Here is a 57,671-nt window from a genome sequence, read left to right as displayed (position 1 = left end):
GCCGCCTCGCCCCCGACGTCCTCAACGTGCACTCGCCGATGCCCGCGGTCGTGCTGCGGCCGTTCGTCCGGCTCAGCCGCCGGCGGCCGACCCTGGTGTCCACGGTGCACTACAGCCGCCGGACCGGGACGGTGCTCGCCGAACGGCTCACCTCCTCGCTCAGCACGGCACTGGACCTGCTGACCCGGTGGCTGGACGACCGGACGGTCGCGGTGTCGTCGCAGGTGGCCCGGTCGCCCTCCACCCGGGGGGCAAGGCGGGTGCTCACCCGGCTGCACGGGGTGGACGTGGACGAGCAGCGGCACTGGGCCGCCAGGCGGGAGGACACCCGCCGGGAGTTCGCCGTGCCCCCGGAGGCGTTCGTCATCGCCTGCGTCGCCAACTTCCGGCCGGAGAAGAACCACGCGCTGCTGGTCCGCGCCGCGGCCGAGGTGCTGCGGGCGCGGCCGGACGCGGTGTTCCTGCTGGCCGGCGAGGGGCCCCTGCGCGACCAGGTCGCCCGCGACGTCGAACGGCACGGGGTGGCGGGCGGCGTGCGCATCCTCGGCCGGGTGCCCGGGGCCAGGAGGCTCGCCGCCGCGGCCGACCTGGTGGTGCTCAGCTCGGCGCACGAGGCGCTGCCGGTCGTGGTCATGGAGGCGCTCGCGGCCGGCGTGCCGGTGGTGTCCACCGAGGTCGGCGGCATCGCCGAGCTGGTCCGCTCCGGGCACAACGGCATCCTGACCCCGCCCGGATCCGCCCGCGACCTGGCGCGCGGCCTGCTGCGGGCGATGGATCCTGCGGTCCACCGCGTGCTGCGCGAGGGCGCGGCCGCGAGCGCGGGCACCGTCGACATGGCCGGCACGGCCGAATGGTTCGAGGAGCTGTACCGCGAACTCGCCGCCACCGGCCGCCGCGCCCGGTAGCCGCGCTCACCGGCCGCTCACCTCTCAGATCGGGGGCGGCGAGGTGAGCGTCCCGGTGCGGAGGGGGCCGGAATCCGGTCCCCTGAAGGCCGATCGGCCGCGGCCGTACGGCCGCGGCCGTCCGGCGGCGGGGACGCTCAGCGGGAGGCCAGTGCCGCGGCGCGTTCCGCCGTGGTCTCGACCGCGGCCGCGGAGATCCGCCGGAGCAGGGCCGCCCAGACGGCCGCCCCGGCCACCGCCGCGGCCAGCGTCCCCCAGGCGAAGCACAGCGCGGTGCCGAGCGGGGCGGGGGAGAGCCACCGGGCGAGCAGCAGCACGCCGAGCAGCGCCGCCCCCTCGCCCGCCAGGTAGGCCAGCCGCCAGCCCGGCCGCCCGAGAGCGAGCGGCAGCACGTTGGACCAGCACACCAGGCCCTTGACGCACGCCGCGGCGACGAGGACCCCGGCGACCGGGCCGACGAGCGCGTACTCCCGCCCGTACACCATGCGCAGCACCTCGCCGATCAGCGGCAGCGCCACGGCGGCGGTCAGCAGCCCGGCGGCGGCGAGCGGGACGCTCGCGCGGGCGATGTCCCGGCGGGCGAGCGTCCTCTCCTGCCCCGCCGCCGCGGCCCGGGCGAGCCGGGGATACAGCATGGAGGCGACCGGCATGACCATCGTCGCGTACAGCCGGCCGGGCGCCGAGGCGACCTTGAGGACGGTCACCAGCGTCGAGCCGCCGAGCAGGCCGGCGACGGTGAGGATGCCCGACTCCGACACCTCCGCCAGCGCGGTCCCGCCGGAGGCCTTGACGGTGAAGGACACCAGGCCGGTCGGCAGGGGCCCGCCCGCCGCCGGAGCCGCCGGCGCCAGCCGGGCGCGCAGCGCCCGCGTCCCGAGCGCGCCGACCAGCAGGCCGGCCAGCGCCGCGCCGAGCGCCTGGCCGGCCAGGTACGCCAGGGGCCCGCCCGCCAGCAGCCCGCCCGCCGACAGGGCGAAGGCCGACACCGCGCAGCCGAGGCGCAGCAGTCCCAGCTCGTGCAGCCGGTCGGCCAGGGAGAACGACGCGCGCACCGCGCCGTTCGCGGCCAGCGCCGCCCGTCCGGCGACCGCCAGAACGAGCATGCGGGCCAGTTCGTCCCCGGCCAGGCCGAGCAGCCACATCGTCGCGACGCCCGCGCAGCACAGCACGGCCGCCGCCGCCCGGATGCCCACGTCCCAGCGGACCAGCCGCCGGTACAGCGCGAAGCCCTGCCCGCCGCGCCGTTCCTCCAAGGGGACGTACCGCTGGACGGTGTTGTCCAGCCGGGGGTCGAGCGCCAGGAAGCAGACGCTCGCCACCGACTGGGCGAAGATGACCCGGCCGGAGGTCTCGGCGCCGGTCGCGCGCACCAGCACCACCAGGCTGAGCGAGGACAGGACGGCCTCGGCCAGCCCGGCGGCGGCCAGCGACGAGAAGGTCCGCAGGATCACGGGGTGGCCGCGCGCCGCCGCGGCCCGCCCGGCAGCAGCGCCGCGTACCGCTCCTCGACCCGCGCGGCCATCGCCGGCCAGTCGAGCGCCGACGTCGCCCGCAGGCCGCGCTCGACCGTCTCGGGCAGCGAGGGATCCCCGTCCAGCACCGCCCGCAGCCGCGCCGCCAGCTCGGGGACCGACCCGCTGCGGAAGGTGCGGTACGCGCCCGGCTCGACGATCGGCTCCAGGGAGGTCTCCGAGGACAGCAGGACGGGGGTGCCGAGCGCGAGGGCCTCCAGCGCGGAGGTGGGGATGCCCTCGCCGATGGTGGGGAGCCTGCGCGAGGACAGCACGAACGCCTGCGCCCGGCCCACCAGCGCGTACACCTCGCTCTCCGGCAGGTGCCCGGCCAGGTGGACCCCGCGCCCGGTTCCGGCGAGCCGCTCAAGCTCGGCGCGCTCGCCGCCCTCCCCGGCGATGACCAGGCGCGCGCCGGGATGGGTCGCGCGCAGCGCGTGGAACGCCTCGATGGTCAGCGCGTGGTTCTTCACCTTCTCCAGCGAGCCGACGCTCACGACCAGCCCCGGCTCGACCGGCCGCCCGCGGTGCCGGGCGATGTGGCCGAGGTCCAGCCCGCTGCACATCGTGGCGATCCTGCCCGCCGGTATGCCGGCCCTGCGCAGATCCTGGGCGGGCCGCGCCCCGATGGCGATGAAGTCGTCGACGTGGCGGAAGGCGAACGGCATGATCGGCAGGTGGCGCGTCGTGATCGCCCCGTGGACGGTCAGCACGAGCGGCGCGCCGAGCCGCCGCGCGGCCGTGCCGAGGGCGAGTGCCTCGCGGTGGTCGCCGTGCAGGTGCACGACGTCCAGCTCCGCGAGCTCCGCGAGCTCCGCGGGTTCGGCGGGTTCGGCGGGTTCGGCCGCACGGCGCAGCGCGTGGGCGCACTCCAGCCCGAAGGCCAGCACGTCGGACCTCCTGGCGACGGCCCGGCCGGCGCGCGTCGGCACGAGCGGCAGGGACCGCGCCCCGCTCGGCGCCTCGCCCCGCCTGTGGGCGACGACCACCTCGTGCCCCCGCAGGAGCTGCTCGCGCACCAGTCGCTGGATGTGCCGTTCCAGGCCGCCGGGCTCGGGCGGCAGCCGGTAGCCGATGTGGAGGATTCGCATGACGATCTCTTTCTCGCGGGGGCGTCCGGATGCTTCGGAGCCGGTCAGGTCGGGTGCCGGTCAGGTCGGGTCGGGTCCGGGTCGGTCGGGTGCCGGTCGGGTCGGGTCGGGTCGGTCGGGTGCCGGACGGGTCGGGTGCCGGACGGGTCAGGGGCGGGGCCCGGGAGGCACGGGCGCGGCCAGGTCGTAGACGGCGTAGTCCCCTGAGCGGAACGCCAGGTGGGCGAACCTCCCGATGTCGGCGGGCCGCGCGATCGGCCGTTCGTCGGCGAACAGCCACCGCACGTGCCGCAGGTCGCGCAGCCGCCGCATGGCGGCGGCGGAGGGGGCGTCGAAGGCCGCGTCGTTCTGGGCGATGAGCCTCCCGTCCCAGAACGGGATGTGCTCCAGGAGCTCGCCCTGGTGCCAGCGGCGCAGGTTCGACGCGGTGTAGCCCCACCCTTCGACCAGCACGCGCCGCTCGCTGAACGCCGCCACCCAGAAGTGGCGGTTGTCGCACGGGTTCTCGAGCCCGAGGGCGCAGTGGGCGTTGGTCGCCACCAGGTCGTCCGGGGCGGAGTGGTCGCGCAGCCACCGCCCCGCGGTGAGGGTCGCCGGGGGGACGGCGGAGACGGAGATCGCCTCGATCGTGGTCGGCGGGACCGCGCCGGCGAACTGCCCGGCGTACTTGAGCACGCGCGCGTGCAGGTCCGCCGGCAGTCCGACGGCCGCGAGCATGACGGCCACCAGGGCACAGGCGCGCAGCGCCCCCGCCCTGACGGCCAGCGTCGCGAACGCCGCCACCGTGAGGACCGCCAGCGCCAGGTAGGGCAGGTACAACAAGGCGCCGGGCTCGCCCGGCCGCAGGGGGATCACCACATGGCACAGGGCGGGGACCGCGTAGGCGACCAGGACGCCCGCGCCGGCCGCGAACAGCGTCGCCTTGCGCGGGATGCCGGCCCGCCGGAGCAGCAGCATGAGTCCGTGCACCGTCACGGCCACCAGGTAGGGGTAGGCGCCCCAGAGGAAGAAGTAGTGGCTGCGGGTCGGGTGCCCGAGAAGGAACACCGTGCCGAGGCCCGCGGCGCCGATGCCGAGCATGAGGACCACCCCGGGCCGCAGCAGTTCTCGCGTACGGCCGAGCAGGCCGAGGGCTCCGCAGCACACCACGGCCCAGCCCAGTGCGTAGACCAGGGTGATGCCGAGAACCGAGCCCGGCCCGGGCCTGGCGTGCTCGCCGAGCCCGGTCAGCTCACCCCAGGCGGTGCGCATGCTGAACAGAGGGGAGAAGACGACGGCCTGGCTGGCGCCGCCGAACAGCACCAGCTGCGCGAACAGGCACAGCAGCGCGGTGGCCCCGAGCGTGGCGAGCGCCGGCCAGGGGACGCGGCGGCGCCTGACCGCCTCCACGGCGGCCACCGCGGCCAGTCCCGCACCGAGCAAGGGCAGGTACGTCGCCTTGGCGCCCATCACGGCGAGCAGGAAGACGCCCAGCAGGACCCACCGGCCGGCGTCGCGCCGGTGGCCGAGCAGGTCGAGCAGAAGGACGGCGACCGGCGCGAAAAGCATGGAACCGAAGATCTGGGTGGGGCTGGTCCAGGCCAGATCGGGAACGCCTCCCCAGGTGAAGGACCCGTTCGAGCCGAGGTAGAGGCTCGGCACCGCCAGGAAGACCGTGCCCGCGACGGTGAGCGCCCCTCCCGCCCATGAGCGGGTCACCAGCCGCCCGGTCATCCCGACCAGCACGACCAGCACGGCGAGCATGGGCAGCATGCCGAGGCGGAACAGCAGCAGCACCGGCTCCAGCCCGGTCAGCCGGCTCGCCGCCGCGTAATGGGCGTAGATGAACCAGTGGTACAGCAGCGGCTCCCCGGCGACCATCGGCACGGAGGGCGGCATGTGGTGCCGGAACTCGCCGATCAGCGCCAGGTGGAACGACATGTCGACGGGGACCGTGCCCATCTTCGGCCAGGTGAGGGCGTGGGTGCGGAAGAAGGTCAGCGCGCTCCAGGCCAGAAGGTAGGTGAGCACCAGCACCGACGACCATGACACCCACAGCGGCGTACGCTCCAGCCCCGCCGGGCGCCTCCAGTGCCGGCGCAGGCCGGGCACGGCGGCGAAGGCCGCGACGACGACGACGGGCCACGCCGCCGCGAGCAGCGGCATCCCGGCGGCGCGGGCGCCCACGTAGACCGGCACCTCGACGGCGTAGCCGAGGGCCAGGCCGAGCGCGACCTCCTCGGCGAACGTGCGCCTCCCCCGGTACAGGGCGCGCACCAGCAGCGTTCCCGGCAGCGCGAGCCCCGACGCGACGTAGACGCCGAACACCAGCATGTCGCGGACGGAGACGCCGTAGCGGTACAGCACCGCGGCGACCAGGGCGGCCAGGGTCACCGGGGGCAGCCACGACGCCGGCCGCGGCCGCCTCCGCCGCGGCACGCCGGCGCGGACGGCCGGCGTGGCCTGGAGCACCGTGAAGCCCTCAACGGGCGGAGTGTGAACCATGGGTGCAAGCTTGGCGACGAGGGATCCGCCGCCGGGCGGGGACGCTCATGCCCGGCGATGTCCTTGTCACTCCTTTATGTACGCCAAGGAGGACGCCGGGCAGCGGGTGCCGGCGAAGGCGGCGCCGCCCGGGACGCCGTGCGCCCGGTGCCACAGCTCGAACTGCAGCAGCGTCCACAGGCGGGGCCCGTGGTCGACGCCGTCCATGTGCCGCTGCAGCAGGTCGCGCACCGCCGCCGGCCGGAACAGGCCCCTGACCCGCGCGGTGTGGTCGGTGAGCACGTCGTAGGCCAGCTCGCGCAGCTCGCCGCGCAGCCAGGCGGCGAGCGGCACGCCGAACCCCTGCTTCGGGAGGTGGGCCAGCCCGGGCGGCAGCCAGGGGGCGACGGCCCGCTTGAGCAGCACCTTGGTGTGGTTGCCCCGCACCTTGCATGAGTCGGGCAGCCGCGCCGCCCACTCCATCAGGTGGTGGTCCAGGAACGGCGAGCGGGCCTCCAGCGAGTTGGCCATCGTCGTGATGTCGGCCTTGACCAGCAGGTCGTCCGGCAGGTAGGTGAGCGTGTCCACCTCCAGCACCCGCCCGAGGTCGGAGCCCGCCCGCGAGGAGTCGAACAGGTCCCGCAGGAGCGCGTGGCTGTCCACCCCCGCCAGCCGCTCGCGCAGGGCGTCACCGTAGACGCGCCACTTCTGCTCGGGGGAGAAGCACGACATCAGCTGCGGGTAGCGCCGGGACGGAGGCGTCGCGGCGAACTGCATCAGCCGGCCCAGCCGCCGGGGGAGCCCGCCGAACTCGCTGCGCTCCGCGACCAGGGCCCCGGCCCGCCCGCAGGGGCCCGCGACGGCGCGCGGGAGACGCGGGATGCGCCCGGCCCTGGCCATGAGCGCGTGGCGCCGGTACCCGCCGAAGCACTCGTCCCCGCCGTCCCCGTTGAGCGCGACGGTGACGTGCCGCCGGCTCAGGCGCGCCACGTAGAAGCAGGGGATCGCCGAGGAGTCGGCGAAGGGCTCGTCGAAGTGCCAGGCGAGCCGCGGCAGCACGTCCAGCAGGTCGGGTGTCACCACCAGCTCGTGGTGGTCGGTGCCGTACCGCTCGGCGACCAGGCGGGCCTTGTGGCGCTCGTCGTAGCGGCCGTCCTGGAAGCCGATGCAGAAGGTCTTGACCGGCTCGGCGCTCTGCATGGCCATCGCGGCCACCACCGCGGAGGAGTCGACGCCGCCCGATAGGAACGCCCCGATGGGGCGCTCGCTCACCATGCGCAGGCGGGTGGCCTCCAGCAGCAGCTCGCGCAGCCGTTCCTCGGCCTCCCGCTCGGGCACCGGCGGAGCGGGCGTGCGGTCAGGGCGCCAATAGCGGCGTACCCGCGCCCGTCCGTCCTCCCACACCAGCAGATGCGCCGGCGGCAGCTTGTGCACGCCCTGGTAGATCGACCACGGCGCCGGGACGTACTGGTAACTCAAGTAGTGGTGCAGGGCGACCGGGTCGATCTCGCGGCGCAGGGCCGGGTCCTGGGCGAGGGACTTCAGCTCAGAGGCGAACCTGATCGCGCCGGCGTCCGCCCACCAGAACAGCGGCTTCTTGCCGGCGCGGTCGCGGGCCAGCAGCAGCCGCCGCCGGTCGCGGTCCCACACGGCGAAGGCGAACATGCCGCGCAGCTTGTGCACCATCTCGTCGCCGTACTGCTCGTAAAGATGGACCAGGCACTCGGAGTCGCCGGCGCCGCGAAGGCGGTGCCCGAGCCGCGTCAGCTCCTCGCGCAGCTCGGCGAAGTTGTAGATCTCGCCGTTGAACACCGCGACGACGCGGCGGTCCTCGCTGTAGACCGGCTGGTCGCCGTGCTCCACGTCGATGATGGCGAGCCTGCGCATGCCGAGCGCGGCGTGCTCGTCGTCGTGGAACCCCTCACCGTCGGGTCCCCGGTGGGCGATCACGTCGCACATGCGGCGCACCAGCGCCGGGTCGGGGCGGGAAAGGGACGCCGTGCCCGCGATGCCGCACATCTACTTGACGCCGCCGATCACGTACAGCCCGCGGTCGCGCCTGATCGAGAACTCCCGCAGGCCGAGCTCCCGCGCCCACCGCGCGAGGCGGCGGCGCGGCTGGGGCCGCTCGTAGCGCGGCGCGAGCCAGTCGAAGGTGTCCAGCACCGACCAGTTGCGGATCATCTCGGGGTCGGTCAGGCCCAGGTGGCGGTGGCCGGCCACCGGGACCGCGCGCGCCAGGTACGGGCCGGCCTTCGGCACCGCGCCGAGCGCCATGGAGAGCGGCAGCAGCCGCGGCACGGCCCTTTCCACCAGGGAGTACAGCCGGGCGGGCGGGATGCGCCTGGTGACAGGGCGCAGCAACCGGCGAGGGTGGGGGTAGGCGACCATCGCCGCGTACACGTCGACGCAGAACCGGCCGCCGGGGCGCAGGTAGCGGAACAGCGTCTTGAACGTCCGCTCGACGTCGGGGGTGTGCTGGATGACCCCGAAGCACAGCAGGTAGTCGAAGGACTCCTCGGGGAACGGCGCCTCGTAGACGCTCGCCTGGACCAGCCGCAGGTTGGGGAAGCGGCCGTTGGAGGCGGCGTTGGCCCGCACGGCGCTGGAGATGTCGAAGGAGGTCACCTGGGCGCCGGTCTCGCACAGCACCTCGGTGAAGCGGCCGGCGCCGCTGCCGCACTCGAGCAGCGTCCTGCCGTGCAGGTCCTCGGGGGACCAGCCGCTCGCGCGCAGCAGCCGGTCACGGGTGATCGGCAGGCCGGAATGGGAGTCGAGCTGGGTCAGCCGGTGCCGGTTCCACTGGAACCCGAACCCCTCCGCGTAGGTGTCCTGCGGGACGAAGCGCGGGATGCCGTTCTCGACCGGGTAGGTGACCGCGCAGGCGTCACAGCGCAGCCCGTCCCCGTCCCCGTCGCTGTCGCGGAGCCGGCCCCGGCAGCGGGGGCAGCGCAGCGCGTGACCCCAGGAGACCCCGGCGCCCGCGTTGTCGGATACGTACTTGGGAAGCGTCATCTGACTGCCAATCCAGCGAGTGGAAGATGGCCGGACGTGGCCGGACCTGTGTTCACCAGGTCATATTACGGAGCGTGACCATCTGTGCGCGTTCATGACCCGGCGTGTTCCTGTCGTCCCCCGGGGATGGGCGCGAGGTGAGGCCTCCGGCCGGGCGAAGGGACGGCGGCGGACGTGGTGCGGACGTGGTGCGGACGTGGTGCGGACGCGGCCCCGCTCGCGCGTCGCGAGCGGGGCCGCACGTTCCTTCGCGGGGCCCGCGCCGTCAGCCGGACGAGGGCCGATGCGTCCTCGCGATCAGGGACACGCCGGGCAGCGACCTGACCGGCAGGTACCGCTCGGCGGCGATCACGGCGGCCAGCGCCATGTTGACCAGGGGAGGCGCCTCGGTGACGTCGGAGCCGGAGGTGTGCTTCCTGCGGCGCGCCACCACCGGCCGGAGCAGCACGTTCCAGCTCCACATCCGCTCGATCGCCAGCCCTTCCCGCATGAGCACCGAGCGCAGCCCGTCCCGGGTGTAGCGGCGCACGTGTCCCGAGGCCACGTCGTGCGCCGACCACAGCGCCATGTCGCACGGCACCGTGATCAGCGCGGTCCCGCCCGGGCGCAGCACGCGGAAGATCTCGCGGACGGCCAGGTCGTCCTCCTGGATGTGCTCCAGCACGTCGAACGCCAGGACCAGGTCGAAATGCCCGTCCGGCAGCGGCAGGTTGCGCGCGTCGGCGTGGATGGCCTGCAGGCCGCGCTCGCGCGCCAGGTCCACGGCCGTCTGCGAGAAGTCGGCGACCAGCGCGTCCCAGCCGTGCCCGACCAGTACGCGCGTGTTGCCGCCGCCCGCCGCCCCGATGTCGAGCGCTCGGCCGGGCGGGCCGAGCCGGCGCAGTTCGCGCAGCTCACGGGCGAGGATGGTGCGTCGTTCCCGGAACCACCAGTGGCGGTCCTCGATCTCGACCGTGCGGCGAATCTCCGTGGCCTCCATGGCTCCTCCTAGTGACCCTCGTGCTGGTGACCCTCATGACCCGATGTCTTCAGCGGCCGCCACCACTCCTGGTGATCGCGGTACCACCGGACGACCTCGGCCAGCCCTCGCTCGAAGCCGACGCCCGGCTCGAACCCGAGCGCCTCGATCTTGGAGCTGTCCACCGAGTACCTCCGGTCGTGGCCGGGCCGGTCCGCCACGGGGACGACCTGCTCCCAGCCGGCTCCGAACGCGGCCAGCAGCCGCTCGGTCAGCGCCAGGTTGGTGAGCTCCACCCCGCCGCCGATGTTGTACACCTCGCCGCCGCAGCCCTTGTCGAGCACGAGCTGGACGGCCCGGCAGTGGTCGTCGACGTGCAGCCACTCGCGCACGTTGCCGCCGTCGCCGTAAAGGGGGACGGGCAGCCCGTCGATCAGGTTGGTGACGAACAGGGGGATGACCTTCTCGGGGTACTGGTACGGCCCGTAGTTGTTGGCGCAGCGGGTGACCCGCACGTCCAGCCCGTACGTCCGGTGGTAGGCCCGGCAGAGCAGGTCGCCCCCCGCCTTCGCGGCGGAGTAGGGGGAGTTGGGCAGCAGCGGCGCCGACTCGTCCCACGAGCCGGCGGCGATCGACCCGTACACCTCGTCGGTCGACACCTGCACGACGGTGTGCACGCCGGCCGAGAGCGCCGCGTCCAGCAACCGCTGGGTGCCCTGCACGTTGGTCGTCACGAAGCCGGCCGCGCCGGCGATCGACCGGTCGACGTGCGTCTCGGCTGCGAAGTTCACGATGGCGTGGTGGCCGGGCACCACCTCGGCCAGCAGCGCGGCGTCGGTGATGTCCCCCCGGACGAAGGTGTACCCCGGGTGGGAGGCGACCGGCGCCAGGTTGGCCGGGTTGCCGGCGTAGGTCAGCTTGTCCAGCACCGTGACGCGGGCGCCCGCGCAGGAGGGGTAGGCGCCGGCCAGCAGCGCGCGCACGTAGGCGGACCCGATGAAACCGGCCCCGCCGGTCACCAGCAGCCTCATGCCCGCACCTGCACCCTGCTGTGGTCGCCGACCATGAGCTGCAGCGCGTTCGGCATGCCCTGCGCGCGCACCACCTCGACGTTGCGGCCGATGAGGGAGTAGGCCAGCCGGGACACGCCCCGCACCGTCGACTCCTCGCAGACGATGGCGTACTCCACCTCGGCGTCCTCCACCACGCAGCCGTCGCCGATGGAGGTGTACGGGCCGATGTAGGAGCCGCTGATGCGCGCCCCGGCGCCGATCACCGCGGGGCCGCGGATCACCGACCCGCGCACCGAGGCCCCGGCCTCGACGACCACCCGCCCGGACACCTCTGACGCCCCGTCGACGGTGCCGCGGATGCGCGGTTCGATGTCCTCCAGCACGATGCGGTTGCATTCCAGCATGTCCTGCAGCCGCCCGGTGTCGCGCCAGTAGCCGCTGACCATGTGCGAGTGGACGCTGTACCCGTTGTCGATCAGCCAGGTCACCGCGTCGGTGATCTCCAGCTCGCCGCGCGCCGAGGGCCTGATCGCCCGGACGGCGTCGTGGATCGCGGGGGAGAAGATGTAGACGCCGACGATGGCCAGATCGCTGCGCGGGTGGGCGGGCTTCTCCTCAAGGCTCACGATCTCACCGGAGGGCCCGAGCTCCGCGACGCCGTAGAACTGCGGCTCGGCGACCTTGGTCAGCAGAAGCTGGGCGTCGTGTCCGGAGCCGCGGAAGGCGTCCACCAGGTCCGTTATGCCGCCCACGAGGAAGTTGTCGCCCAGGTACATCACGAAGGGATCCTCTGCGAGGAACTCCTGGGCGATCAGCACACAGTGGGCCAGCCCGAGGGGCGCCGCCTGCGGGATGTAGGTGATCTCCAGGCCGAACGCCGACCCGTCGCCGACGGCCTCGCGCACCTCGCGGCCGGTGTCACCGATGATGACGCCCACCTGCGTGACGCCGGCGTCGCGGATCGCCTCCAGGCCGTAGTACAGCACCGGCCTGTTCGCCACGGGGACCAGCTGCTTGGCCGAGGTATGGGTCAGCGGGCGCAGCCTCGTGCCCTTGCCACCTGCCAGAACGAGCGCTTTCATCGCTCACTTCGCCTTCCCGCGAGAACACATGGCCGATCGTCGGGCCCGAATCTATGGGCGGTCCGACCACGCGGCCCCCCGACGTCCGTGGCTTTGCCGAACAATGAGCGCCGGCTTGCCGCCGCCGGGGGTTGACGCCGGCGGCTCCGGAGCCGCCGGCGCCCGGCCCCGGCCGCCGCGGTCGCAAACGGCCGCTCATGATCGTCAAAAGCCGGGCGGGGTCTTTCCCGGCGCGCGGCAACCGCAGGGCCAAGGACACCGCAACCGGCCGGAGCCGCCCTGGCGTGCGCGCCCGCCGATGTGATCGGCTGCGGGCGAGATGATCGGGGGATCAATGTCGGTGTCGGTGGTCATTCCCTGTTACCGCTCCGCCCGGGCGCTTCCCGCGCTGGTGGCCAGGCTGCTGCCCGTCCTGCGCGAGGTGTCGGTCCGGCACGAGGTGATCCTCGTCGTCGACGGCTGCCCGGACGACACCTGGCGGGCCGCCTCCGACCTGGCCGCGCGCTTCGACGTCGTCCGCGCGATCCACCTGTCGCGCAACTACGGGCAGCACAACGCCCTGGTCGCCGGGATCAGGGAGGCCGCCTTCGACGTCGTGGTCACGATGGACGACGACCTGCAGCACCCGCCCGAGCAGATCCCGCTGCTGCTGGCCGCGCTGGAAGGCGACCGCCTGGACCTGGTCTACGGCGTCCCGTACAAGGAGGAGCACGGACTGGTCCGCAACCTCGCCTCCCGGTGGGTGAAGGCCGCCATGGCGGTCGCGCTCGGAGTGCGCACCGCCCGCGCCATCAGCGCCTTCCGCGCCTTCCGCACCCGGCTGCGCGACGGTTTCCAGGACCTGTCAGGCCCGCACGCCTCCCTCGACGTCGCCCTCTCGTGGGCCACGACCCGCGTCGGCTCGGTCAAGGTGCGCATGAGCGAACGCGGCCAGGGCCGTTCGGCCTACACGCCGCGCCTGCTGGTCAGGCACGCCATGAACATGCTGCTCGGCTACAGCACCACGCCGCTGCGGGTGGCCAGCTACCTGGGCTTCCTCGTCGGCGTCATCGGGCTCCTGCTCGGCGGCGCGGTCCTGTGGAGCTTCCTCGCGGGAGAGACCACGGTGGCCGGGTTCACCACCATCGCCTCCATGGTCGCCCTGTTCTCCTCCGCCCAGCTCATGTCCATCGGCGTCCTCGGCGAGTACGTCGGCCGCGTCCACGGCAGCGGCATGGGGCGCCCCGCCTACGTCATCCGCGAACGGGCAGGCGCCCACGTGCCCGCCGACCTTCCCTACCGCCCCGCCGCCACCAAGCCCTACCGCCCCGACGGAGTCAACTGACCTCGACGTCCACCCCTGCCACGACGGCATCGGCCGCCGCGAAATGGTGCCTCCGGCGCCGGCCTTTCCGAGTCGGTGTCGATTGCGCGGGAGTTCGTGAAGGCGAAGCTCGGCCCGACTCGGTCCACTGATGGCGATCGCCGCCACAGGCGGACGGACGGTGCTCCCGCCCGCCGGCAGGGGTCAGTCGCAGTACGGGTGGTTCGGGGACAAGGCCGCGAACCTGATGGGCAGGGTGTATCCGAGTTCGGCCTTGACCGCGAAGCACCCGCCCCGGGCGTCGGCCTGCGTGAGGCGCTTCCTGGCGTTGTTGTAGGGGAGGATCAGCGCGACCGTGCATCCCAGCGCGACCAGGCGGTTGGGAATGCGGGCGCAGATGATGTCGGCGGCCGGCCCGCTGAGCCATCCGGCACGGTCGGCCGCCCTCCTCATCTTGGACGTCGTCGCGGGGGAGAAGGTGAAGGTGCAGCTCAGCTCCGAGCATCTGGCGCGTACGGCCGACGGGGTGGCGGACTGGGCGGGCGCGGCGCCGGCGAGGGCGGCGAACAGCGCGGCGGAGGCGACGGTGGTGATGAACAGGGAAGCGCGCATGGGGGGCTCCTCAGGAGAAACTCGTGGTCGCAGACCACGGTGAGGGCACGTGCGCGTGTCCGGCGAGCGGAGCGGACGCCTTTCCGCGGCTGCCGCGTCCGGCCTGCTCAGGGACGAGTCGGCGGCGCCGTCCGGGTGTCCGGCGGCGCCGGACACCTCACGGGCAGGTCGCCGTGTACGGCTCGCCGGGGAGGAACTGGCCCCATTCCTGTGCGGTCAGCGACCGCCCGGCCACCGCGCACATCGCCCGGTACGGGTCGGACGGCAGCCGCAGCGGCCACCGCTTGACGCCTCCGTCGCGCGCGACGGCCAGCAGGGCGGTGCCGTCCGGGGTGAACGCCAGGCTTTCCGGCCTTTCGGTGTGGCCGACGGGTGGCGCGACCGCGATCTGGCGCCGCGACCGGATGTCCCACAGACGCAATGTGCCGTCGGAGTGGCCGGTCGCCAGGTAGGCGCCGTCCCCGCTGACGGTCATGGCCGAGATGGATGTGGGGACCGGGAAGGGGTTGCCGATCTGCGTCAGGTCGCTGGTGCGCAGCACGCGGACGAGGCCGTCGGTGTCGGCGCCGTTGGTCTCGGTCCTCACGATGGCCTTGCCGTCGGGCATGAAGGCCATGGCGTGGTCGCCGAAGCTCGTGGAGGGCGAGGCGGCGATCTGCCGCAGGGTGGTCGTGCCGCGCAGCGTGAGCCTGTCGCCCGACATGGCGATCATGCCGCCGTCGCGGCTGACGGCCATGGACAGGAACGGGTAGGAGTCGGGGAGGCGGTCGATCGCGCTCACCCGGCGCCGGGTCACGAGGTCCATGACGACGAGCCGGGTGCCGTCGGGCGGCTCCTCCTCCTTGCCGGGGCGCAGGTGGGGAATGCCGGCCACCAGGAGGCGGCCGTCGTGGCTCAGGGCGATGCCATTGAAGTACGAGGAGTGCGGTCCGTCCGGCCCGAGGTCGACCGGGACGCCGATCGGGTGGCCGGTGGCCGCGTCCAGCAGGCGGACGGAGTCCTTGAGGCCGGGGCGGGAGGTCCACCCGTGGACGGCCAGCACGCGGCCGTCGCCGCTGATCGCGGCCCCGCCGGCGGACTCGACCTCGGGCGTGGGGCCGGGGACCTGCGCCCAGACGGTGGTGTCCCAGACGCGGGCGTTCCGCTCTTCCGCCGTGGTCACCAGGCGGGTGCCGTCGGCGGAGTAGGCGAGGTCGGCGATGTAGGTGTCGTGGCCGTGCAGCACGGCGCCGGCCGGTCGCCGGGTGCGGGCGTCGAGGAAGCGGACGGCGCCGTCGCCGCCGCCGACCGCGACGGTCCGGCCGTCGGGAGTGTAGGTCATCGAGTAGACCGAGGTGCCGACGCGCACGGCCTTGCCGATCTTGCGGTGGGTGGTGAGATCCCACTGCTGGAGCAGGCCGCCGTCCTCGCCGAGGTTGTCATTCGAGGTGGTGATCGTCCGGCCGTCCGGGCTGAAGGCCATCTCCCCGGCCACGATCGGCGGCCCGTACGGCCGGCGGGTGGCCAGGTCCCAGACCTGCCAGCTTGAGGTGTCGCGATAGTGGTCGGTCTGGACGGCCAGCGCGGAGCCGTCGGGGCTCAGCACGGTCCAGACCTCCCGGCCCTCGCGCAGCGGACCGAGGGCGGGTCCGAGGCGGCGCCAGGTCCTCGTGTCCCAGCGCTGGACGATCTGGGCCTCGTCGGCCGTGGTCAGCGTCGACCCGTCGCGGCTGAAGACGATGGCGCTCAGCGCGCCCTTGTGGCCGGTCAGCGGCGCCGTCAGCGGCCGTCCGGTGGCGGCGTCCCTGATCAGGACGACACCGTCGTGCTCCTCGTCGCCGTCGCCCGAGGCGATGACCGATCCGTCCGGGCTGAACGCGATGGGGTAGACGCCGGAACCGTGGCCGATGAGCGGCGCCCCCTTGGGCCGGCCGGCGGCGTCCCACAGCCGCACCGTCCCCTCCAGGTCCCCGGTGGCGACCGTCCGGCCGTCCGGGGCTGCGGCGACCGCGCTGACCTTGGCGGACGGGCTGTTCAGCACGGCGTCCAGCGGTGTGGCCAGCGTCGCCAGCATGCCGTACCTGGCCTCGTCGTTCGGAGCGTAGCGCCACGCCGCCGCGGCGAGCAGGCCGGCCAGGATCGGGTCGGCCGTGCGCATCACCTCGCTGCGCACCATCAGCAGCCGCGACATGGCCTCACGGCGCTGCGCCTCGGCCCGGCCGGCGGTGCGCGTCGCGAGCACGCCCGCGACCGTGGCGGCCAGGGCCAGGACCGTCAGCAGGACCACCGCCCCGCGGCCCGCCCGGCGCAGGCGCACGGCCGCGCGCCGCGCCTCGGCGGCGGCCCGCTCCGAGGCGGCCAGGAACGAGCGGGTCCCGGCGTCGGCCGCCGGGTGCGCCCACGACGCCGCGTCGTAGGCGTCGCGTGCCGTCTGCAGCCGGTTGCCGGTGTACAGGTACGCGGCATCGCGCCCGCCCTCGTCCCACTCGGCCGCGTCGGCGTCGAGGCGCTGCAGCACCACCAGGTCCGCGCGGTCCTCCTCGACCCAGGTGCGCAGCCGGGGCCAGCCGCGGATCAGCGCCTCGTGGGTGATCTGCACGGTGGCGGCGTCGACGGTCACCAGCCGGGCCTGCGCGAGACGGTCCAGCACCTCCTGGACGCGCGGATCGCCGCGCAGCTCGGCCAGCGGCATCCGCCGCGCGGTGTCGGCGGCCTCGACGCCCAGGTGGACCAGTCGTGTCAGCAGCCTGCGGGCCGTCTGACGCGAGGCCAGGTCCAGGGCGTTGACGGTGGCGTCCGCCGTCTGGGCCAGCGACCGGATGATGCCTCCGGAGGCCCGGTAACCGGCGAGCGTCAGGTTCGCGCCCTCACGATGCGCCCAGGTCTCGCGCAGCGCGTGCGACAGCAGCGGCAGCACGCCGACGGCGCCGGCGTGGTCGCGGTCGCTGCGCAGGTCCTCCAGCAGCAGCTCGGCGAGGCCGTCCTGCAGGGTCAGGCCGGCCAGCCGCGCCGGTCCTGTGATGACCTCCAGCAGGTTCTCGCCCGTCATCGGCGTGACCGCCACCGGGCGCTCGACCGCCGCGACGAGCTCCGGGTACCGGGTGCAGTGGCCCATGAAGTCGGCCCGCACGCCGAGGACGACCGCGAGCGCGCCGTTCGCGCGCAGCGCCGTCACGACCTCGATGAACCGCCTGCGTCCGCTCTCGCCGACGTCGGTGAACACCTCTTCGAACTGGTCGACGATGACGGCCCTGCCCGACCACAGGTCGCCGAGGCTCCCGGCCAGGCTTTCCGGGGCCGCGCCGGTGCCGGTCCCGGCCAGTTCGCACAACGTGCGCCACGGGTCGGCGCCCGGGGTGAACACCACCGGGGCGGTGGCGGCGCCGCGGGTGAGCGCGGGCACCAGGCCGGCCCGCAGCAGGGAGGACTTGCCCGACCCCGAAGGTCCCATGACGATCAGCGCATCGCCGCCGCCGGCGGCGATGCGGTCCAGCAGCGCGGCCGTCAGCGCGTCGCGGCCGAAGAAGTACGCGGCGTCGGCCGGGCCGAAGGCCGCGAGGCCGCGGTACGGCGGTACCGGCGCGGCGGGACGCGGAGCGCGGGGGGCGCGGCCCGCGTCGCGGACCGGCTCGCGGCCGTCGGTCTCCTCGCGGAGCACCCGGTAGGCCTCGTCCCAGGCGTCGCGGTCGCCGAGCCCGTCGGGCAGGACGCGGGCCGTCTCGGCGGCCACCCGGATGCAGGTGTCGACGAAGACCTCGAAATTGTGCCGCTCGGGCCGGACGGGCCGGCTCTGACTGGTCATCCCGTCGACCGTGCTGCGCCGCAGCCGTATCGGCTCCTGGCCCGCTCGGCGCCGGGGCGTCCGGGCGCTGGCGATCGTCAGTGCGCGCACCGAGAGCCCGGAGGCGTCCTTCAACGCCCGTAATCGCAGGGCGAACCGTGCCCTGGCCTCCTCCACGCCGCGAGTGTAAACCGGGCGGCCGCGCGGCGTCCGGCGTACGGGCCGCCGTCGGGCGCTAACGCAGGAGGTGGACGGTCAGGACGGTGCGGGCCGGCTCGAAGCCGTATCTGGCCCACGCCCGCTGCACCCGGACATTGTGGCCCTGGGTGGAGATCACCACCCCCGTCGCCGCGCGCGCGAGGGCACGGTGCTCGACCGCCTTGAGCAGGTGCGCGTACAGCCCGCGTCCCTGCGCCGAGGGGACCATCCCGGCGAGCAGGATCTCGGTGACCGGGCCGTCCTCCTCCAGCGTCGCGAGGCCGAGGACCGCGCCGCCGCGCTCGTCGCGCAGGGCCAGGCACCGGCCGTCGCGGGCGGAGCGCGACGCCCATTCCTGATATCCCGCCAGCGCCTCGGCCGCGTCGAACAGGGGGTTCGCCATGTAGTGATTGCCGTAGGCGGAGAAGATGTCGCCGATCAGGCCTTCGACCTGGGAGGGGTCGGTGACCGGCCCGGTCCGCAGGCCGGGCGGCGGCTCGGGGGCCCGGCCCCGGCCCGCGCGCAGGCGCCAGTACACGAGCGCGTCGGCGAAGATCGCGGTACGGCCGAGCGCGGTCAGCCCGGCGAACCAGGCGACGTGCTCGGCCGGGTACCGGAGCACGACGACCTCGGCGGCGGAGGCGAAGATCGCCCCCTGGACCTCCGCCAGCGTGGCGGCGGACTCCCGCGTGACGGTCAGCCGCTCCACCGCACGGCCGAACCTGGCCGACTCCAGCGGTGAGGGGACGCATCGCAGCGGCGCGGCCGCCGCTCCCGCGGCGGTCGCTCCTGGCTGCGGCCGCGGCTGCGCCAGGGGGTGCGGGTGCGCGAGGGGGTGCGGGTGCGAAGGCATGAGGTCAGGCCGGGTCGTAGGAGCGGACGGCCTCGACGACGCGGGTGACGTCCGCGTCGGTGAGATCGGCGAACAGCGGGAGCCGTACGAGGCGGTCGGCGACCTGCTCGGTGACGGGGCAGCCGCCCTCGGCGGTGCGCCCGTAGCGCAGGCCGGCCGGCGCGGCGTGCAGCGGCTGGTAGTGGAACGCCGCCCGCACCCCCTCGGCGGCCAGGTGCGCGATGAGCCCCTGGCGGCCGCGCAGATCGGGCAGCAGCAGGTAGTACAGGTGCGCGGGATGGGCGCAGCCGTCGGGGACCGCCGGCTGGGCCACCCCATGCCCCGCCGCCCAGTCCGCCAGCTCCTCGTGGTACCTGCGCCACACCCGGTGCCGGCGGAGCTGGATGGCGTCGAAGGCTTCGAGCTGGGCGGTGAGCTGCGCGGCGAGCACGTCGGAGGGCAGGTAGCTGGAGCCGATCTCGACCCAGCGGTACCTGTCGACCTGGCCGCGGAAGAAGCGGCTGCGGTCGGTGCCCTTCTCACGGACGATCTCGGCCCGCGACGCCAGCCCGTCGTCGTTGAGCAGCAGCGCGCCGCCCTCCCCGCACTGCACGTTCTTGGTCACGTGGAAGCTCTGCGCCGCCATCACGCCGAAGGACCCGAGAGGACGCCCCCGGTAGGAGGCGCCCAGCCCGTGGGCGTTGTCCTCGATCAGGGCCAGCCCGTGGCGGTCGGCGACGGCGCAAAGGACGTCCATCGCGCAGGCCACCCCGGCGTAGTGCACGACCACGATGGCGCGCGTGCGCTCGGTGACGGCCGCCTCGACCAGCCGCTCGTCGAGGTTCAGCGTGTCCTGCCTGCAGTCGGCGAACACCGGGACGGCGCCGCGCAGGGCGTAGGCGTTGGCCGTGGACACGAAGGTGAACGACGGCATGATGACCTCGTCGCCGGGACGCAGGCCGAGCAGGATCGCCGACATCTCCAGCGCGTGCGTGCAGGAGGTGGTCAGCAGCGCCCGCCGCGCTCCGGTCGTCTCGCGCAGCAGCGCGGTGGCCCGCCGGGTGAAAGGGCCGTCGCCGGAGGTGAGCCCCCCGCGCACCGCCTCGGCGAGGTAGCCGAGCTCGTTCGCCGCCAGGTGGGGGTGGTTGAAGGGGATCGTCGCCAGATCGGTCATGCTCACCCGGGCAGTGAACAACGACGGGCGACCGGCGGGCGTGACCGCGGCGCCGGCGTTGGCGAGCCCTTGCGAAACCCTTACGCCCGCGTCGACCGGCGCCGCGCCGCCGAGCCGGGCGGGCTCCGCGACGGGCTCCGCGGCGGGCTCCGCGACACGCCCGCCGCGCCGCTTGATCGGCGTTGCGCGAAGGACCGCCTTTTACAGTCGTGCTCATGGTTTCCGAGAACCGGGGGGTCCTGACATGCGTGAGAAACTGGTCGTCATCGGGCAGGGATATGTGGGCCTGCCGCTGGCCATGCGGGCGGTGGACGCCGGATTCCACGTCGTGGGCATCGACGTCGACGAATGGCGCGTCAAGCGCCTGAGCGCCTTCGAGTCCTATGTCGAGGACGTCAGCGGCGACGAACTGCGGGCCGCTCACCGCTCGGGCCGCTATCTGGCCAGCTCCGACTACGCCGACGCCGCGGGGTTCGACGTCTGTGTGATCACCGTGCCCACCCCGCTCAAGGACGGCGTCCCGGACCTGCGCCACATCGGCGCCGCGGGCGTGGCCATCGCCCCGCTCGTGCGGCCGGGATCGACGGTGATCCTGGAGTCCACCACCTATCCCGGCACCACCGAGGAGCACCTGCGCCCGCTGCTCGAGGAGGGCTCGGGCCTGCACACGCCGGAGGACTTCCACCTCGGCTACAGTCCGGAGCGCATCGACCCGGGGAACCCGCGATGGCGCCTGGAGAACACCCCGAAGGTCGTCTCGGGCATCGACGAGGCGTCCCTCGCGCGCATCCGCGCCTTCTACGCGCGCATCGTGGACGAGGTCGTGCCCGTGTCCTCGCTCCAGGTCGCCGAGCTGTGCAAGCTGCTGGAGAACACCTTCAGGCACGTCAACATCGCGCTGGTCAACGAGCTGTCCATCTTCGCCCAGCAGCTCCGCATCGACGTGTGGGAGGCCATCGACGCCGCCTCCACCAAGCCGTTCGGCTACATGCGCTTCACTCCGGGGCCCGGCGTCGGCGGGCACTGCCTTCCGATCGACCCGTCGTACCTGTCGTGGCGGGTCAAGCGCAGCCTGGGGCACAACTTCCGGTTCGTGGAGCTCGCGAACGACATCAACGACCACATGCCCGACCATGTCGTCCAGCGGCTGACCCTCGCGCTGAACCAGCGGGGCAGGGCGGTCAAGGGCAGCAGCGTCCTCGTGCTGGGGCTGGCCTACAAGAAGAACGCCGGAGACTGCCGCGAGTCGCCCGCCATCGAGGTGACCAAGGCGCTGTGCAAGCTGGGCGCGCGGGTGCGGGTCGCCGACCCGCACGTCGACGCCTTCCTGATGCCCGCGGACTTCGACATGGTGCCGCTGACCGAGGCGGAGCTGTCGCGGGCGGACGCCGTCGTGGTGCTCACCGACCACGACTGCTTCGACTACGAGCTGGTGCAGCGGGCCGGCGCCTTCGTCTTCGACGCGCGCAACCGCTGCCGGGGGGACAACGTCGAGCGGTTGTGACCCGCGACGCGGACGGCCCCGGGAGGCCGGGGCCGCTCAGCGTCCGGTGCGCCGGGAGAACATGCCCACCGCGCCGCGCGGGACGTAGCGCGCCACCGCGGCGATCAGCTTGTACCGCGGGTCGGGCACGCTGACCGGGACGCCGCGGGCGAGATCGCGCATCGCGGCGTCCACCACGCGGTCGGCCGACAGCCACAGGAAGCCGGGGATGCCGGAAGTGTCGATCGAGGCCCGCTCGTGGAACTCGGTGCGCACGAACCCCGGGCACAGGGCCATCACGCGCACCCGCGGCTCGCGGATCTGCGCGGCCAGCGACTCGCTGAAGTTCACCACCCACGCCTTGGACGCGCCGTAGGTGCCGGAGGCGAAGAACGCCGCGACCGAGGCGACGTTGATGACGCCGCCGCGGCCGCGGGCGCGGATGCCGGGCAGGGCGGCCATGGTGAGCCGCAGCACCGCCTCGCAGTGCACGCGCAGCATCACCAGCTCGTCGGAGACCGGGACGTCCTCGGCCGCGCCAGGGTGGCCGAACCCGGCGTTGTTCACCAGCAGGTCCACCCCCTCGCGCAGCCGCTCTTCGACCGCGGCGATGCCCTCGCCGGTGGCGAGGTCGGCGGGCAGCGCCTGGCAGGACACGCCGTAGCGGGCGTGCAGCTCGGCGGCCGCGGCGGCCAGGCGCTTCTCGTCGCGGGCGACCAGGACCAGGGAGAAGCCGTCGGCGGCGAGCCTGCGGCAGAAGGCGGCGCCGATGCCGGCGGTCGCGCCCGTGATCAGTGCGGTGGGCATGGACGAAGACTAGCGACCGCCGGGCGCGGTGGTCCGGCCGGCACCGGGCCCCGCGCGCGATCGGTTCAGGCGCGGCGCGCGCCCTGCGGTCCGCCCTCGGACATCCCGTGCACGGCCGGGATCGTGCCCAGCCGCCCCTTCTGGAAGTCCTCGAACGCCTGCTGGAGCTCGTCCTTGGTGTTCATGACGAACGGCCCGTAATGCGCCATCGGCTCGCGGATGGGCCGGCCGCCGAGCAGGACGACCTCCAGGTTCGGCGTGTGGGAGTCCTGCCTGTCGTCCGCGCGGACGGTCAGGGAGGAGCCTGCGCCGAAGACGGCGGTCTGGCCCAGGTGGACCGGGCGGCGCTCGGCGCCGGCCGTGCCGCGGCCCGCGAGCACGTACGCGAGGCTGTTGAAGTCCTCGCGCCAGGGCAGGGTGATCTCGGCGCCCGGCGCCAGCGTCGCGTGCACCATCGTGATCGGGGTGTGGGTGATGCCCGGGCCGTGGTGACCGTCCAGCTCGCCGGCGATGACGCGCAGCAGCGCGCCGCCGTCGGAGGAGGTGAGCAACTGGACCTGTCCGCCGCGGATGTCCTGGTAGCGCGGAGGCATCATCTTGTCCTTCGCCGGCAGGTTCACCCACAGCTGGAGGCCGTGGAAGAGTCCTCCGGACATGACCAGGTGCTCCGGCGGCGCCTCGATGTGGAGCAGGCCGGCCCCGGCCGTCATCCACTGGGTGTCGCCGTTGGTGATGGTGCCCCCGCCGCCGTTGGAGTCCTGGTGGTCGAAGATCCCGTCGATGATGTAGGTGACGGTCTCGAAGCCGCGGTGCGGGTGCCAGGGCGTGCCTTTGGGCTCCCCGGGCTGATAGTCCACCTCACCCATCTGATCCATCATGATGAACGGATCCAGATGGCGGTAGTGGATGCCGGCGAACGCCCGGCGAACGGGGAAACCCTCACCTTCGAAACCGCTCGGCGCGGTCGTGACACCTCGCACGGGGCGGGCCACGGCGTCGGCCGGCGCGGTCACGCGCGGCAGGGTCAGGGGATCAGCGGTTACGGCCGGCATGGGAGCCCTTCCTTCAAGTGGAGCGGTGGGGACCGCCCGGAGCGACGATACTCCCCACAACAGAAGTTTATATTTCAACTATTCCCGGCGTCCACCGAGGGGTCGCCCAACGTGCGGGGATGTAACAAGTTGAGCTAACTTGCGGCAAGATTTGGTCAAGATTTCCCCAGTCGCCGCACGGGAGGACCTCCAGAAAACGGGCACAGTAACCGTGTTAGCCCGCAAAGCGGAGGTATGGCCCCTGTGGAGAGAACGCGGGTGGGGTCACGGCTGATCACGACGGCGATGATCGCCGTCCTGGTCGGCGCGGCGGCCGGCTGCGGTGGTGCCGATTTCACCTATGTGATGGGCAGTGACGGGCAGAGCTACTTCAAGGTGCCCGCGTCCTGGCGCAAAGTGGACCAGAAGGCCCTGGACAAGAGGGTCTTCGGTGACATGAGCTCCGCGCTCGCGCAGGCCAAGAAGAAGCTGTCCTGGACGGTCGCCTACGACGGGTTCACCACCCCGTCGGCCGACCACCTGTACGTCCCGGCCGCTGTGCCGGACGAGCCCTTCGTCTTCGCCATGGTCTCCAATCTCACCGAGAAGCAACGGGACGCCGTCTCCCTGGACGTGCTGCGCAACGCCGCGACGCTCCCGGTCGTGGTCTCCGAGGAACTGCGCAAGCAGATGGAGGCGACGCCCGGCTACGCCTTCAAGGGATTCGAACTCCTCAAGAACGAGGTGCTGCCGCCGGCGGACGGCGTGCGCGGTGTCCACGTGGTCTACAACTACAAGGTCGCCGGAGGTCCCGTGCAGACCTTCGACCAGACCGCCTATCTCGCCGCCGACGGCACGCGCGTATCGGTCCTCCTCATCCGCTGCTCGGCCACGTGCTACCAGAAACGCGCCGAGGAGCTCGGAAAGATCGCGCAGTCCTTCAAGGTCAAGCGAATTCCCGGGTGACCGGTCGAGGAGCCCCGATGACACACCCCTCCGCCCCTGAGCGACCCGCGGGGCTTCGCGCGCCCGACTCGGGCCCGACCGTCCCAGGCAGGCGCACCATGCCCTTCTGGGACCGGATCAAGTTCCTGCTCGGACTGGCACTGGCCCTCTTCATGCTGGTGTGGCACAACATGGCCGAGTTCGAGGGCATCATGCCGTTCGTCGACGCCGTGCGCGTCACGGTGATGAGCCGCGCCGGCTCGATCATCCTGGCCCTCATGGGCGCGGAAGCCCTGCGGCAGGCCCACTTCGTGGTGAGCGAGCGGTCCGCCCGCTACCACCGCTTCTGGACCACGAAGGTCTTCGGCGGCTTCGACCGGTGGAGCCGCCGGCGGTTCAGCGACTGGAACCGCTATCGCGTCGCCCGGATACTCAAGTGGCTGTTCTGGATCGCCCTCCTGGCCCTGGTGCTCGGCCAGATCCTGGACGTCTCCCCGGCCCTCGCGCTGTTCCAGGCCCCCGCCCTGCTCTGGCAGGTGCTGCCGTACGGGCTGCAGCTCGCCTTCGGGTTCCTGTTCGTCATCGTCCAGTTCGTCGGGCTCTTCTGGTTCATGTCCAGAGGCGGGGTCGAGACCTACTTCCCCGACGACATCAAGACGCGCTTCTCCGACGTGTGGGGACAGGACCACGTCGTCGAGCGCGTCAAGGAGAACATCGTCTTCCTGGAGAAGCCGGACGAGATCGAGGCCAAGGGCGGCTACGTGCCGAGCGGCCTGCTGCTGTGGGGGCCGCCCGGCACCGGCAAGACGCTGATGGCCGAGGCCGTCGCCGGCGAGACCGGCCGGCCGTACGTGTTCGTGGACCCGGGCGCCTTCATCAACATGTTCATGGGCATCGGCATCCTGAAGGTGAAGTCGCTGTTCCGCAAGCTGCGCAAACTGTCCCTGCGGTACGGCGGCGTCATCGTCTTCTTCGACGAGGCCGACTCGCTCGGACGGCGCGGCGCGCTCGCCCAGCAGGGGCCGCCCGGCTCGGCCGGCTCATCGCCCGGGGCGCCGTTCAGCACCGGCGACTGCCACGGGTTCACCTACCTGTCCGAGCACACCCGCGCCGCGCTGACCCGCCAAGCCCTCGGCCCTTCCCGCGCCGAGGCGCCCGAAGCCGGCCGCGACCGCGTCGTCATGGGCGGCATGGGCATGGGCGGGAGCGGCGACCAGGGCACCCTCCAGGCGCTGCTGACCGAGCTGTCGGGGCTCAAGAAGCCGCGCGGCTTCCTCAACCGCTACGTGCGAAGGCTGTTCGGCATGCGGCCCAAGCCGCCGCCGAAGTACCGCATCCTCGTCATGATGGCCACCAACATGCCGAACTCGCTCGACGAGGCCCTGCTGCGCCCCGGCCGCATCGACCGCATCTACAAGGTCGGCTACCCCTCCAAGGCCGGCCGCGTGCGCACCTACCAGGGCTACTTCGACAAGGTCCGGCACGAGCTGACCGCGGAGCAGCTCGACAAGCTGGCCACCATCACCCCCTACGCCACAGGCGCCACCATCAAGGACCTGGTCAACGAGTCCCTGATCACGGCGATCCGCAACGGACGGGAGATCATCACCTGGGCGGACGTCATGACCGCCAAGCGCCTCAAGCAGCTCGGCCCGCCCGAGGACGTCGAGTACATCGAGCGCGAACGCCACGCCGTCGCCGTGCACGAGGCATGCCACGCCGTGGCCGCCTACCGCACCCGCCAGCACCTCGAGATCGACCTCGCCACCATCGAGAAGGGCTCAGACTACCTCGGCATGGTGTCCAGCATCAAGCCCGAGGACCAGTTCACCCGCTGGCGCAGCGAGTACGAGGCCGACATCATGGTCTCGCTCGCCTCGCTGGCGGGGGAGCGCATGTTCTTCGGGGAGGACAACTCCTCCGGCGTCTCGGGAGACCTCGAGAGCGCCACCATGGTCACCGGGCTCATGGAGGCGTACTGGGGCATGGGCGTCGGCGTCGCCTCCCTTCCGGCGCTGCAGCAGCTCGGCATCCGCGACGGCAAGGCGGCTCCGCGGCCCGGCGCCGGAGGCGGCATCGGCTACACCCAGGAACCCGGCGGGCGCCGTGACCTTCTCACCCCCGACATGCTGGCGGAGCGCATCGAGTTCAACCTGGCCAGGCTGCTGAAGAAGACCGAGGAACTCCTCAGGGCCAACCGGCGCGAGATCCTCTGCGTCGCCCACGCGCTGGAACAGCACAAGACGCTCAACGGCGACGACGTGGTCGCCGTCATCGAACGCGCCCAGGGACCGCTGATCGACGGCGCGATCTACGACTCCGACGGGTTCTACGAGGAGATCGAGGCCTACCACGAGGTCGCCGCCGGCGCCCACCGCACGCACAGCCACGTCACCACCCCGCTGCCCAGGCCGCGCGCGGCCGAGGCGCCCGTGCACGTGATCGCCGGCCGGCTGCTCCCCTACACCGGCTCGGCGGCGCCCACCCTGATGCCCCCGCACTCCCCGGCACAGGGGCCTGGTGCGGGCGAGGGCCTGGGGCCCGCCGTCGGGCCGGGCCTGGGGGACGGCCCGGGCTTTCCCGGCGGGCCGCGGACGGGCAACGGCTCGGCCACCGGCGGCGCGCTGGAGACGGGGAACGGCTCGGTGACCGGCGGCGCGCTGGAGACGGGGAACGGCTCGGTGACCGGCGGCATGCTGGAGACGGGGAACGGGTCCGGCGCCGGCAACGGCACCGAGGTCCGCCCGATCGAGGGCTGGACGCTCGCCGCCGAGAGCGGCGCGCCCGTCATGTCCCACGGCCCGGGGTCATCACCGGCCAGGCAGGCCGTACCCGGAGTGGCCGGGTCGCCGGACTTCATCCCCTGGAGCCCCGACCGTCCCCGTCTCGACCCTGGGCAGGCATCCCCGCCCGGCTCGCAGCCGCCGCCCTTGCCCGGCACGGCGCCGGCCGCGCCCAAGGGCCGGTCCTTGCGTCCGGTCGTGATCGCGCTGGCCGCCGCCGTCGCGCTCGTGGTCTTCGTCCTCGCCGGAGTGGGCCTGTTCGGCGGCACGGCGGCGACGGGCGCGGACGCCACGGCCATGTCGTCCACCAACGTGGCCGCCGGGCTGGTCGTGGTGGTCGGCATCCTGCTCATCTGCGGAGGGATCGCCCTGGTGACGCTCAAGGCGCAGCAGGCGGGACGGGCGAGGGCCGAGGAGGCGAGGGACCGGGCCATCGAGCGGGCGCAGCTGCTTGCCGCCGCCATGGAGCCCGAGACCGCCATGCGCCTGCTCGGCTACGACGGACGCAACGGCCCGAACGGGCCCTGACACCGCGCGCACGGCTCGCGGCCCGGGACCGCCTTCACCTCCGGGCCGCGGGACGCCGGCCGCGTAGCCGCGGCTTCGCGGCGTCGCGGGCGGACCGCGGACGATCTGGAGCAGCGGTCACGGGCCGCTTCCGGCCCCTCGCCCAGAGGCCCCCGTGTTCCGGTCTCAAGCGGGGCCGAGGTGGTCCCCGGCCGGCTCGACGATCGTCGCGTCCCGTGTTCAAGTCTCACGAGGGCCGAGGCGGTCCTCCGCGAGCTCGACGATCGTCGCGTCCCGTGTTCCGTGTCACGAGGGGCCGAGACCACCGGGATCCGTTACGCGGCCGGTGGGGTGCTCCGTGCGGTCACAGGCGGAACTCCAGATCGGGGATGATCTCGGCGACGTCCATCTGGGCCTTCTGCAGGCGCCCGGAATAGTCCCAGTTCATCGCCTGCCAGCGGGTGAACTGGTCGAGCACCCACTGCCCCGACTGCCGGCTGCCGTTGCCCGACTTGCCGTTGCCGCCGAACGGCAGGTGCGCCTCGGCGCCGGAGGTGGAGTTGTTGACGCTGACCATGCCCGCGCCGATGCCCGCACGGAAGCGGAACGCCGCCGACGGGTCGGTGGTGTAGATCGACGACGAGAGACCGTAACCGGGCCGGTTGGCCAGCTCGATCGCCTCGTCGAGGCTGCCGAACGCCGTGACGCCCACGATCGGCCCGAACGTCTCCTCAAGGAACAGGCGGTCGCCCGGGCGCACCCCGTCCACCACCACCGGGTGGTAGTACAGGCCCCCCTCGCCGTCGAACCCGCCCCGGGGGTTGTCGGAGGTGACGCGCCCGGTAGGGCCGGTGACCACCGTGTGGTGCGGCTCGATCCAGTCGAGGTAGTCCTCGTAACGCTCGGCGAACCGCTGGTCGAGCATCGGGCCGTACAGCACCTCGCCCGCCGGATCGCCGACCGAGGCCTTCGCCACCGACCTCGCGTACCGGCCGACGAACTCCTCGTGCACCGACCGGTGCACGAGCACCGTGCCCAGAGATGTGCAGCGCTGCCCGGCCGTGCCGAAACCCGAGAACAGTGCCCCCTCCACGGCCAGGTCGAGGTCGGCGTCCGGCATGACGACCATGGGGTTCTTGCCGCCCAGCTCCAGGCAGGGGGACTGCAGGTGGCGCCCGCAGAGCGCGCCGATCTCACGGCCGACGGCCGTCGACCCGGTGAAGCCGACCTTCTGCACGGTGCCCTCGGTGAGCGCCTGGTCGAGCCCGGCGAAGGTCGCCGGCCCGTCGGCGAACACCAGGTTGAGCACCCCGTCGGGCAGCCCGGCCGCGGCGAACAGGCGATAGAGCGCGTGCGCGGAGGCCGAGGCGTACTCGGCGGGCTTCCACACGACGCTGTTGCCGCACAGCAGCGCCGGGACCAGGTACCAGCTCGGCACCGCCACAGGGAAGTTGCCCGCCGTGATCACCGCGGCCACCCCGACCGGCGTGCGGAAGGTGAACAGGCTCTTGTCCGGCATCTCCGACGGCACCGTCTGGCCGTACAGCCGCCGGCCCTCGCCGAGGAAGAAGTCACAGGTGTCGACGATCTCGCGGACCTCGCCCAGGGCCTCGGCGTACGGCTTGCCGATCTCGTCGGTCACCAGCCTGGCCAGCGTCTCGGCGTTGGCCTCGACCAGCCGGCCGATGGAGGCGATCACGCGACCCCTGACCGGCGCGGGCACCCGCGCCCACTCGCGCTGCGCCGCGGAGGCCACGCTGCACGCCCAGGCGAAGGTCGCGGCGTCGGAGAGCCGGACCCTGGCCACGGTCTCGGCCGTCCTGGCCGGATTGACCGAGTCGTAGGTCGAGGCGTTGGCATCCTCGGCGGCCTTGCCACCGACGACGGAGACGATCTGGCGGGTCAACGTTGACCTCCTCGCATGGACGCTTGGAGCCATTCTTCCGCCTACCTGTGATTCTCCCAACTCGCTCGCCCTCCTCCCCGCGCGGCGGCCCCCCTCCCGTCCTCCTTCCCGCCCCACCTCCGCGCCCCGGGCGCGGGGGCCCTTGCCTGCCCCTCCGGCGCGTCGAAGCCCACCCACGACCGGACGGAGAACGGCGCCGGCAGACGGCGGGAGGCAATGGGAGGTGGCGGGAGGTGGGAGGCGGCGGGAGGCTCAGCCCGCCTGCTCCACCGAGTAGTAGTCGCGAAGCAGGGCGATCTTGCCGTCGCGGCAGCGGAAGATCTGCACAAGCGCCATCGCGCTGGTCCCGTCCGGCCCGTCGAACACGGGGTCGAGTTCGACGATGAACACATCGGGGTCGCCGGTGACGTGCAGTGCGACCCGCGACCGTTCCGGGTCGACCGTGCGGGGATCGGGCGGCAGCGCCGCGTAGGACGCGGCCATCCCCTCGCGGATCTGCGCCCGGCCCACCAGGCGCCGGGGACGCACGCCGCCGGGCGGGACGAGCGGCGCCTCGTACACGCCGTCCTCGGTGAACAGCTCCGCCAGCGCGGCGGGATCGCGGGTCAGCGCCCCCGCGTGCAGGTAGCGCTGAAAGATCTCCTGCGGCGTCGCGGCCACGGTGCCTCCTTCGCGAGAAAGGACACAGACGTTAGCGCGTGCCGGGCCAGGCCGGATGGCATTGGCCGAAGTACGCCGGAGGGGTCACAACGCCGTGAAGTCGGCGAAGTCGAACCCCGGGGAGACCACGCAGCTCACCAGGACCTCCTCCTGTCCCGCCGGGCGAGCGGACTGCCACGCGCCCGCCGGCACGAGGGCCTGCGGCACCTGCCCTTTCTCCACACCGGGGCCGAGCGTCACCTCGTGCTCCGCGCCCGGCCGCTCGCCCGTGCCACCGAGAACGAGCGTCAGCGGGCCGCCCCTGTGCCAGAACCACACCTCGTCCGAGCGGACGGCGTGCCACACCGACTCTTCGCCCGGCTGGAGCAGGAAGTAGATGCCCGTCGCGCTCTGCCGCACCCCGCCGTAACCGGCCGGCTCCAGGCCCGTGGACGTGCGCCACGTCTCGCGGAACCACCCGCCCTCGGGGTGGGGGAGCAGGTTCAGCGCCTCGGCGACCGGCGGGCGCCGCTGCACCGCGACGAACCGCCCGGAAACGTCCCGCCGCAGAAAGCGCGGAGGCCCGTCGTCGTCGACGGCCACGAGCTGCTCGGGGCCGGCGAACCTCTCGTTGGCGACGCGCAGGGCCTCGGTGTCGTCGGCCACCGCGAGAGAAGGGCCGCCGGGGTACGCGCCGAGCGTCATGAGCAACACGCCGCAGATCCTACGGGAACCCCCCCACGCCCGCCCGTAGGTGACCACCCCGCCACCCCTCCCAACCCCGCCCCACCACGCGCGACACACGCGAGGCCACCACGCGAAACGCACGCTGGCCGTCACGCGGGAAGCACGCTGGGCCGCAATGCGGGACGCACGTTAGGCCATCGCGCGGGAGGCGCGTTCGGTTCACACGGGGGCGTGCTCGGCCATCGCGCGGGAGGCATCTTCGGCCGTCACACGGGAGGCACGCTCGTCAGAGGAAACCTCACCGTCGTGCCGGCTCCTCGTACGGCGAAGTGGCCGCGCCGTCCTTCTCGATCTCTGGCTCTCCGCTCTCCCGCCGGGCGGAGGCCGCCGGGAGATTGCGCACGCTCGGCACGGCGAGGACGACGCAGCCGGCGACGACCTGCCAGATCGCGCCGAAGCCCAGCACGGCGGTGACCCCTGCCGCCGAGGCCGCCGGTCCCGCGGCGGCCAGCCCGGCAGGGCCGAGAGCGAACGCTCCCATGCTGGTGAGGGAGGTGACCCGCGCGAGCACCCCGACCGGCAGGTACTCCTGATTCGTCGTCGCGTAAAGCGTGCCGCAGACCGCGGAGCCGGCGCCCGCGACCAGCGCGGCGCCCGCCACCACCAGGGCCGGCGCCCCCGCGCCGACGGCGGCCGACGGCAGGGCCCAGCCGAAGGTGGCGACCGTCGCCACCACCAGTGGACGGCGCACCACACGGCCGCCCATCATGGCGAACCCGCCCCCGACGGCGCCGCAGCCGTAACAAGCCATGATCAGCCCCCAGGCCCCGGCCCCGCCCAGCCGCTCATGCGCGACGACCGGTCCGAGCACGAGGAACGGCGCCCACACCAGCATGTTGAACAGCGTGAACTGCAAGGTCGTGATCCAGAGCCAGGGACGAGAACGGAAATGCTCCCACCCTTCCCGCAGCCCCCCTCCCCGCGGTCCCCGCTCCTTTCCCTGTTCCTGCAGTCCTCGCTCCTGTGGTCTCCGCTCTCGCGGTCCTCGTTCCCGCGGTCCTCGTCCCCGCGGTCCCTGTGCCCCCCGTTCTCGCAGTTCCTGCTCTCGCGGTCCCCGTTCACACGGTCCCCGCCGGTCGTGATCGCCTCCGGTATCGGACCGGAGGTCGCGCTCAGCGTCACCGTCACCTCCGCCAGGAGCTCCGGGAAAGCCTTGGAGATGGACTTCGGGGCCGCCCGTGGGACCGCCGCCGGCGGGCGCGGCGGTGTGGCCGGACAACCGCAGGAGCGTGAGCGCGACGGCGCTCACCGCATAGGTGCCCGCGTCCAGTCCGATCACCGCGCCGGGGCCCATCACCGCGACGGCGACCCCGGCGATCGCGGGCCCGCAGACCGACGCCGCCGATTGCGCCAGACCGGCGAGCGCGTTCGCGTCCCGCACCTTCCCCTCGTACACGAGCCCGCTCCCCGCGACCCGCGGAATGAGTGCCCCGCGCGCCGGCATGGAGAACGCCTCTCCGGCCCCCCACACCGCGACCAGCGCGACGAGCGCCCATACGGACGAATGCCCGGTGAGCAGCAGACCGGCCAGCGTCGCCTGGGTGACGCAGCGCAGGACGTCGGCGGCCACCATCACCCGCCGGGGTCCCAGCCTGTCGCCCGCCACCCCGGCGATCGGCAGGAGCACGACCATGGGGAGGATGCGGGCGGCCATGACATATCCCAGATCGGACTGCGTGCCCCCGCCGCCGAGCACCGCGAAGGCGAGCGCAAGTGACGCCATCGACGAACCGAGCAGCGAGGTGGCCTCACCGACGAAGAACAGCCGTAGGTCTCGATGGGTCAGCGCGGCCAGTCGCCGCCGGATCCTTCTCCCGCACATGGTCTTCACCCTGCGGGGCCGATCCGCACCTTGCAACTGATCGGCTGAGAATGCTTGAGTCCCTTTACTGCAGCAACCATCCGGCTTCATGACTGCTCGGCGTCTGCTATTCCACCTGGTGCCAAGGCTCAATAGAATCGATGACGCTCGACCTGGCCAAAGAATTTTTACTGCGGAAGCGCGCCATGACAGAGATCGACAATTGGCGATTTACTGCGGAAGAAGGACTCTCGCCTCAGAAAGGGCGCCACGGTGGCCGATGACGCACTCGTGCTCCAAGGCGCGACGCGGCGGCACAGGGCCCGGCGCGGCCGTGGCAGGCCGGGCTCAGGGCGCCTTCGGCCGGGCGTCGGTCTCGTGACGCCGGGCGCGCGACAAGACGTGACGAGAAGGGCGCCATGACCGTGTCCTCGGGCGAGAGGTGACGTGACGGTGTCTGTGGCGCCTGTCGAGTACGCAGTGGCGATCGACCACTATCTGGCCACGTTGCGGCTGGGGGAGGCCTCGCGGCGCATCTATCGCATCGCGCTGGCGACGTGGGCGTGGCCGCTGGTCGGCAGGACCCCGCCCGAGGGCAGGGCACGTCGCGGCGCCGTTCCTCCCATTGTGCCGCTGGCCCTGCTCGACGCGCCGGGCACCGCCTCACGCCTGCGGTCCGCGCTGAACGAGCGCGCCGCGACCGCCGACCCGCGCACGGTGAGCCGCGAGCTTTCGATCCTGCGCGGCGCGCTCGCCTGGTGGCGCGTGCGCGGCTGGATCCACGGCGATCCGCTGCAGGTGGCCGGCTCGCGCCTGCGGCCCCCGGCCACACCGGTCGCGCCGCACCCGGTGCTGACCCCGGTCCAGGTGGCGCAGATCTTCGACCTGCCGGCCGACCTGCGTGAGCAGACCTGCTGGCGCCTGCTGTACGAGACCGCCGCGCCCGTGGAGCGCGTGCTCGCCCTCAACGTCGACGACCTTGACGTGGTCCGGCGGCGTGTCCGGGGCGTTCCGTCGCTGCGTTGGGGGCCCGGTACCGCCCGTCTTCTGCCTCTGCTCCTGATCGGCCGCACCAGCGGCCCCCTCCTGCTGACACGGCGCCGTGCGGCGCCCGGCGCGCCCGCGCGTGACCGGTGCCCCGTGACGGGCCGAGGCCGCTTGTCCTACCGGCGCGCGGCAGAGTTGTTCACCGCCGCCACCGGCCCGCTCGACCCTACGGGCCACGGCTGGACGCTTCGCCATCTGCGTTCCGCGGGACTCTCCCACCGCCGCGGGTCGGATGGGTGACACGGCGAACAAGCGGGTGGCCCTGCGAGCCGTCGCCGGCCCGCTCGCCCGGTCGGGCCACGGCTGGACGCTTCGCCACCTGCGTCCCGCGAGACCCTCCCACCGCCGCCGGTCGGACAGGTGACACGGCCATCGGATGGGTGACACGAGCAACTGCACGGGGCTCCACGAGCTCGACGCGGCCCGTCCGTCCGACGTCGCCCGTCCGTCCGATGCCGCCCGTCCGTCCGATGCCGCCACTCGCGCGGTGACCGCCGGCTCCTGGCGACCGCGGTTCTTACGGGTTCCTCGGTAACTCCGTTCCTGCGGTGACCTGGCCCCCCGTGGAGGTCGCGGTGGTCGCGGTCAGCTCGCGCGCGGCGCGAGCACGCAGAACTCGTTGCCCTCTGGATCAGCGAGCACGACCCACGGCTGTGCGCCCTGACCCACGTCGGTCCGGCGGGCGCCCAGCGTCAGCAGCCGATCGACCTCGGCCTTCTGGTCGACCGGCCGGAAGTCCAGGTGCAGCCGGTTCTGCCCCCTCTTCTCCTCCGGTACGGGGACGAAGATGAGACCCGGCAGGACGTCCTGGGACAGCCTGATCTCGTACTCGTCCTCCGCGTCGTTGACGACGACCCAGCCGAGCGCCTTGGTCCACCATTCGCCCAGCGCGACCGGGTCGGCCGCGGCGATCACCACTTGCTCCCAGATAAGGCTCATTTGAGCCCTGTACCCCTTAATTGGCGGGTATTCCGAGCCCTGCTCGTGGCCCGATTTTTGTCGGTGGCCGTCGTTAGTGTGACTGGAGTGATCGAACGTTGGAGCCGTGAACAAGTGCTCGCGCTCGCCCCCGACGCCTCTTCCCAGAAGGGCGCGCAGAGCGTCAGCACCCCGGCCAAGTGGTCGACGAGGGGGGTGATGTCCGACGTGCTCTGGGGTGAGTGCAAGGGCAGCGGAGCCACGCCGTACCGCGCGTGCGTCGACCTCGCAGAGCCCGCCTATCGATGCAGTTGCCCGAGCCGCAAGTTCCCGTGCAAGCACGCGCTCGGCCTGCTCCTGCTGTGGTCCGCCGACGGCGTCCCGGCGGCCGAGGCGTTTCCCGGCTGGGTCACCGAGTGGGTCGAGCAGCGCCGGGCCCGCGCCGCCAAGGCGGCCGCCTCCCGCGGTGGCGGCTCGCCGGCCGATCCCGGTGCGACCGGCCATGGGCCCGGCGACGACACCGGCCCAGGTCAGCAGGGCGCCGGGCGAGACCCGGCCGCCGGTGACGACCAGCACGGCTCGGGTGCGAACGGTGGCGACGCCGGCGCGGGGCCGCGCGCGGGCGGGCCGGGTTCCGCCGACGGCGCCGAGGTCGACCGGCGTGCCGCTCAGCGTGAGACGCGTGTGGCCGCGGGGCTGTCCGAACTCGAGCGGTGGCTGGCCGACCAGATCGGCCAAGGGCTCGCCGGGGCACGGCAGAACGCCCCGGCGCAGTGGGATGAGCTGACCAGGCGGCTGGTCGACGCGCAGGCGCCCGGCGTCGCCGGCGTCGTCTCGCGCCTGCCCCGCGTACTGGCCGAGGAAGATTGGCCGGCCCGCCTGCTGGGTGAGTACGGCCTGCTCCATCTGCTCGCGGTCGGGTTCCGCCGGGCGCGCGAGCTACCCGCGCCGCTCTGCGACACGATCCGGTCGCGGGTGGGCTTCCCCGCCTCGCGCGAAGAGGTCCTCGCGGGCGCCGCGCTGCGCGATCACTGGCATGTGCTCGGAGCCCGCGACGAAGAGCAAGACCGTCTCATCTCACGCCGCGTCTGGCTGCGGGGGAGCTCCAGCGGCAGGTCCGCCCTGGTGCTGTCGTTCGCCCCGCCCGGCCAGGCGCTGGACGCCTCGCTCGTCACCGGCACCACCATCGACGCCGATCTGGCCTTCTATCCCGGCGCCGCCCCGCTGCGCGCCCTGATCGCCGTCCGGCACCGAGCGGTCCCGCCGGGGCCTCCGCCGGGCGTCGGGGTGCGCGCGGTCCTGGACGAGCTGGCCGCGGCCCTCGCCGCCGACCCCTGGCTCGAGTCCTGGCCGGTCGTGCTGAACCACGTCATCCCCGTCAAGCAGGCAGACCGATGGCTGCTGGCCGACGCCGAGCCAGAGACGGGCGTCCCCGGTGGCGGGGTCTCCGAGGCGCACTTCCTGGATGGCGGGGTTCCTGAGGCGGGCCGCGCCGAGGGCGCGCCGCCGGCCGGCACAGGGGCCGGGGCGGGCGTCCGTGGCGGCGCGCCCGCACCGGGTTCGGAGCGCGCACCGAGGGCGGGGCAGGGGCCGGGCGCGGGAGTGGTCGAGGGGATGCCGTTGCAACCGTCGGGCGGTGTTCCGTGGCGGCTGCTGGCCGTGTCCGGCGGCCACCCGGTGAACGTCGCCGCAGAGTGGACGCCACGCGGGCTGCGCCCGCTCACGACATGGGACGAAGAGGGCCAGGTGGTGGTGCTGTGATCACGGTCGACGAGTGGGAGCGGCTGGTGTCGGCGGCTCTGGTCGGCACCGACCGCCGCCCCGTGCCCGATCTGCTCGGGCAGGCGGCGGCGCACACGGCGGGAGCGCGGGCGGGGCAGCGGCTTCACAGGGGCGAGCCGCTGCCCGTCGCGGCCGCCGAGGAGCAACCATTGGTCCCTCGTGCGGCGGGTGAGCGTGTGGCGCGCATTCTCGGCGGCGAACACCCTCGCCTGCTGCCCGAATGGCTGGAGGCCGCAGCCGCGCGGGGGTACCGCCTTCCGCCGAAGGTCGTCCCCTCGGTCCTGGACCAGGGGTTGCGTGACCGCTCCCTGCGTTCCCCCATCGGCGTGCTGGCCGGGGCCAGAGGGCGCTGGCTCGCCTCCCTCAACCCCTCCTGGGCCTATCTCCTCCAAGAGGCGTCGGCGCACCTCCCCACCAGCACGGCCGGCCTCGTGCCCGGGGGCGACTCTGTTCCGGCGGGTGGCCCCATGCCCGGGAGTGGTTCCCCTGGGGGCGGCTCTGTTCCGGCGGGTGGTTCGATTCCCGGGGGCGGCTCTGTTCCTCCGGCCGGCTGCGTTCCTGCGGGTGGCTCCCCAGGGGGTGGTTCGGTTCCTGGGGACGGTTCTGTTCCGGGTGGTTCGGCCCCTGGGGGCGGGGCGACTCTGGGGGACGGCTCCGGTTCACCGCCGGGGTCGGGTGACGGGGGCGGGACGGGGTCTGAAGGCACTGGTGAAGCCTCCGCTGGTGAGGGTGCGCCGAGCACCGACGAGAGCGTCCAGACACATCCTCTCTGGGAGTTCGGCACCCGGGGCGATCGGCTGGCGTATCTGCGGAACCTGCGCCGAGCCGACCCCGCTGGCGCGCGCTCGCTGCTCGAGAGAGGCTGGGAGACCGAGTCACCCGAAGACCGGGCCGCGTTCGTCCACGCGATGGACGAAGGGCTGTCGATGGCCGACGAGCCGTTCCTGGAGGCCGCGCTCGACGATCGCCGGCGCGAGGTCAGGAGCCAGGCGGCCGACCTGCTCACCCGGCTGCCCGATTCACGGCTCGGCCGCAGGATGGCCGAGCGGGCCGCGCGGTGCCTGCGGTTGTCCGGCGACCGGTTGGTCGCCGAGCCGCCCGCGGCGTGTGACGCCGCCATGGAACGCGACGGCGTCCGCGCACGTGCCCCAGGAGGCGCCGGGCAGCGCAGCTGGTGGCTCCAGCAGGTCGTCGCGCACACCCCGCTCCGCTTCTGGACCGACCACTTCGGCCGTACGGCCAAGCAGATCGTCGCGCTCAACACCGGCGACTGGTCCAGAGAGATCCGGCTCGGCTGGGAACGGGCGGCCGTGTTGCAGAACGACGCCACGTGGGCGCGGGCGTTGTTCGCCGTGGAGCCGCTGACCGACCTGCTGGCCGTCCTGCCGCCGGGCGAGCGCGCCGACAAGGCCGCCGAGCTGGTCCGCGACCAGCCCGTCGACGGTCAGCTGATCATGATGCTCGGGGGAGTCCCGGCGCCATGGGGCGCCGCGCTGGCCAAGGCCGTTCTCGAGAAGATCCTCGACACGGTCGAACGCCAGCCGTGGAACCTCGGCGAACTGGTGCGGCTGGCCGGTGAGCGCATCGACCCAGGTCTCCACGCGATCGCGGCGCGGCTGTCCCTCGAACCCTCCGTCCAAGAGGTCGCCGCCACGCTGCGCTTCCGCTTCGACATGCTCGCCGAACTGGAGGCGGCCGAGTGAGCCTCCATACCGCGGTTCGCCGCTCCGTGCTCCCGCCCGGGTGTGCCGGCGGCGGGACCCAGAAGGAGCCGGAGCCGGAGTTGCGGCGGCATTTGTTTGTCCTGTGAACGACACCATCGACCTGGCCGACTACGCGGAAGCGAGCTGAAGCCGACATGACCGTCCTGCGTCCGCACGCGGAAGACCTTTACGCCGACGAGCTGGCGATCTTGTCCAAGTCCGACGAACGGCCGAGGCCGCCGGGCTGGCGGCTGTCGCCCTGGGCCGTGACCACCTACCTCCTGGGGGACGGCCGCGAGATCACGCCCAAGTACATCGGGCCGCGCCGCATCGTCGAGGTCGCCGTCGCCACCCTCGCCACCGACCGGGCGCTGCTCCTGCTCGGCGTCCCCGGCACCGCCAAGACGTGGCTGTCGGAGCACCTCGCCGCCGCCATCAGCGGCGACTCGACGCTGCTGGTGCAGGGGACGGCCGGCACCGCCGAGGAGGCGATCAGGTACGGGTGGAACTACGCCCGGCTGCTCGCTGAAGGGCCCTCACGTGACGCGCTGACCCCGAGCCCCGTGATGCGCGCCATGGCCGAAGGCCGCCTCGCCCGCGTCGAAGAACTCACCCGCATGCCTTCCGACGTGCAGGACGCGTTGATCACCGTCCTGTCCGAGAAGACGCTGCCGATCCCCGAGCTGAACCAGGAGGTGCAGGCCTCCCGCGGGTTCAACGTCATCGCCACGGCCAACGATCGCGACCGCGGCGTCAACGAGCTGTCGAGCGCTCTGCGCAGACGGTTCAACACGGTCGTCCTGCCCGTCCCCGCCACCGCCGAGGAAGAGGTCGACATCGTGTCCCGGCGGGTGGCCCAGCTCGGACGCTCCCTGGAGCTGCCCGCCGCGCCGACCGGCCTGGAGGAGATCCGCCGGGTGGTGACGATCTTCCGTGAGCTGCGGTCCGGCGTGACGGCCGACGGGCGCACGACGGTGAAGTCTCCCAGCGGCACCCTCAGCACCGCCGAGGCCATCTCCGTGGTGACCAGCGGCATCGCGCTCGCCGCCCACTTCGGCGACGGGGTGCTCCGCGCCGGGGACGTGGCCGCGGGCATCGTGGGCGCCGTGATCCAGGATCCGGTGTCCGACCGTGTCGTGTGGCAGGAGTATCTGGAGACCGTCGTCCGCGAGCGTCCCGAATGGCGCGACTTCTACCGGGCCTGCCGCGATGCCTCCTGAGCGGGAGTCGCGCGTCATGACGGCGCCTGATCAGACCACTTCGGCCCCGAGATCGGAGCATGCGCCGACGGCCTCGGCCGCGCTACCGGGACATGCTCCGACTGGCTCGGCCGCGAGAACGGGGCACGCTTTGACGGGCACGGCCGCGCTACCGGGGCATGCTCCGATGGGCTCGGCCGCGTTATCGGGGGAGGCTCTGACCGACATGGCCGCGGCTCCTGGGCACGCTCTGACCGCTTCGGCCGCGGACGGACCGCTGGATCGTGGGTCCGCGTCCCCCGAGAGGACGGAGAGGGCGGTCGCCGGTCGTGCCCCGGGGGGGCGTGGTGCCGCCGCGCGCCGTGCGGGGGACGCCTCGGTGGTCACCGTGCTGGGCATCCGCCACCACGGGCCGGGGTCGGCCAAGGCGGTGCTTGCCGAGCTTGAGCGGCTGCGTCCCGACATCGTGCTCATCGAGGGCCCGCCCGAGGCCGACGGCCTGGTCGCGCTGGCGGCCGATCCCGGCATGGAGCCGCCTGTGGCCCTTCTGGCGCACGTGCCGGGCGAGCCGGCCAGAGCCGCCTTCTGGCCGTTCGCCGGGTTCTCGCCCGAGTGGCAGGCCATCCGGTACGCGGCCCGCGCGGGCATCCCCGCCCGGTTCTGCGACCTGCCCGCGGCCCACGGCCTCGCCGAGCACCCGGCCCCCGAATCTCCGAGCACCCCGGTGCAGCCGGACGCAGCTCCTGACTCTTCGAGTACCTCTGAGGGCCTGCCGGTCGCCGGCCCTGACCCCTCGAATACCTCTGAGGGCGTTCCGGTCGCCGGCCCTGACCCCTCTAGGACCTCCGAGGGGCCGCCCGACGTCGCTCCTGAGCGTTCGAGTACCTCTGGGGGGCTGCCGGATGCCGCGCCGGGGCCGTCTTCGAGTGCCTCGGGGGACCTGCCTGCCGCCCCGGAGCGGGAGCACGGCGTTCCCGGGCGCTCGGACGTCGTTCCGGAGGCCCCGGGCGATCGTGATGGCGATGATGGGCAGGAGAACGGCGAAGGGGCGGACGCCGGCGACGGGCCGGAGGCCGTGCATCGCGACCCGATCGGAGAGCTGGCGAGGGCGGCCGGGTACGACGACCCGGAACGCTGGTGGGAGGACGCCGTCGAGCATCGCGGCGACACCCCGTTCGAGGTGATCGCCGACGCGATGGCGGCGGTCAGAGAGGGGTACACCCCCGGCGAGCACGAGGCCCGGCGCGAGGCTTACATGCGTAAGATCATCCGCGCCGCCCTCAAAGAGGGGTACGAACGCGTCGCCGTGGTCTGCGGGGCCTGGCACGTGCCGGCGCTGCGCGATCCGGGCCCGGCCGCCCCGGACGACCGCCTCCTGCGCGGGCTGCCCAAGGTCAAGGTCGAGATGACGTGGGTCCCATGGACGTACGGGCGTCTGGCGTCCTGGAGCGGTTATGGGGCCGGCGTCACCTCGCCCGGCTGGTACGACCACCTGTTCACCGTGCCCGACCGCCCGATCGAGCGGTGGCTGACGGCGGCGGCCCACCTGCTCCGCGAGGAGGACCTGCCGGTCTCATCGGCCCACGTCATCGAGGCCGTGCGGCTCGCCGACAGCCTCGCCGTGGTGCGGGGCCGCCCGCTGGCCGGGCTGGGCGAGGTGACCGAGGCGGTCCGGGCGGTGCTCTGCGAGGGCGACGAGCTGCCGGTGGAGCTCATCCAGCGGCGCATGGTCGTCGGCGAGCGCCTGGGCCGCGTCCCCGACGACACGCCGATGGTGCCGCTCCAGCGTGACCTGCGCGACCGGCAGCGGCGGCTGAAGCTCAAGCCCGGGGCCCTCGAACACGACCTCGATCTCGACCTGCGCAAGCCTCTCGACCTCGACCGCAGTCGCCTGCTGCACCGGCTGGGCCTGATCGGCGTCGGCTGGGGCACGCCTCGCGAGGCGCGCGGCAAGGGCACCTTCCGCGAGTCGTGGACGCTCCAGTGGCGCCCCGAGTTCGACATCGACCTCATCGAGGCCGGGGCCTACGGCACCACCGTGCCGGCCGCGGCCACCGCGCGGGTGCGCGAGCTCGTCGATCTCGGCTCGGGGCGTACGGCCCGGCACGCGGCGCCCAGTACCGCGGCCTCCGCGGCGCGACCTGCCGCGACGCTGGCCGAACTCACGGGGGTGGCCGAACGGTGCCTGCTCGCCGACCTTCCGGAGGCCCTGCCCGACGTCCTGGCCTCCATCTCGACCAGGGCGGCGCTCGACAGCGACGTCACCCACCTGATGGCCGCGCTGCCCGCGCTGGTGCGCGCGCAACGGTACGGCGACGTCCGCGGCACGCCGGCCGCCGGCCTGTCGGTCATCGTGGAGTCGCTGCTCGGCCGCATCCGCGCGGGGCTTCCCGCGGCGGTGACCGGGCTGGACGACGACGCGGCCAGAGAGCTGCTCGGCCACGTCGACGCCGTCCACGCGTCGGTCGGCCTGCTGGAGTCGGGCAGAGAGGGCTGGCTGGCGACGCTGCGGGGAGTCGCCGAGCGGCGTGACCTGCATGGGCTGATCGCGGGCCGGTTGACCCGCATCCTGCTCGACGCCGGCACGATCCCGGCCGAGGAGGTCGCGCGGCGCATGTCCCGCTCGATGTCGGCCGGCGCCCCGCCCGCGCAGGCGGCGGCGTGGGTCGAGGGGTTCCTTTCCGGCAGTGGCCTGCTGCTCGTCCACGACCCCGGCCTGCTCGGGCTGATCGACGCGTGGCTGACCGGGCTCACCGGGGAGGCGTTCGTCGACGTGCTGCCGCTGCTCCGCCGCACGTTCGCCGCGTTCGGCCCGCCTGAGCGCCGCGCCATCGGCGGACGCGTCTCCTCCGGCGGGACGGCGAGGGCCGTCACGCCCGAGGCCGATCCTGATCGCGCGGCCCCGGCCGTGCGCACCGTGCTCTCCATCCTGGGGAGCGCCTGATGCGGCGGCGTGCGGGCCGGGGTGCCACTTCCCCCGGCACTCGGGCCCGTCCCCGCCGTCGCGAGGCCGTGACCGGCCACTCGCGCGCGAGATCAGTACGGCGCCCAGCAGCCTGGACGGATGAAGGGAGATCGTGATGGACGAGCGGTTGCGGCGGTGGCGGCTGGTGCTGGGCGGCGACGCCGACGGCACGGGGTGCGCGCTGAGCGGCCAGGACGCCCAGATGGACGCCGCGCTGGCCGCGCTGTACAACGGCGGCCGGGGCACGGGCGAGGGGGGTCCGGGCGGGGGCGGGGACGCCCAGCGGGGCGCCGGGCTCGGCGCTTCGGCGCCCCGCGTGGCGCGCTGGCTGGGGGACATCCGCGGCTACTTCCCCTCGACGGTCGTCCAGGTGATGCAGAAGGACGCCATCGAACGGCTGAACCTCACCCGCCTGCTGCTCGAACCCGAGATGCTGGAGGCCGTCGAGCCCGACGTGCATCTCGTCGGCACACTGCTGTCCCTCAACCGCGTCATGCCCGAGACCGCGCGCCGGTCCGCACGCGCGGTGGTGCGGAAGGTCGTCGAAGACCTCGAACGGCGGCTGGCCCAGCGCACCAGGACCGCCATCACCGGGGCGCTCGACCGGTCGGCGCGCACGCACCGGCCGCGCCGGGGGGCCGACATCGACTGGAACCGCACGATCCGCGCCAACCTCAAGAACTACCTGCCGGACAGGAACACGGTGGTGCCGTCCCGGCTGGTCGGGTACGCCCGCAGGCAGCGCGCGGTGATCCGCGAGGTCACGCTGTGCATCGACCAGAGCGGCTCGATGGCGGCATCGGTGGTGTACTCCAGCGTCTTCGGCGCGGTGCTGGCGTCGATGCGGTCGCTGCGCACGTCCCTGGTGGTGTTCGACACCAGCGTGGTGGACCTCACCGAGCAGCTGCACGACCCCGTGGAGCTGCTGTTCGGCACCCAGCTCGGCGGCGGCACCGACATCAACCGCGCCATCGCCTACTGCCAGGGGCTGATCACGCGCCCGGCGAACTCCATCTTCATCCTCATCAGCGACCTGTACGAGGGCGGGGTGCGGGAAGAGATGCTGCGCAGGGTCGCCGCGATGACGGCGGCGGGCGTCCAGGTGATCGTGCTGCTGGCCCTGTCCGACGAGGGCCAGCCGCACTTCGACCGCGACAACGCCGAGGCGCTGGCCGCACTGGGCGTCCCCGCGTTCGCCTGCACGCCGGACGCCTTCCCGGAGCTGATGGCCGCGGCGATCGAACGGCGGGACATCGCCCAGTGGGCCGAGCGCACCCTCTCGGTCCGTGCCACTTAGTGCGATATGAGACATCGGTGTGGTTTGTGGTACACCGTTCGTCACACGCCGGCCGCCCGCGGGCCGGCGCGCCCGGCCGTTCCAGGGAAACGCCGGCCGCGGCGACGGAGCCGGCCGTGGGCGCCCTAGGGCGAAAGGCCTAGGGCGGCGGCCGATGTGGTGGACGAAACGCATTCATACGGTGAACAGGTGTCCTCAGCTTTGATCGAATCTCCCGCAGAGTCACTCCCTGGAGTGTTCAGCCGTCCGTACCGGGGCCTGAGCGCCGGCATCGTCGCCCTGGTGCTTCTGGTCGCGTTCGAATACCTGGCGGTGGCCACGGCCATGCCCGTGGTGGCCCGCGCCCTGGACGGGCTGCCGCTCTACGGGCTCGCCTTCAGCGGCTCGATGGCGGCCAGCGTGATCGCCACCGTCGCCGGCGGCCGGTGGAGCGACGTGCGCGGCCCCATGGCGCCGCTGTGGACGGGGGTCGGCGGGTTCACCGCCGGCCTGCTCATCGCCGGGCTGGCTCCCACGATGCACCTGCTCATCATCGGGCGGTTCGTGCAGGGCATCGGCGGCGGGCTGTTCTCGGTCGCGTTGTACGTCGTCGTGGCGCAGGTGTACCCCGCGGAGATGCATCCCAGGGTGTTCTCGCTGCTGGCGACGGCATGGGTGCTCCCGTCCGTCGTCGGCCCGGCCATCACCGGCGCCGTCGTGGAGCACATCGGCTGGCGATGGGTCTTCCTGGGCATCCCGCTGCTGGTCGCCCCCGCCTCCGTGGTGCTGTGGCGAGGGATGGCCGGGCGGTCGGCCGTGGCCCGGCCGCAGGACGGGCCGCCGCCCGTGCCTTCCGGCGCGGGGTTCGGGGCCCGCCTGTTCTGGGGTGGCGTCGTGGCCGCCGGCGCGGCCCTGCTCCAGTACGGCAGCGGCCTCGGAGGCGACGGCCACGCGCTGCTCGTGGCAGGGCTCGCCGTCCTCGCCGTCGCCCTCCCGCGGCTGCTGCCCCGGGGCACGATGCGCGCGGCACGCGGGTTCCCGACGGTGGTGCTGCTGCGCGGCCTGGCCGCCGGGGCGTCGTTCGCCGCCGACGTGTTCGTGCCGCTCATGCTGACGGGCGAGCGAGGGCTCAGCCCGACTCTGGCCGGCCTGTTCCTCACCGGGTCGGCGCTGAGCTGGTCGCTCGCCTCGTGGGTCCAGGGACGCCGCCGGTACGACCGCAAGCGGCTGCTGCGCTTCGGGACCTTCCTGATCGCGGTGGGCGTCGCCGGCACGGCCTCGCTGGTCTTCGACGCGGTGCCGCTGGTCGCCGGCCTCCTCGCCTGGCTCGCCGCGGGGTTCGGCATCGGCCTGGTCTACCCGACGTTGTCGGTGCTCACCCTGGAGCTGTCCGCCCCTGGCGAGGAGGGCACGAACAGCTCCTCGCTGCAGATCGGCGAATCGGTCTTCTCGGTCGTCGTCATCGCCGTCACCGGCGCGGTGTTCGCGGCGTTCGCCACCACCTGGTGGGTGTATCTGGCCTGCTTGGGCCTCATCGCCGCGCAGGCCGCCCTCGGCTCGCCGATCGCCGGCCGGGTCGAGCGCTGACGACTCCGGCGGCCGGCGCAGGCTCCCGCGCGCGAGGCCCGCGTTTGGAGCGCACCTCCGCAGCGGGCACCATGGAAGGGACAGGTGTTCGATGAGGGGGTTCCATGCCGCGCGTCCGTGAGCTCGAGGTCTTCCGGCTCGTGCTGCCTTATGGCAGGCGTCCGGAGAGCATCCTGGTCAAGCTCACCGACTACGGCGGCATGACCGGCTGGGGGGAGGTCGTCCAGTCGGGGGAGACCCGGCCCGCCCGCGGGCCGCTCACCGCGGCCGCGGACGCCACGCCCGGCGAGGCCCCCGACCGCGACCGGGACCACGTGCTCGGCAAGACGTGGGCCACGCTGGAGGAGTCGCTCGGTCCCGCGCTCCTCGGCGTCGACTGGGAGCACCCTGACGAGCTGGGCACCGTCCCGGGCGGCACCGCCGTCGACCTCGCCTGCTGGGACCTGTGGACGCGCATGGAGGGCGTCCCGCTGGCGCACGCGATCGGCGGCACCCGCACGTCCCTGATGGCGACCGTGCGGCTGGCCGCCGAGCGGTCGCTCGAGGCGATGGTGGCCAGGGTGAACCGCCACGTGTGCGCGGGATACGCCCATGTCACCCTCGACGTCCACCCCGGCTGGGACGTCGAGCCGGTGCGGGCGGTGCGGGCGGCCTACCCCGCCCTCGCGCTCGCCGTCGACGCCCGCGGCGCCTACACCGAGACCACCGCGCTCGAGGCGCTGGACTCCTACGGTGTCACCGCCATCGAACGGCCCTTCGGCGGCCCCGACGCCGCCGCCGATCTCGACCTGCACGCCGAACTGCAGGAACGGGTCTCCTCGCTCGTGGCGATCGAGGTGCACTCGGTGGCGGCGCTGCGGGAGGCCATCGCGGCGCGGGCCGGCAGCGCGCTGCTGCTGCGCCCGTCCCGGTTCGGGTCGCTGCGCGCCGTGCGCACGGCGCACGACCTGGCGGTGGAGGCCGGGTGGGACATCACCGCCGCGGGCGGGCGCGGCACCGGCCTGGCCCGCGCGGCCACGGTCGCCGTGGCCAGCCTGCCGGGATGCACGCTGCCCAGCGACGTGACCGAGCCGCCGCGCAGCGCGCAGATCGTGACGCCGCCGGTCGGCGCCTCCGGCGGCGTCGTCGCGGTCCCGCTGACCCAGCCCGGCCTCGGCCACCTGGTCGACGAGGACCGCGTCCGCCGGCTCGCCGGCGACTCCTTCCGGCTCTGACGCCGCCGCGCGCCGGTTCGCCCGCGGACCCACGCGTCGCTGCGCCCGGTCTCCGGCGGGTCACCTGATCGACTGGTCGTGGCGGAAGATGTCGTGCGGGTCCCACGTGCGCTTGGCCTGCCGCAGGCGCTCGTAGTTGCCGCCGTAGTACAGGCGGTACCACGGCACCTCAGAGGCGTTCCACCGCGGGTCGCTCAGGTCGCGGTCGGGGTAGTTGATGTAACACCCGTCCGTGACCGCGCCGGGGTCGGCGGCGCCGCCGGCCGCGGCAGGCGCCGGGACGCCGCCGCCGGCGTGGTAGACGCGGCGGTACAGCTCGCGGATCCAGCGTTCGTGGACGGCGTCCTCGGCCGGGTCGGTCCAGTACGTCTGGTACTGCAGCTTCATGATCGAGTCGCGTTGCGCCACGGCGGTCTCGTGCGCGTCCACCGCGTTGATCGCGCACCCGTAGGTGTCCACCTGGATCAGCGCCTCGGGGTTGGCGTAGCCGGTGTTGTCGTAGTCGCCGCCGGGGACTTCGGTGCCGTCGCGCGTGCCGGACAGGAAGTTCCACATGACCTGGATGTGCTCGTCCGGAAACGGTTTGCGCATGTAGGCGGACTTGTACTTCCCGCGCCGGTTGGCGCCCGAGCCGTTGAGCGTCTGGATCGCCTGGATCCAGGGCATCAGCCGCGGCTCGTCGTGCATGCCGTCCATCGGCGGGTGCTCGCCCGTCTCCACGTCCAGGGTGGCGCGGGGAACGTCCAGGCCGTCCTCCATCCGGGCGAGGAAGGCGTCCAGCCGGTCACGGCCGGCGGCGGGGTTGGTGGCCTCGACCTGGGTGATGAGCCCGATCTTGCCGGCCGCCCTGTGGGTGAGCTTCAGGATCGAGAACAGGCCGGCGTACTCGCTGCCGGGATCGCTGTTCTCGGCGCAGAACCGCCCGAAGTTCCCGACAAGCCGGTCGAACCGGTCGTAGGTCATGCCCTCCCAGTTCCAGCCGACGGCGCTGAGCCAGACCTTGATCGGCGGCCGGGGCAGATCTTTGAACCAGTAACGGGTGATCACCCCGAAGTTGCCGCCGCCGCCTCCGGTGTGCGCCCACCACAGGTCGCGCAGGTCGCCGTCGTCGTCCCTGCGGGCGATCACCGCCTGCGCCTTGTAGTCGCCGCGAGGCTCGCGGCGCACCACGACGACCTCCACGGCGTACAGGTAGTCGACCGTGAGGCCGTGCCGGCGGGACAGCAGCCCGTACCCGCCGCCGCAGATGTGGCCTCCCGCGCCGACCGAGTAGCACGACCCGGCGGGCAGGGTGCGGCCGGACTCGCGGTACAGCCGGGTGTAGTTGTGCCAGTTGGTCGCCCCGGCCTCGACGCAGTACGCGCCCATGGCGTCGTCGTGGTGGACGCGGTCCATGCCGCCCATGTCGATGATCACCTGGACGCCGTCTCCGGCCACGAAGTTCTCGTAGCAGTGGCCGCCCGAGCGGACGGTGACCCGCGTGCGGCCGCTGTTCAGCGCCTCGTCCAGGGCTCCGGCCACCTCGGCGGTGGAACGCACGACCTTGACGTAGTCGGGACGTGCGGTCCACCGCTGGTTGAACCCCTGGCACAGCGCCCCGTACCTGTCGTCGACGCCGGTGACGGTGATGCCCGAACTGGCTTCCGCGTTGGACACTGCGCGCTCCTTGTCAGGATTGTCGGCGTCGCCGGTGGGACGCCCTGGGACGGAGACGCCCGCGGATGGGCCCCGCGGGCCCGTCGTGGCGGCGAGGGGTCGTACGGCCCCGGCCGCCGGGCGGCCCGCAGGCTGCCGGAAGAACGCTCGTAACAGGCCACCCGGGGCGCGGATGAGGGAACGGGGAGGGCGCATCGTCGCGGACGGCTCTCAGCGCGACCGCGTCGCGGGGGGCAGGCACACGAGAAAGACTTACCGTAGCGAGATGGTCACTTCACGTGATCGAGGTAGTGCCGTTATCGAACCGTGACCTGGCGGGGCGGGGAGTCAGGCTCCGCAGATGCCCCGTCCCGCCTGCCTGCCCGGCGAGCCCGCGCGCGTGGCGGACGCCGACGGAGACGAGGACGGGGACGCCGGCGGGGTGGCCGCCGCGTCGGCCGGGCGGCCGGAGGGCGCCGCCGAGGGGGAGGGCGTCGCGGGGCCGGCGGCCGAGTCGCGTATCGCCCTGGCGCTCCGCGCGCGGATCAGGGCCCAGTCGGGGTCGGCGGTGCTGATCAAGGGCGGCACGAACTGCACCCCGGTGACCTGGGCGCCGCGCACCTTCAGGGCCAGCGGGACGAGGTGCTCCAGCATCGCGCGCGGGATGTCGGTGCGGAACATGCCCTTCGACGCCCGGGCCAGCTGGTTGAACCTGACCAGCACGGTCGCGGGGTCGGCCTGGTGGAGCAGGGCGTCGAGCACGCACCGCTGGCGCCCCATGCGCGTGTAGTCGTCGCTGAAGGTGCGCGAGCGGGCGAACCACATGGCGTCCGCGCCGCGCAGCCTGCGGGTGCCGGCCTTGACCAGGCCCTCGTTGTACTTGCCGAAGACCACGTCGGCCGGGACGGTGAGCGTGAGGCCGCCGAGCGCGTCGATGATGCGGGCCAGCCCCCACATGTTGACCAGGGCGTACCAGTCGATGTCCAGGCCCAGGGTGTGCCCGATGGTCTCCTTGAGCGTCTCGGGGCCCATGCCGTGGCGGCCGCCGAACAGCTCGGGATGGGTCTCCGCGTACTCCCACACCGAGAACAGCAGGTCCTCGCGGGAACCGTCGGGGTTGGCGGGAAGGCGGAACCCGTCAGGGAACCTGCGCCGCATCGGGCTGCCGGGCGGGAAGCGCACCTTCTCCAGGTTGCGGGGCAGGCTGAGCAGCACGGTGTCGCCCGTCCGGACGTCCACGCTGGCGACGTTGAGGCTGTCGGTGCGCACGCCGACCCGGTCGGGCTGCCAGTCGCCGCCGAGGAGCAGGATGTTCACCCGGGTCCTGCCCTCCCACGGGTCGGCGGGCGGGGCGCCCGGGCCGGGCGCGGACGCCACCGCGGTGGCGGGGGCGTCGAACACCGTGTCCAGCGTCTCACCCGACACCACCGCGTACTGGGCGACGACCACGAACGGCAGCGCCACGGCGACCGCCAGCGTCCCGGCGAGGACGCCGGAGACCACCTGGCCCGCCTGAGGCAGCTCGCCCGGCCGCAGGATCACGTACGAGCGGACCAGCAGGGAGAACCAGCCGAGCCCCGCGACCAGCGCCACGGCGACGATGGCGCGCAGCCACGCGGGGTCGACCAGGCGTCCGGCCAGACCGGCGTCCGCCGTGAGCGCGACGGCCGCGAGCGCCGCGACGAGCACGCCGTACGCGCCCAGCAGCAGCGCCCCGGTGCGGCGGCGCCCGGCGCGCAGGTGCGCCGCGCCCGGCAGCAGGGCCGACAGCGCCGTCCATCCGATGACCGCGGCCGTCCCCGGTGGCTTGATCTTCTCCGGCAAGGCAGCCCCATCCCCTTCGACCAAGGGGGCAATCTATTCGCCGCGGTCGACCTGGACGTGAACGCGCCGGGAACAGCCGTCGAGTTGTACGGGTATGCGAGAAAAGAGAGGCCGGCGCCGGGCGTGCCCGGCTACCAGGGGATGCCGAACAGGCCGTAGTACGCGGCGGTGACCATGAGCATGGCGGTGCCCCCCAGCACCGCGGCGAGCGCGAAACGCTGCCAGCGCCCCGGCTCCCAGCCCTCGCGCAGGGCGGCGACGACGGCCGCGACCGTCGTCACCTCCTGCACCAGCATGAGGATCGCCAGCACCCGCACCACCAGCCACCCCGCGAGCACGGCCGGCCACGCCCCCGCCTGGTTCACCGAGAACAGCACGATCAGCGTGATGAACGCCATCACCGCCGCGAGCAGCCCCACGCCCGTCCAGGCCATCCGGCGCAGGCGGCGGCGGATCCCCGGCCACAGCTCCGGCCGGGACACGATGGCGTCCCGCCCGCGAAGCCGCACGACCATCTCGGTGACCGGCGCGGCGACGTAGCCCACCGCGGTGAGGGTCAGCGCGAAGCCGAGGATCGCGCTGCGCGCGTACCAGGGGGCCGTGGGCACGTCGGCCGCGACGTACCGCTGCACGGGGGTCGCTCCCGCGATCTGCGTCCCGGCCGGCGGCCGCGCCGTGCCGGGCAGCCCGATCACCCAGTTGGCCAGCGTCTCCAGGTACCCGCGGGCGAACGCCCCGCCGTTCACCCGCATCGCGTGGTCGGCGCCGCCCAGGAAGCGGATGGTGTAGTCGGAGTTGCGCGCGTCGCGCAGCGCGGCGGTGAGCTTCTGGGTGCTCTCGACGAACGGGATCGAGGGGTCCATCGTGCCGTACAGCGCGAGCATCGGCTGGGTCACCTGCCTCAGCACCGGCACGCTGTCGTAGCGCAGGAAGTCGAAGCCGACGCCGCCCATCGCCTTGGTCAGCAGCTCGCGGACCCCCGAGGGCGCGTGCAGGCGTTCGAGCTGCTCGTTCAGCGCCCACGCGACCTGCCGCATCGGCGAGACGACGGGGGCCGACACCATCACGGTGAAGGCGACGTCCATGCTCTTGGCCGCGGCGATGGGGAGCACCCAGCTGCCCTCGCTCACGCCCCAGAGGCCCGCGCGGTGCGGGTCGACGTCCGCGCGCCGCCGGAGCACCTCGATCATGCGGAGCGCGTCGTCGGCGAGCAGGCCGAAGTCGCGGTGACGGAAGTCGTACCCGACCGTCCGCTTGTCGTAGGTGAGCGTCACCACGCCCGCCCTGGCGAGCCAGGTGGCCTGGGAGGTGAAGTCGCCCCGGTTGCCGGAGCCCGAGCCCTGGACGAAGACCAGCGCGGGATGGCGTCCGGGAGTGCGCGGCGATCTGATCGTCGCCGTGAGCGCGGTGCCCTGCATGGGCACGGAGATGTCCTTGACGTCGATGGCGCCGTTGTGCGGGACCGGGCGGTACTCCGCCGCGGGCTGCGCGGGCAGGGCGTTGACGCCCGCGCTCTGGCTCAGCCGGGGCGGGTCGAAGGACGGCGGGGACAGCACGTAGCCCACCGTGGCCAAGAGCCCGAGCAGGACCCCGGTCGCCATGCTCAGCCGGCTTCGGACGCTCACGCCACCTCCTCCTCAAGGCGGCTCGTCGTCGGACCGGCGTGCCGCGGCCGGCCGCAGGCCCGGCCCCCGGCGCGCATGTCCTCTATACGAGGGCGTTCCGCCCTTAATATGACCTCCGATCATCAGGTTAAGTCACGCGGATGGAACGATGGTGCTCGAGGGGCCACCTTTGTCGGTGAGACCTGTTAGCTTCCTGCGACATGCGTGTGCTGCACACCTCCGACTGGCATCTGGGCCGGGCCTTCCACCGCGAGAGCCTGCTCGAGGCCCAGGCCGCCTTCGTCGACCACCTGGTCGAGACGATCAGGTCGGAGCGCGTCGACGTGGTGGCCGTCGCCGGTGACGTGTACGACCGCGCGCTCCCCTCGGTCGACGCGGTGGCGCTGTGCAACGAGACCCTGCGGCGGCTCGTCGGCGAGAACGTCCGCACCATCCTGATCAGTGGAAACCACGACTCCGCGCGCAGGCTCGGCTTCGGCGCCGACCTGATCGACGCGGCCGGCGTGCACCTGCGCACCGACCCCGCCCGCGTCGCCGAGCCGGTCGTCATCGACGGCGTCGCGTTCTACGCCATCCCCTATCTCGAGCCCGAGGTCGTGCGCGCGCCGTGGCAGCTGCCCGAGCGCAGCCACTCGGCCGCGATCGAGCACGCCATGGCCATGATCCGTGACGACCTCGCCGGGCGCGACGCCCGTTCGGTCGTGCTCGCCCACGCCTTCGTCACCGGCGGCCAGGGCAGCGACAGCGAGCGCGACATCAGCGTGGGCGGCGTCGCCCACGTCCCGGTGACCGCCTTCGACGGCGTCGACTACGTCGCACTCGGGCACCTGCACGGCCGGCAGCGCATGGGCGAGTCCGTCCGCTACTCCGGGTCGCCGATCGCCTACTCCTTCTCCGAGGCCGGCCACGTCAAAGGATCCTGGCTGGTCGACATCGGGCCCTGCGGGTTCCGCGCCGCCGACTTCGTGCCCGCGCCCGTGCCCCGCCCGATCGCCCGCGTCAGCGGCCGGCTCGCCGATCTGCTCACCTCGCAGCGGTGGGCGCGGTTCGAGGACCACTGGCTGCAGGTCACCCTCACCGACCCCGTGCGGCCCAAGAGCGCGATGGAGAGCCTGCGGCGGCGCTTCCCCCACACGCTGGCCCTCGCCTTCGACCCCGAGGTCACCGCGCAGGCCGCGCCCCGCCCGTCCCGCATCTCCGGCCGCCCCGAGATCGAGGTCGCCCTCGACTTCGTCCGCGAGGTGCGCGGCGAGCCGGCGGACGACGACGAAAGGCGACTGTTGCGCGAGGCCGTCGAAGCCTGCCGGGCGAAGGAGGCTCTCGCGTGAGGCACGCGTGCCGTGGCGGCCGGGCCGACGCCCGCCCGGCGGAAGAGGGCCGCACCGGCGTGCCGATCGTGAAACCGATGATGGCCGAGGCCCGCCCGGCGGAAGAAGACTGCACCGGCGTGCCGATCTCGAAGCTGATGATGGCCGACGCCCGCCCGGCGGAAGAGGGGTTCGCGCCATGAGGCTGCACCGGCTGCGGCTGACCGCCTTCGGCTCCTTCCCGGGGGAGGAGGAGGTCGACTTCGACGCCCTCGGCGAGGCGGGCCTGTTCCTGGTCCACGGCCCGACGGGCGCGGGCAAGACCACCGTGCTCGACGCCGTGTGCTACGCCTTGTACGGCCAGGTGCCTGGCCAGCGCAACAGCGCCCGCCGCCTGCGCTGCGACCACGCCCCGGCCGATCGCGGCCCCAAGGTCGTCCTCGACGTCACCCTGCGGGGCAGGCGGTTCCGCCTCACCCGCTCGCCGGTCTGGCATCGCCCCAAGTTGCGCGGCGAGGGCCTCATCGAAGAGAAGGCGAAGGTCCTGCTCGAGGAGGTCCCCCCGTCCGGCGAACGCGTCTTCCTCTCCAGCCGCGCCGACGAGACCGGCGAACTGATCGGCGGGCTGCTCGGCATGAACGCCGACCAGTTCTGCCAGGTCGCGATGCTCCCGCAGGGCGACTTCGCCCGCTTCCTGCGTGCGGACGGCGAAGAGCGGCGCAAACTGCTCGAAAAGCTCTTCTCCGTCAAGATCTACAGCGATGTCGAGCGGTGGTTGTCCGACCACCGCACCGCGGCCGGGCACGAACGCCAAGAGTCGCGCCAGCGCGTCGACTCCGCCGTCGACCACATGCGCGGCGCCGCCGGTCCCGCCCTCCTGGCGCTCCTGACCCCCGCCGACGTCCCGCCCTCAGCCCCGCCGCCCCACGCCGCCACAGCGCCACCCTCCGATGCCGGCCTCCTGCTACCCGGTGACGCCGCGCCCTCCGATGCCGGCCTCGGGGCCCTCCTGCCGCCCGGTGGCGTCGCGCCGCCGCCTGACGTCGCCGGCTTCGCCGCCGCTCCCGACGCCAAAGAAGAGCCGCTGCAGTGGGCGCGGGCGCTGCTCGCGGTGGCGCGCGAAGCGTACGAGTCAGAGGCGCAGGCCCAGGTGGCGGGCGAGGCGGCGCTGCGGTCGGCGCGCGCCGAGCTCGACGCGGCCCGTGAGCTGGCCCAGCGCCAGCGCGTCCACGCCGAGGCGGTGGCGCGCCGCGACGACCTCGACCGCACCGCCGACGAGCGCTCCGACCTCGAGTCCATCCTGGCCGACGCCGCCCGCGCCGACGCCGTGCTGCCCCTCGTCCAGCAGGCCGAGCAGCGCGCCGAGGCCGCCGCGAAGGCCGAAGGGCTCGCCGCCGACGCGGTGGCCCGCGCCCTCCCTCTCACCGGCCGGCCCTCCACCGTCCACACCCCTGGCGCCGGCCCGCCGCACGCGCCGAAGGCCGCCGAGACCTCCTCACACGGTGGCGGTGGCCCTCGTGTCACGCGGTCCTTCGAGGCAGGCGGCGGCGACCCTTGTGACCCGCGGTCCTTCGAGACAGGTGGCGGCGACCCTCGTGTCTCGCGATCTTCCGAGGCAGGCGGCGGCACCCCTCGTGTCACGCAGTCCTACGAGGCAGGCGGCGGCGATTTGCGTGCCTCGCAGTCCTCCGAGGCTCATGCGCGCGGCGCCGCGTCGCATCCGGTCGAGCCGTCCACTCCCGAGCGGCTGGCCGAGTTGGCACAGGCCCGGCGCGACGAGATCGTGCGGCTGGAACAACTCCGGCCTGAGGAGGCACGCCTCGCGCGCCTGCGCGAGCGGCTCGCCCAGTCCGCCAAGCGCCTCGCGACGCTCGCCGCACAGGAGGCCGAGGCCGTCGAGCGGCTCGCCATCCTTCCCGAGTCGCGCCGGCAGACCGGTGAGCGCCTCGCGCAGGCGCGTCTCGCGGCCTCCGGCCTGCCCGCGGCCCGCGCCGCCGTGACCGCCGCGACCGGCGACCTCGAGGCCGTCCGCCGCCGGGACGCCCTGGCCGGGCATCTCGCCGCCGCCGTACGCGACCTGCTGGGCGCGATCGCCGCCCTCCCCGCCGCTCTTTCCACCTCGGACCCGGCCAATCCCTCCGGAGCCACTGGGACGCCCGAGCTCTCTGGAACATCGGAGACGGCCGACCCATCCGGCACTTCAGAGACGACTGATCCTTCTGGTGCGTCAGAGACGGCCGATCCCTCCGGAACGTCGGGAACATCCGGGTTCTCCGGCGCGTCTGGGGCGCCCGAAGCGGAGGCGCCGGCGTTCCCGCTGTCCGCTGCGCTCGCGGAGGTGGCGCGAGAGGCGTCGTCCGGAGGACGACGCGCGTACGACCCGGCGCGGGCCGAGGCGATCGTGCGGGAAGTCCGAGACCGGCTCGCCGCGCTCGAACGGGCGCATCGTGACGAGCTGGCAGGGCTCGAGCTTCGCCGGGCCGAAGAGACGCGGTTCGAAGAGACCCGCGTCAGGCTGCACACCCTGGACGCCCTGCTCGCCGAACTGGCCGAGCGCGAGACCGCCCTTGCCGACGCGCGAGCCGAGCTTCCCGCCCGGCTTCAAGAGGCGCTCGGCCGGCTCGAGGCGGTACGGGCCGAGGCGGCGCTGATCCCGGCGGCCACGTCGGCCTGTCAGAAGGCCGCAACCCTGCTTGAGCAGGCGTCGCGTCGAGACGCGCTCACGGTCGAGCTGGAGACCGCCGAAGGCGAACGGCGCCGGGCCACCGACGAGGCCCAGGAGTCGCGCGACCGGCTGCAGGCCGTCCGGCAGGCCCGCATCGACGGCATGGCGGCCGAGCTGGCCCGCGGCCTGGTGCCCGGAGAGCCATGCGTCGTGTGCGGTTCCGCCGACCATCCCGTGCCCGCGTCGCCCGCCCTGTCCACGCCGGCGGTCGACGACGAGCGGGCGGCGCAGGCGCTGTCCGACGCCGCGCAGGAGGTGCGGCAGGCGGCCGAGGGCAGGGTCGCTGTGCTGTCCGCCCAGCTGGAGGACGCCACCCTGCGCGCCGAGGGCCTGCCGGCCGAGGTGGCGCGGGCCGCGCGCGACGAGGCGGAGGCCGAGCTGGCCCGTCTCCACCTGGCCGCCGAGCAGGCGCCCGCCGCCGAGACCCGGGCCCAGAGCCTCCAGGATGAACTCGACGCCGCCACGAGCCAGGCGCGCGAGCTCGACGTCCTGATCGCCGAGCAGCGTGCCAACCAGGCCGGGTTGCGCCAGGAACTCGACCATCTGGCGGAGGTCCTCGACGCCGCACGCGGGGGCGACGACACGGTGGGCGCTCGCCGAGACCGTGTGACCGCCGAGACCCGGCTGCTGACCGTCGCCGTCCGAGCGGCCGCACGCGCGGGCGAGACCGTGGCGGCCTGGGCCGAAGCCCGCGCCGCGGTCCTGCGCACCTGGTCCGGCCGCGAGGGTGGTGCTGCCGGGCCGGGGGACGCCGTGGTGGCCGAGGAAGAACCGACCTTGGCGCGGGCCGAGGAGGCCCTGCGCGAGGCGGAGGCCGCGCTGGTCCGGCTACGGGAGGTCGCGCACGGCGAGGCCGCGCTCGTGGAGGCGGTGGCCCGCATCGAGGCCGAGATCACCGAGCTGAGCGAGATCGCGACGCGCGCCGGTCTCGAGATCGCCGCCGAGCGCGCCGCCGAGACGGGCGCCGCCGCCGACGCCGAGCTGCTCGCCGCCCGACTGGCCGAGGCCAGGGGCGAGGACGCCACGCTCGCCGCCCGGCTCGACCGGCTCGCCGAGGAGGCCGGGCTTCTACGGGACGCCGTCGACGCCGCGCGGCTCGCCGAGGCCGAGAGCGCCGAGCGCGACGCCGCCGCGGCCCGGGCCGAGAGCGCCGCCGTGAAGGCCGGTTTCGCGGGCCTGGCGGACGTGCGGGCCGCCGCCCGCCCGGCGACGGCCCGCGAGTCCATGGCCGAGCGGCTGCGCGAGCTGCACGCCGAGCGCGCCGCCGTGGTCAAGCTCCTGACCGACCCCGCGCTGGCGGCCGCGGCGGCCGCGCCGGCGGCCGCCCTGCACGTCCTCGCCGACGCCCACGACCGGGCCGAGCGCGAGCACGCCGTACGCACCTCCGCGCGCGACCAGGCCGAAGGACGCCACGACGAGCTGCTGGCGCTCACCGCGACGCTGGAGGCCGCATTGGCCGCCTGGCGGCCCGCCGAAGAGCGTTACCGCCTGGCCAAGCGTCTCGCCGAGCTGGCCGTCGGCACCTCCTCCGACAACAGGCTCGACATGCGCCTGTCGTCGTACGTCCTCGGCGAGCGGCTGCGCCAGGTCGTCGACGCGGCCAACGCGCGGCTCGACCACATGTCCGGCGGTCGCTACAGCCTGCTGTACGACGTGCGCAAGTCGGCGGCCGACCGCAAACGCTCCGGCGGCGGGCTCGGGCTGCGCGTCCTCGACGGCTGGACGGGCGTCGACCGCGACCCGGTGACGCTGTCCGGCGGCGAGGCGTTCATGACCTCGCTGGCGCTGGCCCTGGCGCTGGCCGACGTGGTGACCGCCGAGGCGGGCGGGGTCGAGCTCGGCACCCTCTTCATCGACGAGGGCTTCGGCACCCTGGACGACGAGACGCTTGACGGCGTCCTCGACATCCTGGACGAACTGCGCGACGGGGGGCGGGCGGTCGGCATCGTCAGCCACGTCGGCGAGTTGCGGGCCCGCGTGCCCGCGCAGCTCAAGGTCACCAAACAAAGGTTCGGTTCCAGCCTCACCGTCGCCGTCCCCGCCTGACCAACTTCAGCAGCGCCCTCGGCCGACCAAGACCGGACCCGACTCACCCCCACGGACGTGGCGAGGACTCACCGGCATGGGCGGTGGCGTAGGTGGACTCCGGCTCACCCCCACGGGCGTGGGGAGGACTTACTGATCGTTTCAGAATGAGGTTCGCAGGCGGCGGAGGCATATGAGGCTGCAGGCCAGTTCGAGCAGCCCGTGGTGGAGGTCGGCGCGTCGTTCGTAGCGGGTGCGGAGTCGTTTGAACTG

The 57,671-nt window shown here is 73.5% G+C and carries 38 protein-coding genes and 1 pseudogene (1 of these 39 running past the window's edge); 16 read left to right on the top strand and 23 right to left on the bottom strand.

What is annotated here, in order from left to right:
- Nucleotides 1–905: the 3' portion of a glycosyltransferase gene (locus tag ACFO60_RS13035; RefSeq protein ID WP_380840355.1), read on the top strand. The gene continues 253 nt to the left of window position 1, outside the view; only the last 905 of its 1,158 coding nucleotides appear in the window; its start codon lies beyond the left edge, outside the window; the stop codon is at nucleotides 903–905.
- A 137-nt stretch (nucleotides 906–1,042) separates the two neighbouring features.
- Here ACFO60_RS13035 and ACFO60_RS13030 read toward each other — a convergent pair whose 3' ends face one another.
- From ACFO60_RS13030 to ACFO60_RS12995, 8 genes are all read right to left on the bottom strand, one after another.
- The gene (locus tag ACFO60_RS13030; protein WP_380840354.1) at nucleotides 1,043–2,356 is read right to left on the bottom strand and encodes a polysaccharide biosynthesis protein; all 1,314 of its coding nucleotides are present in this window, start codon (nucleotides 2,354–2,356) and stop codon (nucleotides 1,043–1,045) included.
- Nucleotides 2,353–3,507 carry a glycosyltransferase family 4 protein gene (locus ACFO60_RS13025; RefSeq protein ID WP_380840353.1) on the bottom strand — a complete coding sequence of 385 codons (1,155 nt, stop codon included), beginning with the start codon at nucleotides 3,505–3,507 and terminating at the stop codon, nucleotides 2,353–2,355. Before ACFO60_RS13025 ends, ACFO60_RS13030 begins: the two co-directional genes overlap by 4 nt.
- A 147-nt stretch (nucleotides 3,508–3,654) precedes the next feature.
- On the bottom strand, nucleotides 3,655–5,991 hold the full coding sequence (locus tag ACFO60_RS13020) for a hypothetical protein (RefSeq protein WP_380840352.1): 2,337 nt from the start codon (nucleotides 5,989–5,991) through the stop codon (nucleotides 3,655–3,657).
- Between the two features lie 66 nt (nucleotides 5,992–6,057).
- Nucleotides 6,058–7,989 carry an asparagine synthase (glutamine-hydrolyzing) gene (gene asnB / locus ACFO60_RS13015; RefSeq protein ID WP_380840350.1) on the bottom strand — a complete coding sequence of 644 codons (1,932 nt, stop codon included), beginning with the start codon at nucleotides 7,987–7,989 and terminating at the stop codon, nucleotides 6,058–6,060.
- Nucleotides 7,990–8,985: a methyltransferase domain-containing protein gene (locus ACFO60_RS13010; RefSeq protein ID WP_380840348.1), complete on the bottom strand. Its 996-nt coding sequence runs from the start codon at nucleotides 8,983–8,985 to the stop codon at nucleotides 7,990–7,992.
- 265 nt (nucleotides 8,986–9,250) lie between these two features.
- Nucleotides 9,251–9,964, bottom strand: a complete 714-nt coding sequence (locus ACFO60_RS13005; protein WP_380840347.1) for a class I SAM-dependent methyltransferase — start codon at nucleotides 9,962–9,964, stop codon at nucleotides 9,251–9,253.
- Between the two features lie 8 nt (nucleotides 9,965–9,972).
- Nucleotides 9,973–10,974 (bottom strand): dTDP-glucose 4,6-dehydratase, encoded by a 1,002-nt coding sequence (rfbB, locus tag ACFO60_RS13000; RefSeq protein WP_380840346.1) that lies wholly within the window; start codon nucleotides 10,972–10,974, stop codon nucleotides 9,973–9,975.
- Nucleotides 10,971–12,038: a glucose-1-phosphate thymidylyltransferase gene (locus ACFO60_RS12995; protein WP_380840345.1), complete on the bottom strand. Its 1,068-nt coding sequence runs from the start codon at nucleotides 12,036–12,038 to the stop codon at nucleotides 10,971–10,973. The genes rfbB and ACFO60_RS12995 overlap by 4 nt, the downstream gene beginning before the upstream one ends.
- Nucleotides 12,039–12,372: 334 nt before the next feature.
- On the opposite strand from ACFO60_RS12995, the gene ACFO60_RS12990 reads away from it, so the two are divergent.
- The gene (locus ACFO60_RS12990; RefSeq protein WP_380840344.1) at nucleotides 12,373–13,362 is read left to right on the top strand and encodes a glycosyltransferase family 2 protein; all 990 of its coding nucleotides are present in this window, start codon (nucleotides 12,373–12,375) and stop codon (nucleotides 13,360–13,362) included.
- A 183-nt stretch (nucleotides 13,363–13,545) separates the two neighbouring features.
- Here ACFO60_RS12990 and ACFO60_RS12985 read toward each other — a convergent pair whose 3' ends face one another.
- The 4 genes from ACFO60_RS12985 to rffA all read right to left on the bottom strand — a co-directional run bounded on the left by ACFO60_RS12985 (nucleotide 13,546) and on the right by rffA (nucleotide 19,917).
- The gene (locus ACFO60_RS12985) at nucleotides 13,546–13,953 is read right to left on the bottom strand and encodes a hypothetical protein (protein WP_380840342.1); all 408 of its coding nucleotides are present in this window, start codon (nucleotides 13,951–13,953) and stop codon (nucleotides 13,546–13,548) included.
- Nucleotides 13,954–14,110: 157 nt separating this feature from the next.
- Nucleotides 14,111–17,890: an nSTAND1 domain-containing NTPase gene (locus ACFO60_RS12980; RefSeq protein ID WP_380840341.1), complete on the bottom strand. Its 3,780-nt coding sequence runs from the start codon at nucleotides 17,888–17,890 to the stop codon at nucleotides 14,111–14,113.
- 58 nt (nucleotides 17,891–17,948) lie between these two features.
- A complete protein-coding gene (locus ACFO60_RS12975; RefSeq protein ID WP_380840340.1) occupies nucleotides 17,949–18,764 on the bottom strand; it encodes a GNAT family N-acetyltransferase in 816 nt (271 codons plus the stop codon).
- 4 nt (nucleotides 18,765–18,768) lie between these two features.
- A complete protein-coding gene (gene rffA, locus ACFO60_RS12970; protein ID WP_380840604.1) occupies nucleotides 18,769–19,917 on the bottom strand; it encodes a dTDP-4-amino-4,6-dideoxygalactose transaminase in 1,149 nt (382 codons plus the stop codon).
- Between the two features lie 244 nt (nucleotides 19,918–20,161).
- On the opposite strand from rffA, the gene ACFO60_RS12965 reads away from it, so the two are divergent.
- Entirely contained in the window at nucleotides 20,162–21,421 is a 1,260-nt protein-coding gene (locus ACFO60_RS12965; RefSeq protein WP_380840339.1) for a nucleotide sugar dehydrogenase, read from the top strand.
- A 36-nt stretch (nucleotides 21,422–21,457) separates the two neighbouring features.
- On the opposite strand, the gene ACFO60_RS12960 is transcribed toward ACFO60_RS12965, so the two are convergent.
- Together ACFO60_RS12960 and ACFO60_RS12955 are read right to left on the bottom strand one after the other, a co-directional pair.
- Nucleotides 21,458–22,207 carry an SDR family NAD(P)-dependent oxidoreductase gene (locus ACFO60_RS12960; RefSeq protein WP_380840338.1) on the bottom strand — a complete coding sequence of 250 codons (750 nt, stop codon included), beginning with the start codon at nucleotides 22,205–22,207 and terminating at the stop codon, nucleotides 21,458–21,460.
- A 65-nt stretch (nucleotides 22,208–22,272) separates the two neighbouring features.
- Nucleotides 22,273–23,259 carry a pirin family protein gene (locus tag ACFO60_RS12955; RefSeq protein WP_380840337.1) on the bottom strand — a complete coding sequence of 329 codons (987 nt, stop codon included), beginning with the start codon at nucleotides 23,257–23,259 and terminating at the stop codon, nucleotides 22,273–22,275.
- 243 nt (nucleotides 23,260–23,502) lie between these two features.
- On the opposite strand from ACFO60_RS12955, the gene ACFO60_RS12950 reads away from it, so the two are divergent.
- Together ACFO60_RS12950 and ACFO60_RS12945 are read left to right on the top strand one after the other, a co-directional pair.
- On the top strand, nucleotides 23,503–24,204 hold the full coding sequence (locus tag ACFO60_RS12950) for a hypothetical protein (RefSeq protein ID WP_380840336.1): 702 nt from the start codon (nucleotides 23,503–23,505) through the stop codon (nucleotides 24,202–24,204).
- 17 nt (nucleotides 24,205–24,221) lie between these two features.
- Nucleotides 24,222–27,494: an AAA family ATPase gene (locus ACFO60_RS12945; RefSeq protein ID WP_380840335.1), complete on the top strand. Its 3,273-nt coding sequence runs from the start codon at nucleotides 24,222–24,224 to the stop codon at nucleotides 27,492–27,494.
- A gap of 343 nt (nucleotides 27,495–27,837) precedes the next feature.
- Here ACFO60_RS12945 and ACFO60_RS12940 read toward each other — a convergent pair whose 3' ends face one another.
- The 4 genes from ACFO60_RS12940 to ACFO60_RS12925 all read right to left on the bottom strand — a co-directional run bounded on the left by ACFO60_RS12940 (nucleotide 27,838) and on the right by ACFO60_RS12925 (nucleotide 32,587).
- On the bottom strand, nucleotides 27,838–29,379 hold the full coding sequence (locus ACFO60_RS12940) for an aldehyde dehydrogenase family protein (RefSeq protein ID WP_380840334.1): 1,542 nt from the start codon (nucleotides 29,377–29,379) through the stop codon (nucleotides 27,838–27,840).
- A gap of 252 nt (nucleotides 29,380–29,631) precedes the next feature.
- Complete coding sequence (locus ACFO60_RS12935; RefSeq protein WP_380840333.1) at nucleotides 29,632–30,039, bottom strand: nuclear transport factor 2 family protein; 408 nt, start codon at nucleotides 30,037–30,039, stop codon at nucleotides 29,632–29,634.
- Between the two features lie 84 nt (nucleotides 30,040–30,123).
- Nucleotides 30,124–30,723: a cupin domain-containing protein gene (locus tag ACFO60_RS12930; RefSeq protein WP_380840603.1), complete on the bottom strand. Its 600-nt coding sequence runs from the start codon at nucleotides 30,721–30,723 to the stop codon at nucleotides 30,124–30,126.
- 280 nt (nucleotides 30,724–31,003) lie between these two features.
- Complete coding sequence (locus ACFO60_RS12925) at nucleotides 31,004–32,587, bottom strand: MFS transporter (protein ID WP_380840332.1); 1,584 nt, start codon at nucleotides 32,585–32,587, stop codon at nucleotides 31,004–31,006.
- A 432-nt stretch (nucleotides 32,588–33,019) separates the two neighbouring features.
- Between ACFO60_RS12925 and ACFO60_RS12920 the strand changes: the two genes are divergently transcribed.
- Entirely contained in the window at nucleotides 33,020–33,853 is an 834-nt protein-coding gene (locus ACFO60_RS12920; RefSeq protein WP_380840331.1) for a site-specific recombinase, read from the top strand.
- A 345-nt stretch (nucleotides 33,854–34,198) separates the two neighbouring features.
- Here ACFO60_RS12920 and ACFO60_RS12915 read toward each other — a convergent pair whose 3' ends face one another.
- Nucleotides 34,199–34,552 carry a VOC family protein gene (locus ACFO60_RS12915; RefSeq protein ID WP_380840330.1) on the bottom strand — a complete coding sequence of 118 codons (354 nt, stop codon included), beginning with the start codon at nucleotides 34,550–34,552 and terminating at the stop codon, nucleotides 34,199–34,201.
- 87 nt (nucleotides 34,553–34,639) lie between these two features.
- Here ACFO60_RS12915 and ACFO60_RS12910 point away from each other — a divergent pair, with 87 nt between their 5' ends.
- From ACFO60_RS12910 to ACFO60_RS12880, 7 genes are all read left to right on the top strand, one after another.
- A complete protein-coding gene (locus ACFO60_RS12910) occupies nucleotides 34,640–36,292 on the top strand; it encodes an SWIM zinc finger family protein (RefSeq protein WP_380840329.1) in 1,653 nt (550 codons plus the stop codon).
- Entirely contained in the window at nucleotides 36,289–38,016 is a 1,728-nt protein-coding gene (locus ACFO60_RS12905; protein WP_380840328.1) for a DUF5691 domain-containing protein, read from the top strand. The genes ACFO60_RS12910 and ACFO60_RS12905 overlap by 4 nt, the downstream gene beginning before the upstream one ends.
- 155 nt (nucleotides 38,017–38,171) lie before the next feature.
- A complete protein-coding gene (locus ACFO60_RS12900) occupies nucleotides 38,172–39,236 on the top strand; it encodes an ATP-binding protein (protein ID WP_380840327.1) in 1,065 nt (354 codons plus the stop codon).
- Between the two features lie 358 nt (nucleotides 39,237–39,594).
- Nucleotides 39,595–42,159, top strand: coding sequence for a DUF5682 family protein (locus tag ACFO60_RS12895; RefSeq protein ID WP_380840326.1), 2,565 nt, complete (start codon nucleotides 39,595–39,597; stop codon nucleotides 42,157–42,159).
- Between the two features lie 136 nt (nucleotides 42,160–42,295).
- Nucleotides 42,296–43,477 (top strand): VWA domain-containing protein, encoded by a 1,182-nt coding sequence (locus ACFO60_RS12890; protein WP_380840325.1) that lies wholly within the window; start codon nucleotides 42,296–42,298, stop codon nucleotides 43,475–43,477.
- 234 nt (nucleotides 43,478–43,711) lie between these two features.
- Nucleotides 43,712–45,043, top strand: a complete 1,332-nt coding sequence (locus tag ACFO60_RS12885) for an MFS transporter (protein ID WP_380840323.1) — start codon at nucleotides 43,712–43,714, stop codon at nucleotides 45,041–45,043.
- Between the two features lie 104 nt (nucleotides 45,044–45,147).
- A complete protein-coding gene (locus ACFO60_RS12880) occupies nucleotides 45,148–46,257 on the top strand; it encodes an enolase C-terminal domain-like protein (protein WP_380840322.1) in 1,110 nt (369 codons plus the stop codon).
- 60 nt (nucleotides 46,258–46,317) lie between these two features.
- Here the strand turns inward: ACFO60_RS12880 and ACFO60_RS12875 are convergent, their stop codons facing one another.
- The 3 genes from ACFO60_RS12875 to ACFO60_RS12865 all read right to left on the bottom strand — a co-directional run bounded on the left by ACFO60_RS12875 (nucleotide 46,318) and on the right by ACFO60_RS12865 (nucleotide 51,341).
- Entirely contained in the window at nucleotides 46,318–47,913 is a 1,596-nt protein-coding gene (locus ACFO60_RS12875) for an FAD-binding oxidoreductase (RefSeq protein ID WP_380840321.1), read from the bottom strand.
- A 327-nt stretch (nucleotides 47,914–48,240) separates the two neighbouring features.
- Nucleotides 48,241–49,716: an LCP family protein gene (locus tag ACFO60_RS12870; RefSeq protein WP_380840320.1), complete on the bottom strand. Its 1,476-nt coding sequence runs from the start codon at nucleotides 49,714–49,716 to the stop codon at nucleotides 48,241–48,243.
- 131 nt (nucleotides 49,717–49,847) lie between these two features.
- The gene (locus tag ACFO60_RS12865; RefSeq protein ID WP_380840319.1) at nucleotides 49,848–51,341 is read right to left on the bottom strand and encodes an alpha/beta hydrolase family protein; all 1,494 of its coding nucleotides are present in this window, start codon (nucleotides 51,339–51,341) and stop codon (nucleotides 49,848–49,850) included.
- 200 nt (nucleotides 51,342–51,541) lie between these two features.
- Between ACFO60_RS12865 and ACFO60_RS12860 the strand changes: the two genes are divergently transcribed.
- Genes ACFO60_RS12860 through ACFO60_RS12850 form a run of 3 tightly spaced genes read left to right on the top strand, consistent with a single transcriptional unit; the run spans nucleotide 51,542 to nucleotide 57,419 of the window.
- Nucleotides 51,542–52,669 carry an exonuclease SbcCD subunit D gene (locus ACFO60_RS12860; protein ID WP_380840318.1) on the top strand — a complete coding sequence of 376 codons (1,128 nt, stop codon included), beginning with the start codon at nucleotides 51,542–51,544 and terminating at the stop codon, nucleotides 52,667–52,669.
- A gap of 59 nt (nucleotides 52,670–52,728) precedes the next feature.
- Complete coding sequence (locus ACFO60_RS12855) at nucleotides 52,729–52,851, top strand: hypothetical protein (protein ID WP_380840317.1); 123 nt, start codon at nucleotides 52,729–52,731, stop codon at nucleotides 52,849–52,851.
- A complete protein-coding gene (locus tag ACFO60_RS12850; RefSeq protein ID WP_380840316.1) occupies nucleotides 52,848–57,419 on the top strand; it encodes an AAA family ATPase in 4,572 nt (1,523 codons plus the stop codon). The genes ACFO60_RS12855 and ACFO60_RS12850 overlap by 4 nt, the downstream gene beginning before the upstream one ends.
- Nucleotides 57,420–57,560: 141 nt before the next feature.
- Here the strand turns inward: ACFO60_RS12850 and ACFO60_RS12845 are convergent.
- Nucleotides 57,561–57,671, bottom strand: a pseudogene (locus ACFO60_RS12845) (IS5/IS1182 family transposase); the annotation flags it as partial.

The organism is Sphaerisporangium dianthi (assembly GCF_042654065.1).
In the GTDB taxonomy this organism is placed as follows: Bacteria; Actinomycetota; Actinomycetes; order Streptosporangiales; family Streptosporangiaceae; genus Sphaerisporangium; species Sphaerisporangium dianthi.
The sequence above is the reverse complement of the archived record's forward strand: the minus strand, read 5'-3'. Positions and strand labels throughout refer to the sequence as shown.

Excerpts from the sequence above, each read along its gene's own strand:
- rffA (WP_380840604.1), bottom strand. The coding sequence starts at position 19,917 with ATGACCGATCTGGCGACGATCCCCTTCAACCACCCCCACCTGGCGGCG.
- ACFO60_RS13005 (WP_380840347.1), bottom strand. The coding sequence starts at position 9,964 with ATGGAGGCCACGGAGATTCGCCGCACGGTCGAGATCGAGGACCGCCAC.
- ACFO60_RS12915 (WP_380840330.1), bottom strand. The coding sequence starts at position 34,552 with ATGAGCCTTATCTGGGAGCAAGTGGTGATCGCCGCGGCCGACCCGGTC.
- ACFO60_RS12975 (WP_380840340.1), bottom strand. The coding sequence starts at position 18,764 with ATGCCTTCGCACCCGCACCCCCTCGCGCACCCGCACCCCCTGGCGCAG.
- asnB (WP_380840350.1), bottom strand. The coding sequence starts at position 7,989 with ATGTGCGGCATCGCGGGCACGGCGTCCCTTTCCCGCCCCGACCCGGCG.
- ACFO60_RS12930 (WP_380840603.1), bottom strand. The coding sequence starts at position 30,723 with ATGACGCTCGGCGCGTACCCCGGCGGCCCTTCTCTCGCGGTGGCCGAC.
- ACFO60_RS13020 (WP_380840352.1), bottom strand. The coding sequence starts at position 5,991 with ATGGTTCACACTCCGCCCGTTGAGGGCTTCACGGTGCTCCAGGCCACG.
- ACFO60_RS12960 (WP_380840338.1), bottom strand. The coding sequence starts at position 22,207 with ATGCCCACCGCACTGATCACGGGCGCGACCGCCGGCATCGGCGCCGCC.
- ACFO60_RS12955 (WP_380840337.1), bottom strand. The coding sequence starts at position 23,259 with ATGCCGGCCGTAACCGCTGATCCCCTGACCCTGCCGCGCGTGACCGCG.
- ACFO60_RS12990 (WP_380840344.1), top strand. The coding sequence starts at position 12,373 with ATGTCGGTGTCGGTGGTCATTCCCTGTTACCGCTCCGCCCGGGCGCTT.
- ACFO60_RS12860 (WP_380840318.1), top strand. The coding sequence starts at position 51,542 with ATGCGTGTGCTGCACACCTCCGACTGGCATCTGGGCCGGGCCTTCCAC.
- ACFO60_RS13025 (WP_380840353.1), bottom strand. The coding sequence starts at position 3,507 with ATGCGAATCCTCCACATCGGCTACCGGCTGCCGCCCGAGCCCGGCGGC.
- ACFO60_RS12995 (WP_380840345.1), bottom strand. The coding sequence starts at position 12,038 with ATGAAAGCGCTCGTTCTGGCAGGTGGCAAGGGCACGAGGCTGCGCCCG.
- ACFO60_RS12965 (WP_380840339.1), top strand. The coding sequence starts at position 20,162 with ATGCGTGAGAAACTGGTCGTCATCGGGCAGGGATATGTGGGCCTGCCG.
- ACFO60_RS12850 (WP_380840316.1), top strand. The coding sequence starts at position 52,848 with ATGAGGCTGCACCGGCTGCGGCTGACCGCCTTCGGCTCCTTCCCGGGG.
- ACFO60_RS12925 (WP_380840332.1), bottom strand. The coding sequence starts at position 32,587 with ATGTGCGGGAGAAGGATCCGGCGGCGACTGGCCGCGCTGACCCATCGA.
- ACFO60_RS12985 (WP_380840342.1), bottom strand. The coding sequence starts at position 13,953 with ATGCGCGCTTCCCTGTTCATCACCACCGTCGCCTCCGCCGCGCTGTTC.
- ACFO60_RS12890 (WP_380840325.1), top strand. The coding sequence starts at position 42,296 with ATGGACGAGCGGTTGCGGCGGTGGCGGCTGGTGCTGGGCGGCGACGCC.
- ACFO60_RS12900 (WP_380840327.1), top strand. The coding sequence starts at position 38,172 with ATGACCGTCCTGCGTCCGCACGCGGAAGACCTTTACGCCGACGAGCTG.
- ACFO60_RS12880 (WP_380840322.1), top strand. The coding sequence starts at position 45,148 with ATGCCGCGCGTCCGTGAGCTCGAGGTCTTCCGGCTCGTGCTGCCTTAT.
- rfbB (WP_380840346.1), bottom strand. The coding sequence starts at position 10,974 with ATGAGGCTGCTGGTGACCGGCGGGGCCGGTTTCATCGGGTCCGCCTAC.
- ACFO60_RS13010 (WP_380840348.1), bottom strand. The coding sequence starts at position 8,985 with ATGACGCTTCCCAAGTACGTATCCGACAACGCGGGCGCCGGGGTCTCC.
- ACFO60_RS12945 (WP_380840335.1), top strand. The coding sequence starts at position 24,222 with ATGACACACCCCTCCGCCCCTGAGCGACCCGCGGGGCTTCGCGCGCCC.